This window comes from Caproicibacter fermentans (assembly GCF_009746625.1).
GTDB classification, from domain to species: domain Bacteria; phylum Bacillota; class Clostridia; order Oscillospirales; family Acutalibacteraceae; genus Caproicibacter; species Caproicibacter fermentans.
The window spans coordinates 1-51,741 of record NZ_VWXL01000103.1 but is presented as its reverse complement, the minus strand read 5'-3'; the positions used below and the strand labels follow the sequence as shown (position 1 = coordinate 51,741).

The window sequence follows — 51,741 nt, the reverse complement described above, 5'->3', positions numbered from 1 at the left end:
CAGCGTTCGTCCTGAGCCAGGATCAAACTCTCTAAAATATGGTATATAATCACCCGAAGGCGTTTATATCTATCTTAGAGTCGTTTCGGCTCTTCAGTCGATACACTAACGTATCTTTTGGTTTTTTGGAAAGAGTTTCCGTCTCTTTTCGTCCGAAAGTACTTTTACTCTCGAAATCTTTACGGGTTCCTTCTTTATCGTCTCGTTGTTTAATTTTCAAGGTCCCATGCCCGCTTTGTGTGTCATTCGGCGAGCAACTTTATTAGTATAGCACGCTGATCTCCGTTTGTCAACACCCGACCACAATTTTTAAAGTTTTAATATTTATCAACTGCGCGGGTTTTTAATAATACCACAACATGTTCGCTTTGTCAACAGACTTTTACAGATTGCGGCCCGCTTCAAGAGCGGAATTTGATGATACCACAATTTTTTTAATTTGTCCAGGGTTTCATACAAAGAAATTTCTGGAAATTCTCTTTTCTTTCACTTCCAGCTCATTCTGCTCAAATAAAATAATTCAAGCGGAGAAAGCCAAATATCAGAAATATGTCGCCGATCGCAGCGAAGGTCCGGCCCGGGTTCATCCCCTCCTGTCATGATAAAAGCTCTTTGCCGAATCCGGTCGGCAAAGAGCTTTTTTACGCAATGTTCAGTCCGTTTTCAGCCAGGACAGCTTCCCGCCGCGCATTGCATCCTGAAAATCGGGCAGAAAAGGCTGTTCCCCGCCGAACCTTTTATACCAGCAGTCGGGATACAGTACGTCGGGATTCTTTACCGCTTCCGATACCTTCACGCTTTCTTTTTCCGAGTCCCGGACGCGCCGTGCAAACACCACTGTTCGGAAACCCTCAAATTCATAGGAACAGGTGGAGAGCGTTATAATTTCATCAGACGGCTTAATGTCAACCGGAAATTCGAACATTGAACGGATTCGAACCTGATAAAGGTATTCCAAAAAATCTTCTTCACAGGAAAACGAGGTTTTCTGATAGTCAAAGGGCTTTCCCTGAGCCGGATCCGTATTCACTTTCATGACGGCAAAAATTTTCCAGCAGGCCTTTTCGCCGCCCTTCCGATACAGAACAACGGGATGGGCACGGTAAAAAGCAAGGCTTTCGTAATTCAGCAAGGGGGCGAACATGCTTCCGTCCTTCATACTGTGCCCGTATAAAATCGTATTTTTCACCTGTTTGCCCGCCGAATCGGAGCTCAGCATAAAAATACTTCCGTATTTGGTTTCGTTTTTTTCCCAGTCATGGGTCAGGTAAAAATCAGGTGAACCCGCCGGCGCCAGAAGGACCGGGTAATCAATCGCTGTTTCCGGCAAGGTAATCCATCCCGTCACGTCTCGGTTGACGGCTTGCAGCTGATCAAAGGGATCAGGCACGGCCTTCGTTTCCGCTGCCGGCGGAACATTTTGACTGCCGGTCCGCGTGACGGCACTGCTTGCAGCGGCTCGATAGTAGGAACGGGCTTCGGTCAGATCGGATTCGGAACGAAGAAACGGAAAAATCAGGCGTGTAATCAGAATTTGAGTACAGACTACGAAAGAAAGAACGCAGCCAAGCAAAACATAATAATAAGGAGACAGGCTGGACAGCCGTTTGGGGACAGGCTTCATTCTCTGATCCGCAATTCGTTTCAACCGCAAAAACCAGTCGGAAAGACACATTAACATCAGCCCTTACAACGGATTTAATTCTGCTGTTCCGAAATGATCCTATCATGCGCAGATCAGAAGATCAACGTAACCGCTTTTAAATTCTTGTTAAATCGAAAGGTTATCAAGAATTTAACAGAAATTAACAGGACTGTAACCGGCTTCCCATTTGCAGAGACTACAATAACGCTGTTAATTCAGCCATTTGAAAGAGGAGGTTCAATCAATGTTGATTCGTCAAAAAGCGGTCAAAACCATCGCGGCGGCGTTTTGTGCCCTGACAGTCATGGGCGCTGCGCTCGGGATCCCGGCACAGGCGGCATCAGCCTCGGCTCCCTACAACATTACGATCGGAATCGGAAGTACGGAAACGGAAGTACGGTTTTGCTGGCAAAGCGGCAATTCCGCCGCCGGACAGCTTCAGATTGCGAAAACAAGCGACATGAAGAACAACAGTTTCCCTGCGGACTCGACAAAGCAGGCGGCCGTCGCAAAGATGACGGCGACGGAAGGTGTTCTTAACAATCCCAAAAACACCGATCAGTCCATCGGCTCTTTTCAGGATGAAAGCGGGGCGGCCCTTTCGGATGAATACTCCGACAAAGTCACGGTCGGCGGGCTTGTTCCGAATACCTCCTATACCTATCGCGTAGGAGACGGGACAACCTGGAGCAAAACATATACGTTCCAGACAAAATCCGCCAAGGACGGATTCAGCTTTGCGGCTTTCGGCGATCCCCAGATGGGCGCGAGCGGAAATCTGGCCAATGATCAGGCCGGCTGGGCAAACACGCTCAAAAAAGTATATTCGAAGTATCCTTCCCTGAACTTCCTGTTTTCCATGGGCGACCAGGTAAACAATTACGACCATCTGTATACGCAGCAAAAGGAATACAACGCATTTTTCAACCCCGATTCCTCGGCTGATTATCTGCAAACCCATATTCTGGCTGCCTATTCCGGCAATCACGACTTCCAGATGGGCAAGTATTACAGCTTCCATTACAATCAGCCCAATCTTTCCACCCTTGGGCAGACCAAAACAAACAATGTGGACGACAACAACGGAGATTACTGGTTCCGTTACGGCAACACGCTGTTTCTGGTGCTGGAAGGCAACAACTTCTATGACGTTTCCGCGCACGACGCCTTTCTGAAACAGGCAATCGACGCGAACAAAGACGCAAAATGGAAGGTGGTTTCTTTCCATCAGGCGCCTTACAGCGAAGCCAACCACGACGGTGCGACTTCAGCGGATGACGACACGATGTTCATGCGCAAAAACTGGACGAAGCTGATGGACAAATACCAGATCGATATTGTGCTGAACGGTCACGACCATTACTACACCCGCACTTATCAAATGTATGGCGGGTCCGCCGTCAGCACGGTTAAAAAAGGCCAGGTGACCAATCCGAAAGGGACCGTGTACCTTACGCTTGATTCCGGCAGCGGCAGCAAATACTATAAATACAACGCCACGGCGGATCACTCCTTCAGCGCGGTCGGCTGGCAAAATAACGAACCGACCTACACTTACGCAAAAGTCACCGGCGATACCTTTACTCTGACAACCTATAAGACCAGCTCCGACACGCCGATCGACACCTATACCATCACCAAGACCTCCGCGTCCCCGACGGCCGCAGTTTCAACAACAGCCCCCGCTTCCGCGGCCTCCAATCCCAAAACGGGCGACAGGGAAGGCGGCACATACCTGTATGCCGCGCTTGCGGCTCTTGCGCTGATCGTAGCCGCCGGATGCATCGCAGCCCTTCGAAAAAAACCGACTGCCCGCAGCTAATCCGCTTCCTGTATCAAAACAACCCCGTTGCACTGATTGTGAAACGGGGTTGTTATCATAAATTGAAAGAAAAGGCGGGGAATGCGCCGTGCCGCGTGTTGAGATCAAAGAGAAATGGAAACTGGCCCTTTTGCTGCTGATTCTGGCCGTCTATACCGTATTCGCCTATTCCGTCAGCCGTCACCAGGCTTATTACAACCCCTACAGCCTGTCGGGAAACGACCAGATTTCCTTTGAACAGGCAAGCGTAATTTCCGTCGATTCTGAAAGCACAAAAAAAGACGAAATCCATCCGGAGCTGCTGGTCGGCTCGCAGAACGTCACGGTAAAAATCCTGACGGGTAATTTTCAAGGCAGAAGCTACCACATCGTCAATAATCTGAATTACGATACCAATTACAAGTTGAATGCCGGGCAGACCATCATTGTTTCCGTGAGCGCAACGGGTGACGGCGGAACCGTCAACATCAACCCCAACTCCCCGCACCGAACCCCCTACCTTTACGCAATGGCGGTTCTTTTCGTCCTGCTGCTCTGCTTCGTCGGCGGGAAACGCGGCTTTCAGTCGGTCGTGGCCATCGGATTTACGATGACAAGCGTCATTTTTATTTTTGTGCCCCTGCTGTACCACGGTCTTTCCCCAGCAGCCGCCGTCCTGATTTTCTCCGCCGCTACTTCCTGCGTAACTCTTCCGTTGGTGGGGGGGATCGAACGAAAAACATTGATTGCAATTCTGGGTACCATCGGCGGAGTCGCCGTTTCAGCGGGGATTGCCCAGATTTTCAGCTGCCTGACTCAAACCTCCGGCTACACGTTTTCCGACACAGACTCCCTGCTGGCGATTTCTTCCCACAGCGGACTGAAGGTAGGCAGCCTGTTTTTTGCGGCCGTTCTGATTTCATCACTCGGGGCGGTCATGGATGTTGCCATCTCTGTGGCCTCTTCAATAAATGAAATCTATCGCAGCAATCCGGAAACCGATGCCCCGACTTTATTTGCTTCCGGCATGAATGTCGGCCGCGATATGATGGGCACTATGGCAAACACACTGATTCTGGCGTTCACCGGTTCTTCCCTTGTGATGATGATTCAGATTTATACCTACAACATGCCGTATCAGCAGGTAATGAACTCCAACCATATCGCGGCGGAAATCATTCAGGCGCTCGCAGGAAGCTCCGCCGTCGTCCTTACCGTGCCGCTGGTCTCTCTTCTTTCCGCGAAACTGATGCCGCTGCTTGAAAAACCGAAAAGCGCGTAACAAAGCGCCGTGGGGAAAGCCTTTCACACCTGACGGCTTAAAGGGTATTTTTTGTATTTTTAGTTCGCTCTCGTCCTACTTTTCTACATAATCGTAATTTTTTCGATACAATTTATTTGGCCGTAAAAAGGTCAAATCTGTATCGGAGGTATAAGGAAATGGACGAAGATCTAAAAAAGCAGCTGGAGTGGTTAAACCAGAATCTGACTGCCGTCGTAAAAAACCAGGCGATCATCTACTCCGAGTTGAAAACAATTGAAAACCGGATACCCGATCCGGACAAAAGCCGGGAACTGGAATAGTAAGCCATTCGGGATGAGGTGCGGTACCCCGCATGTGTGTGAGGAAGCAGAACGAACATAAAAATAAATCCGGCACTACATAAAAGGGCGCAGTTATAAAAAGATACTATCCCGAATAGAAAAATCGGGGTTTCCGCTTTGCAGTATCAGCCTGCGATGGTAACGGAATAAGGGCAAGGTAAGCTGTATGCTCCCCTTGCCCTTATTCTGTGACTCTTCCGGCAGCGGGAAAAGCCCGATCGCGGCCGCGCAAAATACCTTTTCCACGGCAATGAACGGCTTTTCCTTGACTTCGAATCCGAACGCGGTATAATTTACCTGTAAAGCACAAAAACTGCAATGCAGAAGCAGGTGCGGGAACACCTGCTTCCTGCATACGGAGCACAACCTTCATACGCAACCGAATATCGGCACATTGCAGTTCTTATCATACCACCCGTCTCGTTTTTTGTACAGGGGTCGAGGCTGATAAGAGTTTTCGCACTGTGCGTTCGAGCGTTGTATATGGATGAAAATCCGTGTACGGCGTTTTTTTCTGCCTTGCGGCAACAGCGCGGGACCCGGCGGAGAAACGAAGCCGCCGCCCCCTTCTGCCCCGGCTGTTCCGTTTATTTTTCTCACATTTTTAGTGAAATCTATCTTTTTCTTCGATTTAGCGAAAAAATCTATTCTATTTTGTATGTAATAAATAAAAATATCTTCTTTTGATCTATTATTTATGAAAAAGTATCTTAAATCCATATTATGATATAGAATCCGCATCTTAAAAAGCCCTCCCGTATCCTTTCCTCGCAAAGAATCTGAAAGGACTCGATAATATGAAACGGAAAACGAAATGGAAACAAACTTTGTTCACAGGTCTTTGCATTACAGTGGTCTCTGAAATTTATTGGAACCTGTTTTATGACGGTCTGCGGATCTCGCTGTCCGTCGTCCTGTTCCCGGTTCTGATAATGACGATGGATCTGGAGACGAATACGCTCTGGACCGGAATCACCTCCGGGGGAATGATTTTCGTTTTTCGCAGCGCGGCGGCATACGTTTCGGGTGCCGGCGTTATCCCCGCCATTCAGTCCGCCCTACCGGGCGGTCTGTACTACCTGTTTTACAGCCTCCTGTTCTTTTTTTTGGTCCAAAACAAATATATGGCGCGCTTCCCCCGTCTGATTATTTCCGTTTTATGCTGCGACTTTATTTCCAACATGTTTGAAAATTTTTTAAGGAACGGTTTTCCGATTCAAAAACGACGTGTGTTTGAGCTTCTTTCGGTCGCGGTCGTGCGGACCATTTTGGTAGGTTTTATTCTTTTGCTGATTGAGCGCTATCGCTTCCTTCTGACAAAAAAGGAACACGAGCAGCGGTACCAACGGCTGTTTCTAATGACCGCGGGGCTAAAAAATGAAATTTATTTCATGAAAAAGAACACGGAAGAAATTGAAGAGATCATGAGCAACTCCTACCGCCTTTACGAAGCGCTGTCCAATCAGCAGGTAAAGCTGCAAACCAAGGAGTGGGCGCTGATGATCGCGCGGGACGTCCATGAAATCAAGAAAGATTACATTTGCATCATCAGAGGCCTGGAGCAGGAGGTCAGAAACCAGTACCCGGAAAAAGAGATGTGGTTCAGCGATATTTTGACGATTCTCAGAGACGCGACTTATCGGATGATCGAGTCCAAGCATCTCAACATCAGTCTGAATTTTCAGTATCAGCATGATTTCCTAACGCAGGCGCATTACTCCGTCATGCTGCTGCTGAAAAATCTGGTGAACAATTCCGTTGAGGCGATTGCGCTGAGCGAGGAAAAAAATCACAGGAAACATCGGGTCGATATTACCGAGCAGCTGGCGGGGCAAACCTATCAGATCTCCGTTTCCGACGACGGGCCGGGGATTTCTGAAAAGAACATCCCCAAAATTTTTCAGCACGGCTTTTCCACAAAATTCGATTTGGAAAACGGGAATATGTTTCGGGGGGTCGGACTTTCCGGGGTTCGAAGCACGGTAGAGGAGCAGTTCCACGGCACGATCCGTGTGGAATCCCAGCCGAACGTAAAAACGGAATTTCACATGGAAATACCGGCCTCCGCTCTGGAGAGGGGACTGAGATGAGAATCTACATTGTCGAAGACGATCAGCCCGTGATCGACACGCTGGAGGATCTGGTCGAGCAGCAGAATCTGGGGATCATCTGCGGAAGCTCCGACGGCGGCCCTCCCGACGAGCAGGCCATTCTGTCGTCCCGGCCGGACATCGTCCTAGTCGATTTTTTGATGCCGAAGAAAGACGGAATTCAGGTGATCAAAAGCCTTAGGGACCTCTCCTGCCGCGCAAAATACATCATGATTTCTCAGATTTCCGATAAAAAATTAATTGAAAAAGCCTATCATTCGGGAGTGGACTTTTTCATCAGCAAGCCGATCAATTCCATCGAAGTGAAATCGGTCATACAGACGGTCTCCGTTCAGCTTCAAAACGAGCGTACCCTCGACAGTATCCGGAACCTGTTTCATTTTGAGGAAAACCCTTCCCCTCCCGCCGCAGTGAAACCGGAGCCCTATTTTAACCGAGCGAAGCTCACAATGAACCAGCTCGGCATGTCAGGCGAAAAGGGCTGCATCGACATTCTAAAGATTTGCCAGTACTTACACGAGAATAAAATTTCGATTTACCAGGTGAACATCGGCCGTCTGTGCGGCCAGCTGTCCACGGTTCCCCAAAGCATGGAGCAAAGGATCCGGCGTGCGATTGCGAAGGGAATGAGGAATCTGGCGCAGCTGGGAATAGAAGATTTCATGAACGAAGCCTTCGCGCAGTACTCGGGAAGCCTGTTCCCGTTTGAAGAAGTCAAAGCGGAAATGGATTATATCCGCGGAAAGCGTCCCCGGGGCGGAAAAATCAGCGTGAAAAATTTTATCGACGGGCTGCTGATTGTATCCGAACAGTAAAGCCGGAGCCGTGCCCGGCGAAAATCGTTTTCGCCGGTTTTTGTTTATCAGTTGAATTTAAAACGTCCCAAAAGAGTCTTGAGCGACTGGGCCTGACCGCTCAGCTCTTCGCTGGAAGCGGCGGTTTCTTCCGAGGTCGCGGAGTTTGTCTGAACCACCGCGGAGATCTGGCTCAGGCTTTGCGTGACCCTCTCCACGGAAGCAGCCTGCTCACTGCTGCTCTTTGAAATCTCCTTCACGGAGCGCGCCGTCTTTTCCACGGAATCTACGATCGTTTGAAAGGACCGGGAGGTTTTTTCCGAAATTCCGGTACCGTGCTCGACCGACTGGATGGCGTTGCGGACCAGATGGGTCGTGCTTTTCGCCGCCTCCGCGCTCTTTGCCGCCAGATTTCTAACTTCTTCCGCCACAACGGCAAATCCCTTTCCAGCGTCCCCCGCGCGTGCCGCCTCCACCGCGGCGTTCAGGGCAAGAATGTTGGTTTGAAACGCAATGTCCTCGATTGCCCTGATGATTTTGGAAATTTGGTCGGACGACGTCCCGATTTCGTTCATCGCGGCCGTCAACTGAGACATCAGCTCATTTTCATTCCTGATTTCCGTCATGACTGCTTCGGAAAGCTTTTCGGCATTGGCGGCATTCGCCGCGTTGTTCCTGATCTTCCCGGAAATCTCCCCGACGGAATCGGACAGCAGTTCGACGGAGCCCGCCTGTTCGGTCGCCCCCTGCGCCAGCGCCTGCGCCGCGTTTGCCACTTCTCCGGAGCCGCTTGCGATCTGGTCCGCGGACCTGTCGATCTCTGAGAAGGCGCCTGCGAACGTGATCTTGATGTTTTCGAGAGAAGTCTTGATTTTTGCGAATTCCCCCGCGTAATCGCACTGCAGTTCGAAAGTAAAGTCGCCCTTTGCGATGCGGTCGATCACATTTGATATTTCGTCGATATAATCGATGTACTGGCGCAGCCGGCACACGGTCCCGGACATCGCCTGCGCGACCCGGCCGACCTCGTCGGTTCCGCCCGCGTCGATCCTAGTATCCAGATTTCCGTCCGCAATCTCCTGCGCCGTGTTTTTCAGTTTGATCAAAGGATTTACAATGCTTTTCGACGTCAGCAGTATCAGCCCCAGAATGATGAGCAGGGAAACGATAAACATCGCCAGAAGCGAGCGTAGGATGGCATGATAGGAACGATAGAACTCGTTTTCCGGCAGGCCGGTCGTGACCGTCCAGCCGGTGTCCCCCACCGGCGACACATAACCGAAATTCAGGCTGCCGAGCGCACGGTAAGAGAGAAAGCCCGTCTTCCCGGCGGAGATCTTGCCGATTGCATTTTCAGACATCCCGGAGCTTTTGATGCTCTTGTTTTTAAGGGACTCGTCGGGATAATAGATCAGCCGGCCCCCGGCGCTGGTCAGGATATAGAATCCGGAGTCGCCGAGCCGGTACCCCTTCAAGATCTGATAAAGCCGGTCCAGCGTGATATCGACGCCCGCGAAGCCGACCAGATTCTCCGTTCCGGTCCGGTAAATCGGGGCAACCAGGCTCATTACCATCTTCCCGGTCACGGAATCCTGGTACGGCTCAATGTAGACTACGCTTTTTTTCTCCACGGCCGGCTTATACCACGGTCGTTCGGACAGCTTCTTGCTGTACGGCTTATCCTTGTTTTTGGAGATCATCATATTGGACTTGCAGTCGCCGAACCATACGGAGGAAAAATCGTCGGGATCCGTCCGGTAGATGTTCTGAATCGTATTCTTGATCCGCCCATACCCGCCTGCGGCGCCGTACTTCTCTTCGTCCGATTCCGAGAAAAACTGCTGCAAAAGGTCGCTTGTCGTCATCTGCTCCACAACCGTCCTGTATTTGGAGAAATAATTGTCTACCTCATAGGATGCCGAGATTGATTTTGAAGTCAATTCGTCGGTTGTCAGTTCTGAAACGGATTGTCTAACCGCATGAGTCATAAAAAAAGCGGTCATTACAAAAATCACCGCGACCGGCACGCCGATGAAAAGCAGGATTTTAAGCATCAGCCCTTTTTTCATCACGAATCTTTTTTTCATTTTGCACCTCCGTCGAAACTTCAAAACCCAAACCGGACTCTGCGTATCCGGCTTGGGTTTTGGGGAGAAGTTGACCTATCTATGTCAAAAAGTTGTAATCAGGATACCATTTTGGGATGATTGGCGGGAAACGAGATTTTCTGCCCTGTCAGGACTTCCACGATCCCCTGCGCCGCCATACTGCAGCACTTTTTGACGGATTGCTCCGTGGTGGCCGCCGTATGGGGCGTCGCGATCACCTGCGGCATTTTTAACAGCGCGTGGTCCGGGCCGATCGGTTCATGGGCGTAGACGTCCACGCCGGCGCCGAGGATCCGTCCTGACTGAAGCGCCAGGATCAAATCCTTTTCCACCACGACATCGCCGCGGGCCGCGTTGATGAACGAAGCGGTCGGTTTCATCAGGGCAAAATCCGCGGCCCCGACCGTCCCCCGCGTCTGAGGTGTGGAGGGCATGTGAAGACTGATAAAATCAGATTCCCGCAGCACCTCTTCCTTCCTCTTTTTCAACGTGATCGCCGCATCCAGGGCGTCCTGTTTTAGGTAGGGATCGTAGCCGATCACGTTCATACCGAAGCCGCGGGCCGCCTTTTGGGCCACCAGCTGCCCGATTCGCCCGCACCCCAGCAGACCCAGCGTCATGCCCTTCAATTCAAAAGTGTCGTGAAGCGTGTAGCGCACCTCAGCGTTGCCGGCGCGGAAAATCCCGTCCACATAATTGAATCTGCGCGCGCAGGCCAGCATCAGAAAGATGGTGTGCTCCGCGACCGAATTGGCATTGCCGCCGGGGGCGTAAACCACCTGAATGCCGTTGTTTGTAGCATACGGAACGTCGATGTTATCCAGGCCCACGCCCTGCTTTGCAATCACCTTCAGCCGGGCCGAAGCACCCATCATGGCGGGCGTCACCTCCTCCGTCCGGCAAAAGATTCCGTCCACCTGGTCCCTTTGGATCTCGCGGACGTAATCCGCCTCGCTCCGGCTGTGACTTACAATCACCTGAATTCCGTTCTTTACCAGTATGTCCTTTGCCGAGCGGTCCATTTCTTTTAAAAACAATACCTTCATGTCCGGGGGACTCCTTTCTCTCTTTTACGGGGGATCAGGACGTAATTCCCTGAGCGAGCATCGCGTCGGCTACTTTTTTAAACCCAGCAATGTTCGCGCCCGCGACCAGATTGTAGCCAAGCCCGTATTCCGCCGCCGCCTTTTCGGACGATTCGTAGATGTTTTTCATGATCTCTTTCAGCTTGCAGTCCACCTCGTCGGCCGACCAGGAAATTCGTTCGCTGTCCTGGCACATTTCAAGGCCGGAGACCGCAACGCCGCCGGCGTTTACCGCTTTCGACGGAGCCACGATGATATTTTTCTGTTTCATCAAATAGAACAGCGCTTCGTTGGTTGTGGGCATGTTTGCAACTTCTATGTAATACCTGACGCCGTTTGCCACGATTTTCCTGGCTTCTTCCAGGCCGACGTCGTTCTGGGTCGCGCAGGGCATGACGACATCCGCCTTTACTCCCCACGGCTTTTGGCCCGCGAAGAATTCGCAGCCGAACCGATCCGCGTAGTCCTTGACTTTGTCGTGACCGCTGCTCCTCATTTTCAGCATAAAGTCAAACTTTTCCTGCGTGCAGACTCCGTCCGGATCGTAAACATAGCCGTCCGGACCGGAAAGCGTTACGACCTTCCCTCCCAGTTGGCTGACCTTTTGAACAACGCCCCATGCGACGTTTCCAAATCCGGAGATGGCAAAGGTCTTTCCGTGAAACGTCTCCTTTTCATGCTCAAATATGCTCGCGACATAATAGACGGCACCGAACCCGGTCGCTTCCGGACGAATCAGGCTTCCGCCGAAGGAACGGTCCTTTCCGGTCAGCGCACCGCTTTCAAAAGCGCCGCGGATTCTGCGGTACTGCCCGTACAGATAGCCTATTTCCCGGCCGCCGACGCCGAGGTCTCCGGCGGGAACATCCACGTCGGGGCCGATGTGGCGGTACAACTCCGTCATAAACGCCTGGCAGAAACGCATGATTTCCGCGTTGCTTCTTCCGCGGGGATCAAAATCGGAGCCGCCCTTTGCGCCACCCATCGGCAGAGTGGTCAGGCTGTTTTTAAACGTCTGTTCAAATCCGAGGAACTTCATGATCGAAAGATTGACGGACGGATGAAACCGCAGCCCGCCCTTATAGGGGCCGATGGCGCCGTTGAACTGAACCCTGTATCCACGGTTGACCCGGACTTTTCCCGCATCATCGACCCAAGTGACGCGGAATTCGATGGTGCGCTCCGGCTCCGTGATCCGTTCGAGAAGCGCGGCCTTTTGGTACTCCGGATGCGCGTCGATAAAGGGTGCGATGGAAGTCAGCACTTCCTCGACCGTCTGAACAAATTCCGGCTCGTCCGCACTTTTCTTTTTCACATCCGCCAAAACCTGATTGACATAATCACTTTTGCTCATAATTCAAAAGCCTCCATTTATTTGGGATTAATCCCGAAATTCAAACACGCATTAGGGAAAGAGATTGATAAATATCGTCAGAATACCGCTGTTGAACATATCGATAAATAAGCTGCCGACCAGGGGAACGATGAAATACGCGCGGGGGCACGGGCCGTACCGGTCCGCAAGAACCCCCATATTCGCCATCGCGTTCGGCGTGGCACCCATGCCAAAGCCGCAGAACGCAGTCGTCATCGCGGCAGCCTCATAATCCCTGCCCATGAGATTGAACACCGCGAAGTAGGCGTAAGACGCCATCAGAATTGTCTGAACAAGAAGGATCACGATCATCGGCACCGCCAGAGAGGCCAACTGCCACAGCTTCAGGCCCATCAATGCCATCGCGAGGAAAAGCTGAAGGGATAGGTTGCCCAGGGAATCGATTTCGGGCATCGGCACCTCTTTCTTACCTGCATCCCAGACATTCCGTATGACGACCGCCACCAGCATCGCGCCAATGTATCCGGGTACTGTTATTCCCCAGCTTTTGAACAGCGCCACGACCAGCGTGCCTGCCCCGATCGCCACCGCAATAAACAAAGACGCATTGACAAACCGCTGCGGATGAATCGTCGTCTTTTCCTCCGCTTCCGCATCCGTGATGTTTTCTTCCAGAGCGGTGGAATGCAGCCCGTGTTTCTGAATCCTGCGGCGGGCGAGCGGCCCGCCCATCACTCCGCCGGCCACCAGGCCGAACGTTGCCGCGGCAATCGCCACGGTGGTTGCCCCAACCACTCCGAAGTTCTTTTCCAGCATGGGCCCGAACGCCGCGGAGGTTCCGTGCCCTCCTACCAGGGGAATCGAACCCATGCACAGGCCCAGTTTGGGGTCGATTCCAAACACACCCGCCAGTCCGCCGCCGATAAGATCCTGAAGGATCACCATCCCGAGCGCCAGTCCCAAATACATCAGCACCTGGATTCCGCCCTTTTTCAGCAGACTGAAGCACGCCGTAAAGCCGACCGTACAGAAAAAGATCGTCATAAACACGGTCTGCAGCGTCGAATCAAAGCCGATCTCCGCAATTCCGGACAAATGCAGGCACAAATTCAGGATGGAAAAGATCAGCCCGCCCACAACGGGAGCGGGAATACAGTACTTGTTCAAAACAGGTACCTTTTCGATCAGGAAACGGCCCAGACAATAAACCAGAGCGGCCACCGCACCGGCCTGGAACATGTCCAGATTGATTTCTGTCATTAATACTCCTCCTTGCAACAATTTTTAATCCTCGCAAAGAGTACAGCCGGGCCTTCAAATACTTACAAAAAAATACACAAAAAATTAAGCTCCCAATTCGGCTTTTAGGCCGAATTGGGAGCTTGCCGTCGTTTTTGGAAAACTATCGCAGAAAAAAGAGGGCGCCCTCCGGGTAACCGGAAAACAGCCCTATCGGCTCCCTGGAACAAACCGGAAATTTGTCAGCATATTTCGCCGGAAAGGGTCCGGGAAACCGTTTGGGCGATTTCAGCCAGTCTGGGTGCCGCGTACTCAAAAAAGCGGCGGAAAGCCGGGCAATAATAGTTTTCCACCCGCCCGTTCATTGACTGCCAATCGCGCTTGCATCCGCCCTGACAGATAAAATACCATTTGCAGCCGTCGCAGGCATCCGGCTTTTTCTGTCCGTCGCTTTGAAATTTACACCAAAGCGCGCCATCGGCGGCGTCGGCCAAGGACGTATTCTGCAGCGTCCCCAGACGCCATTCGTCCAGAACGTAAAAATCGCACGGGTAAAGGCTGCCGTCGGCTTCCACCACAATATAGCTGCCGCAGCTGCCCGAAGTCGCGCAGGAGCCGGACGGCATCCCCATCAGCAGATGAACGTAATCGTCGAAAAGGCGGACGCTGACGTATTCCCCTTTTTGCCAATCCAGATACCAGGCGTCAAAAAGCCCGCAGAGAAATTTTCCATAAGCCTCCGGCAAGAGCGAATACGGCTCATTTCCACGTTCTTTTTCCAAAGGGTCGAGGCACGGAATGAACTGCAGGTAGCGCACCCCGAGCCTTTTCAGCGTATTGTAAACCTTTTGCGGGCTGCGTGCGCACTGACCCGTCACAACACAAAGCAGGTTGACTTCCACCTTGTTCTTCTTCAAAAGCTTCCATGCGCCTATGACGCGGTTCCATGTTCCTTTCCCATTATGATCCATTCGATAAAGGTCATTGAGATCCTTTGTTCCATCCACGGAAAGCCCCACCAAAAATCCGTGTTTCCTGAGAAAGTCCACCCAATCGTCGTCCAGAGCCATTCCATTGGTCTGTATTGTGTGACTCACCCTGACCCCGGGCCTTTTATGCCGGTCCTCCAGCGCAACAAATTTCTGAAAGAAATCCAAACCGGCCAGAGTAGGTTCCCCTCCCTGAAAGGCAAAGGAAATTTCTCCGCCCGGATCCACGGTCTCAAAAGCCGAGCGGATCAAAAGCTCCGCCGTCTCCTCGGACATACATCCCAAGCTCTTTACGGAGCGCTTTCCGGAAACATCATCGTAAAAGCAATAGCGGCAGCAAAGATTACATAAGCTGGAGGCAGGCTTTATCAGAAAGCTAATATTTTTCAAACAGGTTCCCCTTTCCTGCCAATTTAAGCGTCGGCTGCATTTCAGGAGACATCCAAACGGAAAGAGGAAGATCAGATTCCGTGTGAATCTTCAACCTTTCCGTAACAGAGAAAGTAAACGACAGCCCGGCGTTCCGCCCCGAACCATCCCGACCGAATTATATTATAACGCGTCAATATTGGCGCCGAACACAGAACAGCAGATAGAATCGTTGGATGAGATGCCCGGAATAGGCCTGTAAAGTGCCCAAATTCATTGTGCTCTCAGGCAGGCTGCCTGTCAGGGGTTTTCCGGACAATCCCTTATTTTTCATTTACGGATTTTTCTCCGCGATGTCTCTCGCCACAACCACTCCTGTCACGGAGGACTGCATCAGCCCGCGCGTAATGCCCGCGCCGTCGCCGATGGCATACAGATTTTCCACCCCGGTCTCGAAATTGGGCCCCACCGAAACCTTGGAGGAATAGAATTTGACCTCCACGCCGTAAAGCAGCGTATTCTTGGAATAAAGCCCCGGCGCCAGCTTGTCGAACGCGCGCAGCGACTCCACAATGCTGGTCAGGTGACGGTGCGGCAGAACGAACGACAGGTCGCCCGGAACCGCGCTTTTCAGCGTCGGGATCGTCGTCGACTTGGAAAGGCGCGTCGCGTCCGTCCTGCGGCCCATCAGCAGATCGCCGAGCCGCTGCACCATGATTCCGCCGCCGGTCAGCATATTGCCAAGCTGCGCGATGTAGCGCCCGTACTCAATCGGCTGATGAAACGGCTCCGTGAATTTTGTGGAAACCAGCAACGCAAAATTCGTGTTGTCCGTGTGCCGTTCCTCCTCCGCGTAGGAGTGGCCGTTCACAACCGCGATACCGGAACCGACGTCGTAGTGCTCCTCGCTGACAATGCCGCCCGGGTTCATGCAGAAGGTACGCACGCGGTTTTCAAACGTATCCGAATAATAGACCAGCTTGGCCTCATAAAGATGTTTGGTCAACGGGTCCATCACCGCGTTCGGCACCTCGACCCGCACGCCGATGTCCACCTCGTTATTGGTAATGTCCAGCCCGGTCTCCTGTGCGACACGGGAAAGCCAGTCGGCTCCGCCGCGCCCGGGGGCGACCACAACATGCCTTCCCCTGACCGCCTGACCGCCGTCCGGTCCCGACAGGCGCACGCCCGCCGCTTTTCCGTTTTCGACCAGAACGGATTCGGCGGTCGTTCTCTCCCGGAACTCGAAATTCGGACGCGAATTCAGGTAGCGGTACATTTCAAGCAGCACTTTAAACGAATATTCGGTTCCCATGTGCCGCACCGGGCATGGAATCAGGCGGATGTTTTCCTTTCGCGCCTCATAAGCGATTTTATCCGCGAACTTGTCGCTTTTGCCGTAAACCTGATCCGGCGCGCCGTAGTGCAGGTAGATCCCGTCCACATAATTGATCAGCTCCCTGGCCTTGTCGACCGTCATATAGTCGGTGATATTGCCGCCGACCTCTTCCGAAAGGGACAGCTTTCCGTCGGAGAACGCCCCCGCGCCCGCCCAGCCGTTCATGATGCTGCAGGTCGCGCAGTGGGCGCACTGCCCGAGGGTCCGCGCGGGGCAGGAGCGGCGTTCCAGCGCACTGCCGGAATCCACAACCAGTATTTTTTTGTCCGGTGCCAGCCTGTCAAGCTCCAGAGCGGTGAAAATGCCAGCCGGACCCGCTCCTACTACGATTACGTCATAAATCTGATCCATGATTGAACTGTTCCTCCGATTTTCCCGTTCTGCGAATCATGTTTTCCAACTGCCGCGCAAATGATTCGTCGTCTTCTTTCGTTCTTTTTCTGTTTTTTCCCGCTTTGCCGCCCGCGCGCCGTATCTTCTGTCCGAGGGCGCGCTCAAACAGCAGGCGGTCCATGTTGTCCTCCCCGTAAACCATCCCGTTCTGATTCAAAGCGACCGCCCCGCGGCTCAGGGACATGGCGGCTACGCCGAAATCCTGCGTTACGACCAGATCGCCCGGTTCTATCAGGTTGACCAGCCGGATATCCGCGCTGTCCCTTCCCTTGTCGACGGTAATTACCGTACTGTAGCCGTCGTCAAGGACGTGGCTCGTGTCAATCAGCATCGTGACCGGAATTCCGAGGCTTTTCGCCTGACGGACGATGATTTCCTTCACCGGGCAGGCGTCCGCATCCACCAGTATTTTCAAACCGCGCCCTCCTCCGATCTTGTTTCCCCAACTAATTTTATCACATCGGTCAACGACGGCTCACAGGACCAGCACAGTTTCCTCAGCGCCGCGTCCGGCTCGATCAGGTCGGGGATCATCACGGCTTTCATTCCCGCCGCGCAAGCCGCCTGAATTCCGCACGGCGAATCCTCCAGTGCAATGCAGTCCTCCGCCGCGGCGCCGAGCGCCTCCGCTGCCTTCAAATATATTTCCGGAGAGGGTTTGCACTGCTCCACCATATCGCCGAAAATCATGCGGTCAAAGTAACCGGCGGCTCCGGTCTGTTCCAGATAACCGGAAGCGCGGCGGCGAGAGGTCGCGGTCGCGACCGCCAGGCGAAACCCGCCCTGCTTTAAATACCGAAGAAGTTCAAACAGCCCCGGCTTGACCGGCACGCCGTTTTTTCGGATGAATTCGTCGATGATCTCCTGCCTGCGCGCCGCAAAAAGCGGATAAGAAAACCCGCTGCCGAAACGCTTTTGATACAGAGGGACACAGTCGGTCTCTCTAACCCCGATCATATCACGCGACAGATCCGCGATGCCGGAGTAACCCAACTCATTGCCGGCCTGTTCAATCGCCTGATCATAAAGGCGTTCCGTGTCGAACATCAGGCCGTCCATATCGAAAATCACCGCGCGCACCATACCTTGCCGTCCTTTCCCATCCGGAATCAATCCGGATTTATGCCAGAAGATTCCTTGATCTCCATTTTCCCCTTCTCCAGCGAATCAGAAGAACCGCGCCGCGGATGCATTCATCCGCGGCCATCGCGGCCCACATTCCGCTAAGGCCCCAGCCTCCCCAAACGCCGAGCAGATACCCCGCGCCGACCGCCACAAACCAGACGCCGATCACCGATACATAAATCGGAAACCGGATGTCTCCAGCGGCCTGCAGCGCTCCCACCAGAACAATATTTATCGCGCGGCCGATTTCCAGAATCATTTCAACCGCGAGAATCCGCCGGCCCAGCCGAATGACGTCGGCGTCGTCGGTAAAGAGCCCGAACAGCCGGTCGCTGCCGAAATAAAGCAGGACGGAAATCAGGAAAGAAACCGCCACGGCAAGCTTCAGCGTCGCCATTACTCTGCGGTTTGCATCCTCTGCGCGGCACGCGCCCATCAGATAGCCGACCATTATCTGCGTCGCCTGTGAGATTGCCGACGCAAAAATATAGGTAATCATGGCAAAAGTCCCGGCATAGGCCTTTGTGTTGATGACAAACACCGGGAACAGGTTGCACATCGCCTGAATCGCGAGCTGTGAAAGGTTATAGGAGATGGATTCGCCCCCCGAGGGAAGGCCGATGCGCAGCAGGCGGTTCAGCTGCCCAAGCGGAAACGGGCGCAGCGCCCGCATTGAAATACGGGCCCCCACCAGCCTGCGAAACAAAAGCACAATCACAAAAAGCCCGATCAAACGGCTTATGTCGCTGGAAATTGCCGCGCCCGCCACACCCAGGGCCGGAATTCCCCAAAAGCCGTTGATCAGGATAAAATTTCCCCCGATATTTGCCAGATTCAAGACAGCCGAAACGAACATGGTTACTTTCATCATGGCGTTGCTGCGGAAAAAAGCGATGAAAGTAACGTAAAGCGACTGAAACACCATTCCGCCGCCCACGATGGACGAATATAAACAGGTCTGGTCCATCAGCTCGCCGGGCACTTTCATCAGGGTATAGATCGGCCTGCTGCAAAACATCAGCAGACCGCTGACCCCAAGACCGGCCAGCAAGTTGACAAACAGCGACAAGGAATAAATTTCTTCCGCGCGCTCCGGTTTCCCGGCGCCGATATACTGGGTAATTAAAATTGTGGACGCCATACTGACAACGTTGAAAAACAGAATCAAAAGCCCAATCATCTGATTCGCGTTGCTGACAGCGCCCACAGCGCTTTGGGAGTAACGACTGACCATCATCTGATCCGCGTTGCCGACCAGCATCTGAAGCACAAGCTCCACAAAAATCGGCCATGTGATTGAGAAGACAAATCCGCGTCTCCCGGTAAATTCAAGCTCCTGCATCGGGCCCTCCGTGTTCGGCATCCAACAAACAAAACGATTGTTATTATAGCATTTTAAGCCGCAATGTCAACACGATGAGGCCCAACTTCGATTAAAAAATTGAGTGTGAAAGGATCAGGCCCGCAAACACAATGGAGACCATGGAGGTCAGTTTGATCAAAATGTTCAGAGATGGACCGGACGTATCCTTGAACGGATCGCCGACCGTGTCGCCGACCACCGCCGCTTTATGCGCGCTGCTGCCCTTGCCGCCGAGCTTTCCGCTTTCTATGTATTTCTTCGCGTTGTCCCAGGCGCCGCCAGCGTTCGCCATCATGACCGCCATAACAAACCCCGTCACCGTGGCGCCCGCCAGCATTCCGACCACACCGTTTACACCCAGAATCAGGCCGACAATGATCGGCGTCGCGATTCCAACAAGAGCGGGAGCCACCATCTCTTTCTGGGCGGAACGGGTGCAGATATCGACGCACGTTTCATAATCCGGTTCCGCCTTTCCTTCCATCAGGCCCGTGATTTCATGGAACTGCCGCCGAACCTCGTTCACAATGCTCTGCGCGGCGCGTCCGACCGCGTTCATGGTAAACGCGGAGAACAAAAACGGAAGGACCCCGCCGATAAACAGCCCCACCAGAACGATCGGATTCGTAATGCCCAGGTCAAACTGAAAGGAGGGATCGCGAACCTTGACCGAATCCATATAGGAGGCAATCAGAGCAAGCGCCGTCAGCGCGGCGGAACCGATCGCAAATCCCTTGCCGGTCGCGGCCGTCGTATTTCCCAGGGAATCGAGCGCGTCGGTGCGTTCGCGCACCTCTTCGCCAAGTTCCGACATTTCGGCAATGCCGCCCGCGTTGTCCGCCACAGGGCCGTAAGCGTCCGTCGCAAGCGTGATTCCAAGCGTGGAAAGCATGCCGACGGCCGACAGGCCGATGCCGTACAATCCGTGGTTAAAGTCCGCCGCTCCGCCGGAAACGAAATAGCTCGCCAGTACGGAAACGCCGACGATCACGACCGGAAAAACAGTGGATTTCATTCCGAGCGCAAGCCCGCCGATTATCACGGTGGCCGGCCCGCCGGAAGAATCCGCGGCAAGGTCCCTCGTGGGCCGATAGGTATCGGAAGTAAAATATTCGGTGGAAATGCCGATCAGGATGCCTGCGAGCAGGCCGGAAAGAATGGCAAAGTAGAGTCCGGTCTTATCGGCGCCCAGACCGAAACGGATCAGCGGATAGGATACAATCGCGATCAGCAGCGCGCTGATCCAGGTGCCGCGCCGCAGCGCGGTCAGAAGATTCTTTTGAGTCGCGCCCTCTTTGGTTCTGACAAAGAAGGTGCCGACAATGGAAGCGATGATCCCGACCGCGGCCATGACCATCGGAATGCTTACTCCGCTGAAACCGAGCCCCGCCGCGGAAGCGAGGGCCGCCGTTGAAATGATGGAACCGACATAGGATTCGTACAGGTCCGCGCCCATGCCAGCGACGTCACCGACGTTGTCGCCCACGTTGTCGGCGATGACGGCGGGATTTCTCGGATCGTCTTCCGGGATGCCGGCTTCGACCTTGCCGACCAGGTCCGCCCCGACGTCGGCGGCCTTTGTAAAGATACCGCCGCCCACACGCGCGAACAGCGCCATGGAGGAAGCGCCCATGCCGAACGTCAGCATCGCCGTGGTAATGGCCTGAACCTGCGCGTCCTCAAGCGCCTGCCCCGCAGCCGCCGCGAGATGCGCAGGGTCCGAATACCAGAATTTCAGGAAGTAATACCAGAAGGAGATGTCGACAAGCCCCAATCCTACCACAACAAACCCCATGACCGCGCCCGCCGAAAAGGCGACGTGCAGGCCGGAGTTTAAACTGTGCTGCGCGGCGTTCGCCGTGCGGTCGTTCGCATTCGTCGCAATTTTCATCCCGATAAATCCCGACAGGCCTGAGAAAAAGCCGCCGGTCAGGAAGGCGAACGGAACGAATATTGTCAGGAATCCCGTGAACGCCATGATCAGCAGAACGATGAACATAACCCCGAAAAAAATCGCGACGCCGGTGTACTGACGCTTCAAATATGCGTTCGCGCCCCTGCGCACCGCAAGGGAAATCTTTTTCATCTTGTCGCTGCCTTCATCCGCTTTCAGCACTTTGGCCGCGAGGTACCACGCAAACAATAGCGCAACGACAGCTCCGATTGGTGCGAAAATAGTTGCTTCCATAAAACTCCTCCTTAATTTCATTACAGAATTCCAATAATTTCATTATAAACCCGAATTAGTTAAATTTCAATCAATCTTTTTCGGAATTGGAATTATCATAAATGAAATTTTACGGCAGAATTTTTGTGAAATAAGGCAAAAAACATCCTGTGCAGCGCCCGGCATTCTTTCAGCAGCTCCGGCCCGGCCGCCCGGTGAATCGCGCCGTCGACCCCGCCGCCGCCCAGCAGCGAACAGTTCGCCGCGTTTACGACCGCATCTGCTTTCTGCATGGTTATATCGCCCAATATAATTTGAAGGATGGATTTACTCCCTTTTCATTATTATGGCAAAATGCAAAAAGACCCGCAAGGGCCGGACAGCGGCTCTTCGGATCTTTTTATTATCATGATCAAACCAAAAAAGGGGAGAGCAGTAACTTAATCCAGCATTGAAAGAATATCCTGCTTGCTGCGCACCCCGACCGAAGTCTGGGCCGGCCTGCCGTCTTTGAAAACAATCAGAGTAGGGATGCTCATGATATTATATTTCGCCGCAATATCCGGCTGTTCGTCAACATTGACCTTCCCCACCATATATCTTCCGTCGGATTCGTTGCCGATTTCATCCACAATCGGAGAAACCATGCGGCAGGGGCCGCACCAAGACGCCCAAAAATCCACGAGAACCGGTTTATCGGCCTTTAAAACTTCAGATTCAAAATTATCCTGCGTTACCGTTACAACTGCCATATTGTTGTCTTCCTTTCCGTTTTCTTTTTATGATTTTATTATAACCACACATACAAGGTTTGTATGTGATAAAATCACACAAATGTAAAATCTTTTTATTTTTTTACGAATCCTTCTTGACATCGGTACGCTGTTTCGTTATAGTGTTCCTATATAGTAACACTAACAGGAGTGGCGTAATGGATTCCGTTTTACTGCTGACCCATTTCGGGCTGACACAACAGGAAGCAAAACTCTATTGGGCGTTGTTTTCGCAGGGGGACCTGACCGGTTACGAGGCGGCGAAGGTGACGGGGATTTCCCGCTCCAACGCCTATTCGGCGCTTTCCGGCCTTGTGGAAAAGGGCGCGGCGCGGCTGATGGAAGGCGCCGCGGCGCGGTATACGCCGGTTCCCGTTGCGGAATTCTGCGGCAACTGTATTTACAGCCTGCAGAAAGACGCAAAAGAATTGAGCCTACTGCAGCCGAAGCGCCGTACCGACTCCGAGGGGTACATTACCATCGCGGGGAAAAAGCATATCCTTCTGAAAATGAGAAATCTTCTGCGCGGGGCCGAGGAGCGGGTCTACGCTTCGATGTCGGCGGAGCTGATCGTACGAATTCTGCCGGAGCTGCGCGGGATGACGGAGCGCGGGCTGAAAGTTGTCGTTATCACCGACCACCCGCTTGACCTGCCCGGCGCGACCGTTTACTGCACGGAAAAAAAGCAAAAACAGATCCGGCTGATCGCCGATTCCTCCAGCGTTTTGACCGGTGATCTGGACGACGGGGAAAACTCAACCTGTCTGTATTCCAAAAAAGACAATCTGGTCAGCCTGTTCAAAGAAGACCTGAAAAATGAAATCCGGCTGATCGAACTGACAAAGGAAAGGGAGCAAGCATGACAAAGACACCTTTTGTATCACTGGAAAAGCTGAAAGAAATCGAAGGCAGAATTCCGACTCCATTCTACCTCTATGATGAAAAAGGCATTCGGGAAAACGTTCGAAAAATCAAAAAGGCTTTCTCCTGGAATCCCGGCTACCGGGAATATTTCGCGGTGAAGGCAACCCCGAACCCGACCCTTCTGCAAATTCTCAAAGAGGAAGGCTGCGGCGCGGACTGCTCTTCCCTGACGGAGCTGATGCTGTCCGACGCGGTCGGGCTCAGGGACGGGGAAATCATGTTTTCCTCGAACGACACGCCGGACGAGGATTTTCTGCTGGCCGCAAAGCTGGGCGCGACCATCAATCTGGACGATTTTACGCATATCGAGATTCTGGACCGGCTCGCGGGCATTCCGGAAACCATCAGCTGCCGCTACAATCCGGGCGGAGTTTTTAAAGCTAGCAACGCCATTATGGACAACCCCGGAGAATCCAAATACGGTTTCACGCGGACTCAGATGACGGAAGGCTTTCAAAAGCTCCAAAAACTGGGCGCGAAGAATTTCGGGATTCACTCGTTTCTTGCCAGCAACACAACCGGAAACGAATATTATCCCGCTCTGGCAGGGGTTTTGTTCCAGCTGGCGGTTGATCTGCACCGCGAAACCGGCGCGCATATTTCCTTTATCAATCTGTCCGGCGGGGTCGGCGTTGCCTATCGTCCGGGTCAAACCCCGCCCGACATTCTGAAAATCGGCCGCGAAGTCAAAAAGGTCTACGACGAAATTCTCGTCCCGGCTGGGATGGGGGACGTGGCGCTCTACACGGAAATGGGCCGCTTCCTGCTTGGGCCTTACGGGATTCTGGTTGCGAAGGCCATTCGGGAAAAGCACATTTATAAGGAATATATCGGTCTGGACGCCTGCGCCGCCAACCTGATGCGTCCCGCAATGTACGGAGCTTATCACCACATCACCGTCATGGGCAAGGAAAACGCGCCCTGCGACCACAAGTACGACGTAACCGGCGGTTTATGCGAAAACAACGACAAATTCGCCATTGACCGGATGCTGCCGAAAATCGACATGGGCGACCTTCTCGTGCTTCACGACGCGGGGGCGCACGGGCACTCCATGGGCTACAACTACAACGGAAAGCTGCGCAGCGCGGAGGTTCTTCTCCACGAGGACGGCTCCTTCGATCTGATCCGCCGCGCCGAGACCCCCGCGGACTATTTCGCAACGCTCGATTTTCCGGGACTTCCGAAAAACCCGTAAACAACGGGGGTACCCAAACGCCCCGCCGTGGCTTCTGCCGCGGCGGGGCGTCTGTTTAATAAAGAGACTGAATGGATTGAAGCAGCAGGAACAAAACGTGGTTTACGGGAGTCGGAACTTTCAGTTCCTTTCCCAGCTCCACAACCGTCCCGGCAAAATAATCGACTTCCGTCTGTCGTTTCGCCTCGACGTCCTGCAGCATGGAGGTTTTTCCTTCCGGCGAAAAATTCCCCATCATTGCTTCGAATTCTCTGGCGTCCGCTTCGCTCAGATCAATTCCGGAAGCCTTGGCAAGCGCGACCACTTCCATCATCGCCTCGTGAAACAGCCGCAGCGTGGAAGGAACAGACGCGATCTTTCCATACGGAGATCGGGTAATGGCAGAAACCTGATTGACTCCGACGTTCATCATCCATTTTTTCCAGACAGCGCGGATCATGTCCGGGCAAACTTCGGTTTTAATGCCCGCGCCGTTCAGATAATCCCTTACAAGGGCGACCTCGGGGGACAAAACCGCATTGTCATCTTCCCCAAACTGAATGACTCCGTCCTTGGTGTTCACGACGCCGCTTTCCGTCCTTACCGCGTCGATATAGATGGAGAGCCCGTTCAGAACCTCGTTTTCCGGATACGCGCGCTTCAGGCGTGTCTTCGCCGTCACGCCGTTCAGAAGCGGGAGCAGCACCGTGCCGGGGCCGACAAATCCGCGGATATCCTCGATTGCCTGGTCGAGCTGATAATTTTTAACGCAGACAAGGATCAGATCCGCCGCAAATTCCGCTCCGGGTTCCGCGACGGACGGGAAAAAGGGCTGCCCGTTAACTTTCATGCCGTTTTTCTTCAGCCGCCGGGCGCGCGCGCCGCCTGCAATTACGGCGAAGTCGTCCCCGTATGCCTGATGAAGCAATTTTCCATAGACAGACCCGATAGCCCCCAGGCCGATCATTGCGGCTTTCTTGATTTCCATTTGAATTCCTCCGTATGTATGCCGGGGAGAACCGTACGCGCGGTTTCTCTCCCGCATGTCGTTTCTGCCTCTTCTTCCCGTATTGCGGGCGAAAATGATTTCTCCCATTATACCCTGTTTCCCGGAACGATGCAAGCCGGGGCTGCCAAGGCTGCAAAAAGCGGCCGGCCCCTTTCGGACCGACCGCCCGGTTTGCAGCCGTCACCAGCTCTGTTCGACCCCGTGGATCAAGTCCACCAGCATGCGGTTATACGGCGCGTCGAGGCCGTATTCCGCCGCAAGTCCCGCAACCACGCCGTTGATCTTGTCGATTTCCGTCCGGCGTTGGTGCTGCCGGTCCTGATACATGCTTGCATACCCGTCGGCGTCTGCCAGAATGATCTTTTTTACGTTTTCCAGCGCCTCTTTCCGGTCAAAATAGGTCCCGTCCGCTTCCGCCACCAGAACACACTCGTAAACAATGCGCGTGCAGATTTTCCAAAGCGCCGGATTGCCGGCCACCTCCCCGATTTTGCACTGCATCAGAGCGGAAAGCGCATTGACGCCGCAGTTGACGAACAGCTTGCTCCAGAGAATTTTCTGGATGTTTTCCATCACGTTGACCTCAAGTCCGCAGGCCCTCAGTGCCTGCGCGGCTTTTTCCACCGCCCTGCCGCCTTCCTCGCCCGGCTTTTCCGGCCCGATATTGGTTGGGCCGCAGCCGGAATGGAAAATTTTCGCCGGGCCGACCGTCACACTGTTGTGACTGCTCGTGCCGACCACAATGCGTTCGCGCGGAACAAAGGCGGCGATGTCCTGGTTGTTCCCGGCACCGTTCTGCAGCGTCATCACAATGGTATCCGGGCCGATCAGCCCCCTGTTTTCCTGCATGGCATCCTTCGTGTGAATGCTTTTGACAAAGACGATTACCAGCTCCTGCACACCGATGCCGCTGCCGCTCGGCACCGCCTTTACCCTGACGTTCGTCTCACCGTCGTCCTTTTCGACCTTCGTCAGTCCGTTTTGATTGATCGCGTCCACCTGCGGGCGGTAGCTGTCGAGCAGGGTGACCTCGTGCCGCGACGCCAGATAGACGCCGTATAAGCTGCCCATGGCTCCCGCCCCTATGATTGCAACCTTCATGATTGATTCTCCCATTTGATCAGTATTTTATTTTTACTTTACTCCCGGTAGATATTATTGTAAAATGACAAATAATGATAGGGGTCATGAAAATATTTCATGAGAAACGGGATGAATTTGATCATGGATATCAACAAATACGCCATCTTTATGCTGGCCGCCGAAACAGGGGGAATCACCCGCGCCGCCAGAGAGTTAAACTATACTCAGACGGCTGCCAGTCATATGCTTGCCTCGCTGGAAGCGGAGCTGGGGGCTCAGCTTCTGGAGCGGAGCCCCCGGGGGGTAACCCTGACGCCGATGGGCGGAGAAGTTCTGCCGTTTGCGCGTCAGATTGTGGAAGCCGACAGAGAAATCCGGCGGCTCACCCCCCCGGACAGCCGTCAAAAAGGCTTGATCCGGATCGGCGCCATTACAAGCGTCGCGGTGCGCTGGCTTCCGGAGGTTCTGGTCTCATTCCGTAAAAAATACCCCGATGTCGAGATCCAGCTGAACGACGCGATGAATTACGAAGCGATTCAGGACTGGTTCGAACGCGGCCTGATCGACTGCGCATTCACCGCGGATTCGGCGATAAAAGGGATCCGGGCCAAACGGCTGTGCTGCGACCCTCTTCTTGTCATTCTGCCGAAAAGCCATCCTCTGTGCCGGTACGACAGAATCCCGCCCGCCCTGCTTGCGGGAGAAACCTTTATCATTCCGAGCGAAGGAACCCACCATACGGTCGGGATGATTCTGCGGCAGGCCAAGGGTCATGCTCTGGATCCCGGCAAACTGAGCGATCAGGCGGCGATTGCCATGGTGCGAAAGGGCTGCGGCGTCAGCATCCTGCCGCAGCTTGTGCTGAACTGCTATTCGTGCGAAGGAATTGAACGGCGAGGTCTCGACCCGGAACGCTCCCGGACGATCTGTCTGGCAACGCCCGAAAAAAAGCCGCTGTCCCCGATTTTGACGGATCTGATCCGCAGCGTTCAGTCCTGCGCCGGCAGCCTGAGCAGCCAACTCCCTGAAACCCGGACTACAGAAGCTGCTTCCTGTCGTTGAAAAAGCCCCGGTAGCAAAGGTAACAGGCCAGAAAAGAAGAGACCGCGGTTGTTGAGAGAAGCATAAAGGTCACCATAATCTGGTAACGCACCGCCTGAACGGGGGACGTGCCCGCCAGAATCAGCCCCGTCATCATTCCGGGAAGCGAAACGATTCCCAACGTTTTGGCGGAATCTATGGTCGGGACCATCCCCGTCCGGATAGAGTCACGGATGATTTCAATGGAGGAGGGCAGAATATCCGCGCCGAGGGAAAGCTTGGTTTCAATTTCATCCCTCCGGCTTTGAAAATCCGCCGTGATCTGCCGGTAGCAAAGGCCCAGCGCGACCATGGCGTTGCTGATGATCATTCCCCCGACGGGAATGATCTGATTGGGCACATAGCGGATCGCGCCCGAAGCAACCAGAACCGCCAGAGTGGCCCCCGTCCCCGCCCCGATGGAGACAAACGAAATCAAAAGGCCGTTCCGGATTCCTTTTCCCCGCTTCGCGGCGTTATGGGAAGCGTTGAACGTCATCAAAAGCACAAACAGCGTAGTGAACAGAGGATTTTCGAGCCCGAAGATATACTGAAGGACATATCCGACGGCAATCAGCTGAACGACCGCCCGCAGGACGCTGACGAGAATTTCTTTCTCCAGCTTCAGCTTTTGAAAATAGGAAAAAAGCAGCGAGACGAATACAAGCAGCGATGCGATCATCAGGGAGGAAAAACTGATATTGGCTTCGTTCATTTCAGCGCCTCCATCGATTTGATTTCGCCGTTTTCAATCGCAAGCAGCCTTCCGGCATATTTTCTGCTCTGTTCCGGATTGTGGGTAATCCACAGCACCGTGACGCCGTCCTGATTCAGCGTCCGGATCACACGCTCGACGATCAGCGTATTCTCAGGATCCAGCGCCGAAGTCGCCTCATCCAGCAGAAGCACCTCCGGCTGAAACAACAGGGAGCGGATCAGCGCGATCCTCTGTTTTTCCCCACCGGACAAGTTCACGATTTCATGTTTTAAATAATCCGGGTCCATTTGAAAGAGCGAAAACAGTTTATTCACCCGGCCCCCGTCCATCTTCCGGTTTCGAATCCGATAGGGATAGCTCAGGTTGTCCTCCACCGTCCTGCCGAAGAGGACCGGCGTCTGAAAGCAGTAACCGATCTTTTTTCTCAGCTCCGCCGGGTCCAGCTTCATCACATCGGCCCCGTTGATCAGGATGCTGCCTTCCGTCGGGCTGATCAGGTGGCAGCACAATTTTAGAAACGTGCTTTTTCCGCTTCCCGACGGCCCGACAACCGAAATATAATCGCCCGGGAATATTTCAAGCGAAAGGTCTTTCAGAATTGCTTTTTCACCGCTGCGGTAAAACACCTTATGAAAGGCAATTTGAGGCGTCATTAATTTTCCATTTCCTTTTCTGTTCATATTCCTTAAGAAAAACGGTCTATTTCATTTTATCCATTTTTTCCATTTTCGTAAAGACCGAACGCCGGATCTTAAAAAACTGACGCCGAAGAAGCCGGACGTCAGTTTCCCTTTATTTTGAAGAATAGTTCTGCCTTTCCGCCGCCAACGCCGCCGCCTTCGTTTCGTGTATCGTTCCGCGGGGATGCTCCGGCGGCGCGTAGATCGCATACAGCTTCAGCGGGCACCCACCCGTATTGATGACGTCGTGCCACATTCCGGCAGGTACCATAATCGCGTCGCCGCCGCAGACTCTTCTGACATAATTCAGCTGATTTTTTTCCTTCCCCATTTTGACAATTCCCCGGCCGCACTCGATTCGTATAAACTGATCGACATCGGGATGAATTTCAAGTCCGATATCATCCCCGGCACAGATGCACATCAGCGTTACCTGCAGGTTTTCGCCTGTCCACAACGCGGTACGGTAATTTCTGTTACAAAGAGTCGCCTTCTCAATATTAACGACAAAAGGTTCCGGCCCGTAATCCTTCAGGCAGCTCTGCTGTCCGGCCAACCCGAGCGAATTGCCGTACGATCCTCTCATCCAATCCATCTTGCGCCCTCCTTTCTCAGTGATACCAATATAATATTCTTTCAACCCGAAAAAGTGCGGATTCGGAAACATGAATCCGGGTCCCTCATCCAAGCGCAAAGCGCCCGCATGCCTGAAAGATCCTCAGACACACGGGCGTCTTTGCGCTTTAATTTCCGGGTCTGCCGCCACCGCGCAGCAGGACTGCTCCGCAAAAGACTTCTCTCCGCCGGAGATTCTCCTGCGGCCTTTACAAAACTCCCCCCGCCGCGACGGAAACGGCCAGTGTGAGAACAAGAGCGCCGTTCATCAGAACAAAGTTTTGAACCGACAGCACAAAGGTCTCTTTCTTGCTCTGCTTTTCCCGAAAAGCCCTGATTCGTTTTCGCACAAGCACAAAAGTGCCGAACACAAGGATGCAAACCGGCGGAACGACTCCGGTTGCCAACAGAACCGCCAGCGCCAGATAGCCCGAGTAGTACAGGGCCCCAAAAACCTTCAGCGCGTTGTTTTTGCCAAGATAAGTCGGGAGCGTGTATCTTCCGTTTTCAGCGTCCTCCCGCATATCGCAGATATTATTTGCAAGCATGATATTCGCGATTCCGACGGCGGCGGGCAGCGACACCAGAACAACATAAAAGGCCTCCGGAAGATTGACCGCTATGCGGAACACGCCGCCCTGAAAGGCCAAACGAAGCAGGCCCAGGTGATATGTCTGGATATAAAACGCGAGAAACGGGATGAGAACCCCCATAAACGCGCCGGAAAAAAACTCGCCGAAAGGCGTGCGGGAGATGGGAACGGGACCGAACGAATACAGCACGCCGACCGCAAAGGAAACCGCCCCCAAGGCCAGCACCACAAAGTCGGTGTTCAGAAACAGCAGCAGGCCGAAGGCCGCGGCCACGAGCAGCAAAGCGAAAATCACCGCGAGAGCCGCCGCTTTCCCAAAGCCGTATTTTTCAGCCGCGGGATGCGTCTCTCCACGCTTTTTGCAGGCCCTTTTTTCATCCATATAGTTATTGATCGCCGTAGTCGCCATGTCAATGCAGAGAAGAGAAACCAGCATCAGAACAAAATTTTTCAGATGAAAAGTCCGAAACCGGTGAAGGGCATAAACGGTTCCAAGCAAAAAAGGGATCACGCTTGCGGCCTTTGTCCGTATTTCCACGAATTCCATGAAGCCCCTGACCGACATTCCGAAAACTCTCCTTCATCGCCTTCTGCAAACGCCGCTCCCACCGTTTTAAAAGATGAGGGCAAGCTTGGCATACGCTTTATTTTCCGATCTCATAGGTAATGGTAACCGACGCGTTCACGTCGATCTGCCCCGCCGCCGCCTGTGTGGACGATTCCGCCGCGTCCGCCGTCAGTTTCATCGACGAGTTGTAAACGTCAGGCGAAGCGGACCCTTCTTTGTTCTCATTGATCGCTTTGATGCCTTTGACGCCGACTCCGTTTTTCGCAGCAATTTTATCGGCCAAAGCTCTGCATCTGCTTGTCGCTTCCGTCAGCGCGGTACTGTAAGCGTCGTCGTATTTGCTGTAACTGTACCGAACAGAATCAATCTTGTTGACCCCCGCCGCAGTCGACCCGTCGAGCACCGTCCCGACTTTGTCAATGGAAACTCCGCTTACTGCGATGTCGGTTCTGCACTCGTAACCGACCAGCTCTTCTTTTCCATCCGTATAACTGTACCGCGGTGTCAGCGAATAGCCGTTGGTTTGAATGTTCTTTTCGTCGATTCCTGTCTTTTTGATTGCCAGCACCACTTGATTAATGTCCGTGCTGTTTTGCGTAAGACAGTCCTCGGCTTCTTTCGCGTCCGTGACCACTCCGAAGCTGATTTCCGCCAAATCCGGAACCACCCGGTCTTTTTGCGTATAGGAGACTGTAATGGTATCGCCGCCGGACTGATTCTGCGCCGCTCCGTTCGTCCGGCCACTGTCCGACAGCCGGAAAAATGCGCTGAAAGCGATTCCCACGATTGCGACCACCCCGATCAGCGCCGCCGCAACCGCGATGATAAACTTTTTCAGCTCGGCCGGCCCCTGCTTTTTCTCCTCTTCCATTGACGTTCCCCCCGTTTCGGTATATTTTTCCTGATTCCGTTTTATCATACCGCTTTCTTTTTACGGACGCAAGGGGCAGGGCAGGATGACAAAATCGTTTTTTCATCCTATAATAAAAATTCAGGACAATAATAAAGATAGGAAACGGGGATCTGAATGAACGAAAAAGAAATCGCGGAAATCCGCCGCCGCTTTCGTCCGGACAAAAGCAATATTACCCGGATTCGCGGCTGCTATGTCAATGATCAGAGAGAAATTGTTTCAGAGTTCAGCCAGCCGCTCGGCCTGATGCCTCAGGAGGAGTCCGAAGAGCTTCTGGCGATTTTGAAAAAAACGCTGTCCGGCACGGTCGGAAAAAATTTAATTGATATTGAGTTTGCGACACGGCAGGTTCTGGAGGGCGAGGAGCACAAGCTGCTCATGGCGCTCAGAGAATCCGCGCTGAAGGATGACGCCGCCGTGCGCGAATTCTACGGCCGTATTATCGAAACCCTTGGAATGGAAGGAAATTATCTGATTCTTCTGGCGTCGGATCAGTACGACATTCCTTTCTATGCGAAGGACGGAGAAGCACAGGAGAACTCTTCGGAGGTCTATTCCTATTTTCTGTGCAGCATCTGTCCGGTAAAGCCGCGAAAACCCGCGCTCGGGTATTATGTCTCCGAAAACACCTTCCGCAATATTACGGCGGACTGGGTTGTTTCTCCCCCGGAGCTGGGCTTCCTGTTCCCGGCTTTCGATGACCGCAGCGCCAACATCTACAGCGCCCTCTATTATTCCCGTAATATTGAGGAAAACCACGCGGAGTTCGTTGATACCGTGTTTAAAAGCGAAATCCCGATGCCGGCCGCCGTCCAGAAAGAAACCTTTCAGTCGATCCTGGGCGAGGCCGTCGCGGAAGAATGCAGTCTGGAAGTCGTTCAGGCGGTTCACGAGCAATTATCCGAAATGATCGAGGAGCACAAGGCAAGCAAAGAGAAAGAACCGCTGGTCGTTTCAAAGGGCACGGTAAAAGGAGTCCTTGCTTCCTGCGGACTTTCCGAGACCTGCGTAACCGCGTTTGAAGAAAAATACGACGAAGAGTTTGGCTCCGATACTCAGGTCAGTCCGCGGAATCTGATCGACATGAAGCAGCTGGAGGTCCGCACCCCCGACGTGACGATCCGCGTAAACCCGGAGCGCGGCGACCTGGTGGAAACCCGGGTCATCGACGGCGCCAAATATATTTTAATCCGCGCGGAGGAAGGAGTCGAGGTAAACGGCGTGGCCGTACATATTTCGTGAAGAATCCGCGCATGAGAAAACAGGTCCGACGGCGTGATGAAATTTGAGGCGGAATGCTGTATTCGCAGCATTCCGCCTCATTTTTTACCGTTTTTCAGGGATTCAGAGAAATTTTGTCCCTGATGACTTTAATTGTTTGAAGAATCTTTCAGCTTGATGGCGGCCAGTGTGTTTTTCAGCTCCTGTGCCTGTCCGCTCAGCTCTTCGCTGGTCGCTGCGCTTTCCTCACTGGAAGCGGAATTCGTTTGAACAACCGCGGAAATCTGATCAATGCCCAACATGATCTGGTGAATGGAGGCTGCTTGTTCGTTGGATTCCGATGAAATATGATTCACCAGCTCGCCGACCTTTTCAACCAGCTCCGTAATAAGGCCAAACGATTTTGCGGTTTTATCCGCTATTTCTTTTCCCTTGCCGACACTTGTCAAAGAGGCCGCAATCAAATTTGAAGTGTTTTTCGCGGCGTCGGCGCTTTTGCTTGCCAGGTTGCGGACTTCTTCCGCTACAACCGCAAAGCCCTTCCCCGCAGAGCCCGCGCGCGCCGCTTCCACGGCTGCGTTCAGCGCGAGGATATTGGTTTGAAACGCGATGTCTTCAATCGCCTTAATAATCTGCTGTATCTGGCTGGAAGATTCGTCGATTTCACTCATTGCGTCAACCATATGCTGCATCTGCTGATTGCCCTGTTCAATTTCGGCGGATGCTTTCATTGAAAACTCATTTGCCGTCGCGGCGTTGTCGGCGTTGTGATTCACTTTTGTATTCACCTCAGTAATAGAAGCCGACAGCTGTTCAATGGAGCTCGCCTGCTCAGTCGCGCCCTGTGCCAAAGACTGCGCGGCATCGGATATCTGGCTTGCCCCGTTAGCCACCTGTTCGGAAGACAGCCTGATTTTGCCGAAAATGATATTCTGGTTTGAAACAATGTTTTGCAGGGAATTTTTGATTTGTATGAAATCCCCTTGATACTCCCGGACGGCGGTTACGGTGCAGTCCCCTCGCTCCAGGTGATTTAATACCTGCGAAATTTCTTCAATATAATCGTTTAACGTCTGAACCGTGCTCCTAAACGAGGTCGACAACACACCGATTTCGTTCTGCGCGTCAACCTGCGGAACCTCGGAGTGCAAATCACCGTCCGCAAGCTGTTCGACTCTGTGCGCCAGACTGATGATCGGCGTGACAAGCGGGTTTGCGATTCTCAGCGCCATAAAGATCGACAAGAGAATAAAGAGGATCATCAAAATCAATGTAATGAAAATGGAAATATAAAAGTTCTGCAGCATTTCAGAGGTCTTTGCCACAACGCCGATCGACCATCCGTCCGTATCCGGAATCGGCTGATAGCTAAGCGTTAAGTCATTGCCTTCTAATTGAAAGGACTGCGTCCCGGATTTGCCCTGTATCATATTCCGGACTGCGGAGGCGGCGCTGGAATAGGCGCCGTCTTTCTTTGCCATATCAATATAATTTGTAAATTTCGTCACTACCGACTGGTCTTTGTGTGCAATCACTTTTCCGTCTTTGTCAACCATAAAGCCATAACCGGTTTGACCAATCGAAACATCGCTGATCATTTTGCTGAAGATATCGCTCAATAGCATTCCGTAAACAACGCCGTTATATTGTCCGTTGTCGGCCTTTGTCGCGATAATCAATTCTGTTTTTTTAGTTACCGACCCGACAAGAGTAGAGGAAAAATATGTATTGCCCGCCATCGCCTGCTGGAAATATTCGCGCTGGGCAACATGGGCACCATTTGATGTGTTTCCCGCGGCGTCTGTCACTACAATCGAATCGAATCCATATTTTTTAGCCAAAGCGTTCCTTTGATTTTCTCGTTCCTGATCCGTCTTGCTCATATCCGTAATGATAGGGTCCGCTGCGATCGACTCAATTTCCGCTTTATAAGTCGAGATTGCGTTTTGAACCGAGTGGTTATATGCAGTCGCACTTTCGCTGATTCTTTTTTGCATGTTGTCCGTAGCAGTTTGGTAAAGAATGATTGAATTTACTACGCCGCAAAGAATACTAATCAGCGCTGCAAAACCAATCAGTTGAATCAGAAGAGTTCTTTTAATTGATTTTTTGGTGGATCCTGGTTTGTGTGATAATTTTAGCAATTTTTATCCCTCGATTTTTTCATTTATATAATATGTATCGGTCACAAAATCCTGTATATTAGATAATTAACATAAATTTAAAAAAATTTGAAATTTTCATGGGAGCGGTATACCCGCTTTCGCACCGGCAGCGCTGCCTTTTTCTTACAGGCCCGCGGGCGGTTCTTAAAAGCCGGATCCGCCGAAACCCATGAAAAAGCGCCGCCCGGAAGCAAGCTCTCCGAGCGGCAAAAATCGAAAACAATTCAAAACTTCCGTATGTTTTTTGTCCAGAACCCGCCGATGAAATTTTTCGGTTCATAAGAGATCACAAAGGCGTTGGGAGCAATTTCATTCAAATATTTCATCAGCTTTTTTTCATTGCTCCGTTTGGCCAAAACACGCAGAACCAGCCGTAGGCCGTCTTTCCCCTCCCCGTTCCACGAGGTCACGCCGTATCCTTTTTCCCGTAAAAGACGCGGCAGATCCTGTTCCACGGAATCGACGATAATTTGAAATTCCACATACCCCAGCGCAAGGTATTGCTCAATGAGGCTGCCAATATAAACGCCCGCGCCGTAACCGATACAGTAAGCGATTATGTTAACCGGCTTGTCGAGATTTTTCAACACGATCGTAAGCCCAAACAGATAGACCCCCACTTCAAAAACCGAAATCACGGAAGCGAAAAGACGCTGCCCTTTAATCACAAGAATGGTACGCAGGGTATTGATGGAAACATAGACAATGTTGATGCCGATTATTAATAGGATCAGTGTGATAATAATTACCTCCTTGAAATCCATCGTTAACTGGAGCCTCTGTTACAGGAACCTGTTTGTTTTCAAGATATTATTTCCATCTTGATTATATCAATTAATATCCCTTTATTTTTCTATGCTACAAATATTCCGTAACGATGCGCGGGGCTAAGACAAAATCAAAAAGGCGGCACCTCCCGGTTTTGCCGGTTGGTACCGTCTTCTTCTGATACATGCAGTGGCTTCCGATGCCTATTTTCCATAGTCCGGGCTGGAGAGGCTGTCCTGAAACAGCTCAATATATTTGTCGGGTCTCCAGTCGGTCCCGTTTACAGCAGGATTCTGTTTAAATAAAAATCTGGTCGCCAGGGAAAGATCGATGGTAGCCGTAAACATTTCCGATTCATCGGCGCATTCATCCGCAAATTTACGGCCGGCATAATAATAGGTCTCCCATGTCTTTCTGCTTGGGCCCATAATGGAGCTGCCGCCCCAGAAGTAATTATCCACATCCAGTCCTCCAAGGTTTGCGGAAGCGATATAGATTCCCTCCCGGATGACGGCGGCTTCCAGAGTTGACGTGCCCAGGCACCTGCCGTGGCACTTGGCAAGCGCGGTCGAGTTAATGTACAGTCTGCATCCCTTTGAGGCATAATAACGCATCAATTCCGGGAAACAGTATGAATCGTAACAAATCGCGCATCCGACCGGGCCCCAGGGAGTCTCCAGGATAAACGGTTTATCTCCCCGCGTCGCCCAGTTCGGCTCCGGGGGAGGCAGGTGCATTTTGTGATAGGCTCCGGTGAGACCTTCCGGTGAAAAAGCCGCGAGCGCGTTATAAATCACGTCGGAATTCCGCTCGTCTCTGGCAGGCATTCCCATGACCACATAGATACCAAGGTCCTTCGCAAGTTTCTCTATTTCCATCGTTGACGGCCCGGGAATGGTTTCCGCCAGCCGATACTGCATTTTTTCTTTCAGCGGCTTGTCGGGTTCATCGTCATACCCGGTCAAGGCCATTTCCGGAAAAACAACAAAATCGCTTCCCTTTTTGGCGGCACATTCCATGTATCCCTTGATTCTGTTTAAGTTAACCTCTTTTTGGCCCCATGCCGCGTTAAAGGTGACAACCGACACGGTGCAGATGTCTTTGTACATTTGACATTCCCCCTAATTCAGATTCTTAAAACCGACGAAAAAGAGGGCTTCCCTGTGAAAAGGAAGCCCTCTTTGACTCTACGGTATATAATATAGTATATTATACCACTCTCATGACAGAAATTCAAGGTTTTCCTTCGCTTGAGTCAGCGTTACGGTCCGGTCCCGTCCGCGAATCTTCCTTATGAACATGGCGGGATGGCCGGACAAAGAATTCATTTTTAACATTATTTTAATCTGAATGTTCATAATATAATTCTAAACTTCAACCCGGAGGGCGGATTGCGCAAGTCCATCTCTTTCCCCAGGGATCACGCGACGGCTTCGATGAGCGTCGCGGCCCGGCCTGATACACGGGGGACCGGGTGTTTCATTTAGGCGGAAGCGCGGGTTATGAAAAAACATGATAAGGCAGGTGGAATATGAAACGTCTCGCCTCGGCAAGGCACAACGCACAGGGCTTGATTCAAAAGTATTTAAAGACGGAGCAGCTTTTATTTGCCGCCTTTGGTATTCTTGCGGTCGCTTTTATCCTATGGGCTTCGGAGCTTTTGGAAAACGGGCTCAGTCCATTCGACAGCCTGATCTACCGCAACTTGAGGACGCTTATTTCGCCGGACCTGACCGTCTGGATCAAGCTTCTTTCGGATTCAGGGGCTTCGTATACTCTGGTATCGATTCTGGCGGTATTCTGGGCCGTTTCCTTTCAAAGGAAACGCGTTCTGTATTACACAAAAATCATGACCGTGAACCTTTTTGTTTCTGCCGGGATGAATCTTTTATTCAAAACATTTTTTCATCGTACAAGGCCGGATATTTTAGTGCTGGTCCACGCCGGCGGATACAGCTTTCCGAGCGGGCACTCCATGATCGGCGCGGCTTTTTACGGTTATCTGATCTATCTGTGCGTCATCTTCCTGAAAAAGCCGTGGAAGCAGCTTTTTTCGGCGCTTTTCATGATTCTGATCCTTTTCATCGGTCTGAGCCGGATTTACCTCGGCGTTCATTATGCCAGCGACGTTGTCGGCGGATTCCTCGCGGGATTCGCGTGGCTTGCGGTTTTACTCTTGTTTATTAACAAAAAAGGAGCTTTTACCAGAGAGAATCCGAAATAGGACGCGGGCTGCACAGGATATTTCCTTTTTTTATTCCATCAAAAATCAGATCACATGATATTCCTTCAACAGCTTTTCGATATCGGTACCGCCGACTTTTTTCAAAATTGCTTTCAGCGCCAGTTTTTCAATGAGCCCCTGGTCCATATCCGTGATTTTTTTGCCGTCGCGTAATTGGACGGTTGCGCTGAGCAAATCGCGGAGATCATAGGCGCTGCCCCAAACCTCCGGCACGCCGCGGTCGATCCTCAGCAAAGAGTAGACCGCTTCCATCCCGGTACGGATTGAATATTCCGTCGTAAAGATGGTGTCCCGCGCCGTTTCGGCAAACTGCCCCAGAAACGCGAAGTTCACGGCGCCCTGCGGTACGACGGCGGGGCGGTCGCCTGCGCTGCGGGGCATAAAAAAGGCGGTGATATAGGGCATCATGCAGGGCACGGTGTTGGCGCTGTTTTCTGCCAAATGATCGATCCCGCTTACCGGCACGCCCATATGGTACAGCCATTCCATACAGATTTCTTTGCCCGTACACGCACGCATTGTTTTTTTCACATAATTGCCCGGCTTGTCGGTGAACAGCCCGTAAATCCAGCCCACCAGCTGGTTTTCCGGCTGATCCCGGAACTGCGGCTGACGGTTAAAGGTCCAGCTGAGCAGCCAGTTGGAGTCTTTGGCGGTAACAATGCCCCCGGTAACCACCCTGCCGCTGAAAGGGTCCCGTTTGCAGATTTTCCGGATATAAGGCGGAATACGGTCATCCAGCGTCGTCACGGTGGCGGACATCCAGTTGCTCTGCTCCGGGTTGCAGCAGAATTTGTCCGGATGGCCAAAGGCCGGGTCCTGCGCGGCGATCTTCCGCCACAAGTCCCATCCGCCGCCTTTTTTAATCTCCGCATGAAACGGCGCGGGGTGATTCTGGTCCCCAAGGGAAGAATTTTCGACACAGCCGCCGTTGGTGAGAAAGACCAGATCGTTTTCGGTCAGATCGATGTGTTCCTCTTTTCCGTCCCGTTCGACGAGAATGTGTTTCGCGATTTTTCTATCTTTCCGAATGTCAAATTCCACGTTTACAACCTTGGTAAGATAGTGAAACTGAACGTGGTATGATTTCAGATATTCGATCATCGGGAGGATCATGGACTCATACTGATTGTACTTTGTGAAACGGAGCGCCCTGAAATCCGGCAGGCCGCCGACGTGATGAATAAACCGTTTGAGATACAGCTTCATTTCCAGCGCGCTGTGCCAGTTCTCAAAAGCAAACATCGTGCGCCAGTACATCCAGAAATTCGAATTCAGAACTTCTTCATCGAAGACTTCATCGATTCGTTTCTCATACAAATCTTCCTCCGGTGTAAAGAAAAGCTTCATGATCTCCAGGGCGCCTTTGTCGGAAAGCGCGAATTTGCCATCGGTTCCGGCATCTTCTCCCTGATTCACCGTGGCGCGCATCAGCGAGTAATTGGGGTCGTGCTTATTAAGCCAATAGTATTCGTCAAGAACGCTGACGCCCTTTGTTTCGATCGACGGAATCGACCGAAACAGGTCCCACATGCACTCGAAGTGGTTATCCATTTCACGGCCACCGCGCATCACATACCCGAGGTTGTCATAATGGTATCCGTCGCAGGCCCCGCCGGGAATCGGGTCTTTTTCAAGAATATGCACTTTTTCCCCGTCCATTTGGCCGTCGCGGACAAGGAAACATGCCGCCGCAATGGCGCCCAGCCCGGAACCGACAAGGTAAGCGGATTTGCTGTCGACTCCTTCCGGCTTTTCAGGGCGCGCGAATGCTTCATAGTTACCGCTGGAATAATACATCCTTAAACCTCCGATTGAATTAACAAAGATTGTGTGTCCTTATTTTATCCTGATTTGCGAATATATTTCGAGAATCGAGGCAGCGGCATGATCAATAATTTCCCTTTTTGATTTAAATGTTACGAAACTACAATTCGCTGAATAAACTGCTTTGCCGCGGCAACGTCCTCTTCATCAGGATGGCCCTTTGCGATACCGCCTACCATCTTAATCGGCCCATACGTGTCATAGCCTTTGCAGGCAAAGGAACCAACTAAGGATGCCCCCGCATTTTTCAGCAGTTCAATGAGCGCGGAGTTATATTTAGCCTTTCCCATCCCGCTTGTAGAAAACACAAACACCGCTTTCCCTTGCAGACTGAACCGCGCCGCCGCTTTCAGCATTTTGTCGTAAGGTCTGCCGTATGCAATTCCCGCTCCGAAACCTATGATTTCGTATTCTTCCGTACGGACCGTCGGGACCTTGTCAATCGTACAGATTTTGGCGTTTGCCTGCTCTGCCATCGCGCGCGCAATTTTTTCCGTATTTCCATGGTGGTAAGAATCATAGAGTATCAGGCATTTTTTCATAGATATCCCTCCCGGACCTCTCAATTTCAAAGGCTTTTATGCAAAACGGTCTCTTCCGTTTGTAGAGAAGGGCCGTTGTAACAAAAGCCTTTCCTGATAGATTATGCTTTCCTACGGCGATTATATCATCAAAGGGTTCATTTTGCCAGATTTTATGCTGTCGTTTGGGTACCAGTCTGCCGGCGTCGGGTGGACGGGCCGTTCAAAACGTGCGGAACCCCCAGTTTATATAATATGCAAATCAGGCGAAAAGCGTGACGGCGGCCATCGAGCACGACATGTCTTTTTCTTGGCATTGTGGTATAATATAGCAATAGACAAGTTTTATGGATGCCGGGAAGCAGGGTGTAAAGATGGATTTTAAAAAAAATCCGGAGGACGGGACAAACGGTCGGAACGAATGTGAGGCTATTGAAATCATCGATTATGACGCTCAGAACTACCGGGCGTATCATCTGAAAACGGCGGACCCGAATGATCTTGCCGGGCTCTCGGTCATTCCGGAGGGCGGCGTGCGATGGATCAATGTGGACGCGCAGTGCGAAGACGGTTTATTGCGGGCTCTCGGGGACGCGTTTCAAATCCATCCGCTGATTATTGAGAATATCCGAAACAGGAATCAGCGTCCGAAAATTGAAGAATATAAAGACTTTCTTTATATCGTGGCGAAGATGATCTACTATGCGGGCGATTCTTTGGTTTCGGAGCATATGAATTTTATTCTGGGCTACCGTTATGTCATCACGTTAGGCGAAACAAAGGGGGATGTATTCGGCCGGATCCGCTCCTTTCTTGAGAATGAGAGCGCACATGTGCGGACCTGCGGACCTGATTATCTGATGTATTTACTGCTGGACGCGATTGTGGACGGTTATTTCGATGTTCTTGAAACTCTGAGCGATCAAATCGACGAATTGGAAGAACGAATCATGGAGAGCAATTCACAGGAACATCTGCTGCAAATACGCGAATTTAAAAAAACGCTTCTGAAGCTCAACAGGAACATCTGGCCCCTGCGGGACGTCGCTTCCCTGATGGGAAAAGAATCGACCGAGCTGGTTCGCGCGACAACGGAGCCGTATCTCCGCGATGTTTACAATCATATCGTTCAGGCGATTGATACAACGGAAACGTGCCGGGAACTGCTTTCCGGCTTGACCGACCTGCACTTATCCAATACCAGCAACCGCCTGAACGAGATTATGAAGGTTCTGACCATCATTTCAACCATTTTCATTCCTCTTTCTTTTCTCGCCGGAGTTTACGGAATGAATTTCAAATACATGCCGGAGCTGGGGCTTCGATGGGGGTACGGGGCGGTCTGGGCGCTCATGCTTGCGGTCGCGGGTGCGATGGTCTGCTATTTTAAAAAGAAAAAATGGTTTTAGGCCTGCCGGTCTGCAAACGGTTTTTCTTATCTCAGGAATGGCGAAAGAATTTTCATCATATCATGGACAGGGAATGTCCGCCGCGGTGCGGAAAACAGGCGTCACGCGGCACGGCAAAAAGCGAAAGGATGAATCTATGAAACGCAAGGGTCTCGTCATCGCGACGGTTGGTTTTGTTCTTTTTATTTTTCACAATTCCATGTTTCCCGCGTCCCAGTCGGGCGAACAAAGCCGCTTTGTTACAGATCTCGCCAACAATGCTCTCTCCAAAATGAGAATACCGGCGGCAGTTTCAGAACATATGATTCGTAAAACCGCCCACTTTGCGGAATATTTCGTTTCCGGGACGCTGATGACGGCAACGCTCCGCGCCTATCGTTCCGCAAAACGGGAACTGCTTTTTGCGGATCTGTTTTTTCTTTTGCTGGTTCCGGTCTGCGATGAATTCATTCAGAGGTTTGTTCCGGGCAGGGGCAGCAGCGTTTCAGACGTTTTGCTGGATTTCTGCGGAGGGGTGACCGGTATGCTGATTCTCCTGTTTGCCCGGAGACAAGCCAAAAGCTGAAAAAAGACTCGGCACGGTTCGCTGGAATGGTTGATTTAATGGACTTACTAAAAAATTCACAAATTTTTTTAAAAATTTTTATTGATTTTCCATACAAAACATTTATAATGAAAGATAAAAGGACAAGTTCCGCTGAAACAGGGAACTCTAACTCCGGGCGATGCAATCTGTTTGCGGAACCCGGAATCGTGGAGTCAATTCAAAAAGTAAATTGAAGACGGGTGAAAAATATGAATGAAGAATTTATCACATTTACGATCGGAAAACAGAAAACAATCGCGCTCATCGCCCACGACGGAAAAAAGAAGGAATTAATCGACTGGTGTGCGGAAAACCAGGAAATTCTCAGAAACCATTTCCTGTGCGGAACGGGAACGACGGCCAGGCTTGTCGCGGAAAGAACCGGTCTTCCGGTCAAAGGGTACAACAGCGGACCTCTGGGGGGCGACCAGCAGATCGGTGCCAAAATAGTGGAGGGCAGCATTGATTTTGTAATATTTTTTTCCGATCCGCTTGAAGCGCAGCCGCATGATCCGGATGTGAAAGCTTTGCTCAGGATTGCGCAGGTTTATGACATCCCGATTGCAAACAATAAAGCGACCGCCGATTTTATGATCCATTCCACGCTGATGAATCAGGAATATGATCACAAAGTCATTAATTTTAAGCAAAATGTTATCGATCGGGTCAACGTGAAATTCAATGAAAAGAGAGAAAGCGCGGTGAATAATGATTACTGTAAAGGTATTGATTGACAGTGTTGAAAAGGTGAAAAAATTCTCCTCGATTATCTCCAAAGAAAATGTGGAGTGCGAACTGATCGAAGGGGTTCATATTATTGATGCAAAGTCTATTATGGGGATTTTCAGCATCGATTTAAAGAAACCGGTTCAACTGAATATACATTCCGACGACAGAGAAATATTGAATCGGCTTAAGGATTTTATCGTCCGGGAATCCTGAGCGTAAAATCAACAGGCGCCATGCGGAATTTCACCGCATGGCCTTTTTTTGCCGGAGTTTGCCCTATAAAGCATGGATTATTCTTTATTTTTTAATTAGATTCCGAATAGAATGGCGGAAACAGGTATAGAATTAATAGTGATATTTAAATTAGAAGGAGGGGGTTCTATGCCGCGAGGGCGCAGAATCGGAACGCAGTCGATTGAAGAGCAAATTACAAAACTTGACAGCGAAGTGGAACGCTATAAACAGAAAATATCCCTTGCCCGGGAAAAGCGAAAGACCCTTTTATCAAAGAAGGAAAAAGAGGAAATGTCCGAATTGTATCAGGCGATTAAAACCAGCGGCAAAACAGCGGGTGATTTTTTAAACACCCTGAACGACCGGACCAAATAGCGGCTGAAAGAAATCTTTCCGGCGAGTGCTTTTTTTGCTTGACATGTAAAAAGGCGGAAGGTAAAATAAAGCATATGGAATCAAAAAAATCAATAAAATGTAAGGGCGCATTGAAGGTGATTTATTTCAATGCGCCCTTTTCTTTTTATTGCAAAACCGTACTGGCAAAGAAAATCCGGCTTGCCGCTCGCCGAAAACAGCGGCGCCGCAAAGGGAAGTCTCCGGGTAAGGAGATTCCGGAAAAGCGGTTTACGGGGGTGAAAATGGGCAATTATGTGATTACGATTGCGCGGGGATACGGCAGCGGAGGAAAACAGATTGGGATTCAGCTTGCGAAGGAGCTGGGAATCTGGCTGATTGACAAAGAGCTTTTGCAAATGGCTTCCGTCCAGAGCGGAATCAACGAGGAACTGTTTCATCTGGCGGACGAAAAGCTCAGGATGAACATCTTCCGGCTGCTGCAGGCAAGGCAGCACATCGGCAACGTCCTTTCGCCGGAACACAGGCTGTTTGTTTCAGACGTAAACCTTTTCAACTATCAGGCCAAAATTTTGCGGAGGCTTGCGGAGTCGGAGTCGTTTGTTGTCATCGGGCGCGCGGCGGACGACATTCTGAAAGATTACCCAAACGTATTAAGCGTCGGGATCCGCGCGCCGTTTGAAGACTGTGTCGGCTCGATTGAAAACCGCGCGCATCTGGACCGCAGGGCTGCGGAAAAGGATGTGAAAACCACCGACCGCTACCGCGCGGAGTACTATAAGTTCTATACCGGAAAGGACTGGAACGACCCGGTTAATTACGACCTTTGTCTGAACAGCTCCAGGATTGGAAGGGACAAATGCGCCGCGGTGATAAGAAGCTGTCTTCTGGAAAAACTCGGCGTCGGCAAATAACAAACATAGAATCCGGCCGGAGCCGCTCCTTTTTACGGGGGGCGGCTCTTTGCGTTAAACAAAGCACCAGCCTGCCGGCGTTGCTGCGCGTTGAAAAGAGTACGCGGTTGGAATATAATGAATGAAAACGGACCGAGCCCTTTGGAAAGGATATGAAGGAATGGAATGGACGATAAAACGGTTTGAAGAATTGACGCTGCAGGAGCTTTACGATATCCTTCGCCTTCGCTGCGAGGTGTTTGTGGTGGAGCAGAGCTGCCCTTATCCGGATGTGGACGGGAGGGACAGCCAATCGTTTCAGCTGTTCGGGTGTGACGCGCAGGGAAAAATCTGTGCCTGCCTGCGGATTCTTGACCGCGGGCAGACTTTTCCGGAACACTCGATCGGCCGGGTGTTGGTCCGCAGGGACTGCCGGGGCTCCGGACTGGCCCGCGAGATGCTGAATCGCGCCGTTCGTTTTGTAAAGGAAACCGGAGGGGGAAATATCCGAATTGAAGCGCAGGCGCACCTGCGGGAATTTTACCGTCAGGCCGGTTTCACGCCCTGTTCGCCGGTCTATCTGGAAGATGGAATCGAACATATTGAAATGTTGTATCAGAATGAAAATTAGTTGATTTTGTCAACTAAAAATGATATAATGCAATGTGGAAAGGAGATAAACATGAAAGATCAAAAGAACGCCGTTTCAAAGATCAGAAGCTTCAACCGTTTTTATACCCAGCTAACGGGTTTGCTCAGCCGGAGTATCCTGAACAGCAGTTTTTCCCTGACGGAAGCAAGAGTACTGCTTGAAATCAGCCGGATGGACCGCTGCACCGCGAACGAGCTGGGGGCCCGGCTGTCCGTTGACCGCAGCTATATGAGCAGGATCCTGAAACGCTTTGAGCGGGACGGGCTGATCGTCCGCGAAAAGTCGGAGCGGGACAACCGGATTCATTATATCAGCCTGACGGAACAGGGAAACAAGGCGATGCGGGAGCTGAACCGTGCGTCCGACAGCCGAATTTCTGAAATGATCCGAAATCTGAATTTAGAAGAGCTTCAGGCAGTTCTGGATTCGATGTCCGTGATCCGAAAAGAGTTTTCCGAAACGGTTTGTCCGGCGGAAATCCGTAGATTCCGCGACAGCGATCTTGATTACGTTCTCTCCCGCCACAAAAGCCTTTATGTGGAGGAATATGGACTGTCCTCCCTGTTTGCCGGGTATGTCGAGCAGATAATCCCCGGCTTTTTTCTGCACTGTGACCGGCAGCGTGAAAGCATGTGGATTGCGGAGATAGGCGGCAGGCCGGTCGGCAGTATCGCAATCGCGGACGCCGGGAAGGATACGGCGCAGTTGCGTTTCTTTCTTCTGGAACCCTTCGCGAGAGGAATGGGCCTTGGAGGGAAGCTGATCGACGGAGCGCTTGAATTCTGCCGCAAGACCGGTTACCGGCACGTATATTTGGAAACGATCAGTGATCTGAAAACCGCGGGGGGGATTTATCAAAGCCGCGGTTTTATTTCGACTGCGACTCGTGAAAACCCGGAATGGGGAAATGACGTCGTTGAGGAACGCTGGGACCTCGATCTTTCATAATTCATATCGAATCGGGAACGACGTCTCGATGTGAGGCGCAGTTACGGGGGGAATCGTATGGGATGTGTCGGCAACGCAATTTGGTTTTTGCTGGGCGGGTGTGTGATGGGGCTTAGCTGGCTCGCGGTCGGTATTTTATGGTGCGTCACGGTCGTCGGCGTTCCGGTAGGCGTTCAATGCTTCAAATTCGCGGAGCTGGCGTTTTTTCCGTTTGGAAAAGAAATCCGGTACGGCGGCGGAGCGGGTTCCCTGCTTTTGAATCTCCTTTGGCTGGTTTTCGGCGGTTTTGCGCTTGCGGTGGAAGCGGCCGCCGTCGGCGCGCTGTTCTGTATGATGGTTGTTGGAATTCCGTTTGGAATGCAGTGCTTTAAAATTGCAAAACTTGCCCTGATGCCGTTTGGTTCGGCCGTTAATTGAAAACTTGCACAAAAGCATTTGTAAAAATGCATGTATGTTGCTCTTTCGCGCTTGACTGGGGCAAAAAAATGATTTATTCTAGTAGAACAGTTCTTTAGCCGCCCATCCGCCTGCCCGGGCGGTTTGTGCGCCGCGATAAGGTATTTTAAAAAGAGGTACTGAAAATGAACGAATCCGTCTATATCACAGGACATAAAAATCCCGATACGGACTCCATCTGCTCCTCCATTGGCTATGCCGAGCTGAAAAAGAGGCTGGGAGTTCAGGCGGTTCCGGTTCGCATCGGCAAAATTAACAAAGAAACGGCATTTGTGCTGGAACGCTTCGGAGTCAAGGAACCGGAATATCTGAAGACCGTGAAAACACAGGTGTCCGATCTGGATCTGGATGTGATTCCACCCGTTTCGGAGGATATTTCAATCAAAACGGCCTGGAACATCATGCAGAAAAACAACCGGCAGGTTCTTCCCGTGACCGACGATGCGGGAAAGCTGCTTGGAATTATCTCGCTTTCCGACATTACCAACAGCTACATGGCTTCGCAGGGGAATAACGTACTTTCCAAAAGCCACACGCCGCTTCGCAACGTGACGGAAACCCTGAACGCCCGTCTGGTCTGCGGGAACATTGACGATGTGTTCCGTTCCGCGGGCAAGGTGGTCATCGCAACCATGGCGCCCGACAGTCTGGAGCCTTTTGTCGAGAAAAACGACATCGTGCTGGTCGGCAACCGCAAGGACAGTCAGATGAAGGTGCTGAAGGCGGGCGTCAGCTGCCTGATCGCGACCTGCGGCGGGCACGTCGATAAAGATGTGCTGGAACTTGCGGAGCAGAAGGGCTGTATTGTGATGGAAACAAACCACGATACGTTTACCGCCGCACGGCTGATCAACCAGAGCATCCCCGTGGGATACGTGATGACGAAAAATAATCTGATCTGCTTTAACGTTCATGATTTTATTGATTATATCCGGGACAAAATGCTCCAGACCCGCTTCCGCAGCTATCCTATCGTCGACGACGACGGGACCGTAAAGGGATTTGTGTACCGTTACCATCTGATCTCGCCGAGAAAGAAAAAAGTGATCCTGCTGGATCACAACGAAATGTCTCAGACGGTCGACGGGATTGACCAGGCTGAAATCTTGGAAATCATCGACCATCACAGAATCGGAGATATCCAGACCGGTTCGCCGGTTTATTTCAGAAATGACACGGTGGGCAGTACGGCGACGCTGATTGCCAACATGTATGTGGAAAACGGAATCCGTCCGACAAAAGAAATTGCCGGAATCCTCTGTGCCGCAATTCTTTCGGATACACTGAACCTGAAATCTCCGACGACGACCTACCTTGACCGCGAGACGGTGTCGCAGTTGGCCGAGATTGCGGGTGTGGACCCCAACCGGTTTGCGGCCGAGATGTTTCAGGCCGGTTCCTCGCTTGCGGATATGAACCCGGATCAGATCCTTTATAACGATTTTAAAGATTATAATCTGAGCCGGTATAAAATCGGCATCGGGCAGATCAACGCCGGCGATCCCCAAAATGTGAAGGACCTGAAAGGCAGCCTTTTGGAACATATGAAAAAGGTGCAGCAGGAAAAGGGCTACAGCCTTTTGCTTTTGATGATGACCGACATCGTCAAGGAAAGTTCCCACCTGCTGTATTTCGGCAGGGAAGAAGACCTGATCCGCGACGCCTTTGGCGCGGAACCAAGGGACAACGAGGTCTATCTGGAAGGTGTGGTTTCCCGCAAAAAGCAGGTAGTTCCGCTTTTGACAAACGCCATTCAAAATACCCCAAGATAATTGGAATCATAAACACTCGCGTGCCATGGGTAAATCAATTTGTCGGTGCGCTTGTTTATTTTTAATAAATCATAAGCAAGAAGCGACTTCTCAATCTGTGCAGAATTTAAAGCAACATCCATTCCGGGCTTTCATTGTGGGGAGTTTGGTAATCTGACGGAAAAGAAAATTGAAGCGGCTGTCCGGAATTTCGATCAAACCGAATCGGTGCGTTTGGCCGGCCTTTTGCCGGAGCGCTCGAAAACCCGCCGTTCGTTCTTAGGCATTTCAAGAATTGAGAACCGGAGATGCAAACGTCTTTCCTCGATCATTAGACTTTGCACTGCACGTGGATTTTCTTCTTGCCATAATTCCCCTTGCTTTGCATGTTTTAGTTTTTTCAGCCGGCTGAAACAGTAAATTTTAAGAAAAAGTCTTGACATTCCGTATGTGAGATGGTATTATATTTAAGCACTCTAAATGAGGCCCTACAGTAAGGCTTAGTGAGGATGCACAAATAAATATCGCGGAGTGGAGCAGTCCGGTAGCTCGTTGGGCTCATAACCCAAAGGTCGTAGGTTCAAATCCTGCCTCCGCAACCAAACAAAACTCAGTGGCCATGCGGCTGCTGGGTTTTTTCGTGTTTTCAGTAATATACCCAAAAGGCTGTTTGACGGTAAATTTGACGGTCAAAAAAGTGCTTGTAAAATCAGATAAATAAATTTCTGACAGTAAAGACGAGAAATATTGAAACATGAATAGCATAAATTTATTGGTACAACCCCTCCATCAATGCCATTGCCTTGCGCTTTTGTTCATCCAGTGAATGAGCGTACCGGTTTAGCGTTGTGCTTACGTCTGCGTGTCCCAACAACTCACTCAGGGTCTTTATGTCAACGCCGCTTTCAACGGCTCTGGTGGCAAAAGTGTGGCGCATCGCGTGAAAATTGGCATTGGCCACCCCTGCAGAGATTAAAAGCCGTTTAAAGACATCTTCCATGGTGCGTGGCTCAATTGGCCGACCAATTTCATTGCAAATGATAAAGCCCCGTTCGTCATAAATATCCCCAGCAGCTACTTTTTCTTTATCACGCTGAGCTTTGTATGCCTTTAAATCGTCAATTAAAAATGAGGGCAAAGGAATATCACGAATAGATTTGTCGCTTTTGGGGATTCCGATAACCAGCTCGGTTTTCCTCTTGCTTTGATCCATGGCTGGTAGGCGGTTGAGAGTTCGCCGAATGGAAAGAACGTGAGTCACCTCGTCAATATCCCGCCACTGAAGTCCACATAGTTCGCCCACACGGATTCCTGTGCATAGGCAAATCAGAATACCGATTTTATACCGTTCATCGCTTGCCTTAATTGTGGTCAAAAGTTTCTGTTCTTCTGAAAGGGACAGGATCCGCATTTCCTTTTTTGTTACCTTTGGCAACTTTACAAACTCGACAAAATTTCTATTAATTAAGCTGTTTTCATAGGCCTGCTTTAGCGCGGTGGAAAACATGGTATACATATTTCGCAAAGTTTTTTCGGAAAGGCCGCCTTTGCCATCCAGCCTGCCATGTTCGGCTTTTTCATTGAAAAATTGTTAAAGCAAATCAACACGAAGATCAGCCAGCTTTAATTTGCCGATATTGGGAGAGATATGTTTGGTTATGTATAAACGATAATTAATATAAGACGATTGCTTTACTTTGGGACGTGCATATACTTCCAGCCATTGATTGAGCCTACCCTCTAGAGTTAATTTGCTCTTTTCTACATAAGTGCCCGATTTAATCTCATTGATTGCACTGAGCAGTTTTTCTTTGGCTTCTTTTCCTGTTTGTCCATATCGTGATATTTTTCGACGCCGACCGGTTTTAGGATTGATATCATAGTAATATTGTCCTTCCCAGCGGCCGTCTTTCCGATGGTAAATATTGATTCCTTTTTTGGGCATAAGTGCTCTCCTCTCTTGTTGTAATATGTAATATAGTGAAAATAAGTTGGTACATTTGGGACAATCATTCTTCTAAGCTTTTCAGCCTAGAAATGTTTGTCCCGATTTTTATTTTTCAATATGGGATTGTCCCGCTAAAAGCTGAGACATAATTTCATCCGCCTTTGTTCTCTGAGCAAGCATCCAGCTGTTAAAACTTGAGACGGAAAGGCTGCCGTCTTTGACGGCTCTTTTTTTAACCCTTGCGTCCATACAAAAAGATTGAAATGCTTTTTCGAATGGCTCATAATTAACAACCTTAGCCTTTTTAAGTTTTTCCAGTTTGTTGTACCAGTACATATAGCTATTTTTATAATCTTTCTCATACGAAATATTTTTCTTAGCTTTGTCATACTTTCTTTTATTTAATCGGCTTTGAGTGCGTCTGCATTTATCGCTGCATAAAGTTGGTATGTTGGCAGTATGAGCCAAAAACAGTTTGTTACAAACTTTGCAGCGCTGAAAATACTGATGAGTGCTGTATATATGCTTGAGTGAATATATCACAACCGGCATTAAATCAGTATCTGCAACAATATATTCTTGAACACCGTTTTCATTGTTATAGAAAAGCTTTGCACTTCCATTCAGAAGCGTATTATCAAAATAGTCTAATGGGGAATCGCTTAAACCACTTTGTCCTTTTTGAATGATACTTTCCAACGATAAACGGACAGGAAGAGTTAAATCCTCTATAAAATTTATAAAAAAGGACATATCATCTGTATTACGCCTTGAATTTTTCGTTCTGATTTTGTATTCCTGCCAGACTCTAAGCGCGAAAAATTTGAAGCTTTCATTATTGGAATTGTAAAGCTGATTCAATGCATTTATGGAATTATTCCAGAATTCTAAATTCTGAGAGGATTCCTCAGTACTTAGTGCAACCCGAATATCACTCATTACTCCGGGAATCGAGTGACAGCAGTCAGCGATAAGTGATCCAATAGGTCTTTTTGTTTCCGACAAAATCCGAGCGGTATTGGAGCCATTCAATGCGGCTCGGATTTCTTGCAATTCTCCGATAAGAATATGTTCTGTTTGCTTTTTGTCGTTGGTGCTGAATGCCAATACACACTCTTTTAATTCCGGTACAATTGGATAAATTCGATCCATTCAAATGCCCCCTTAATGTTATGGGAATCACTATTTTTTAGCTAAACTATAATTAAGACTTTCTAAAATAATAACATTAAATGCTGTACAAATCTGACCTGCCCCCAAAAGCCGTCCAGATAGAAAGTTAGTAATCACCTGAGATTTTCATGGCGTATTCTGCCGGCGTCAAATTATCCAGAGAACTGTGTGGGCGAAGGTGGTTATATTCATTTCGCCAG

General features: G+C 51.1%; 47 protein-coding genes, 1 tRNA gene and 2 pseudogenes. 21 read left to right on the top strand and 29 right to left on the bottom strand.

Features of this window, described 5'->3' with window-relative positions:
- Positions 1 to 652 precede the first annotated feature (652 nt).
- A complete protein-coding gene (srtB, locus tag CAFE_RS17830) occupies positions 653 to 1,648 on the bottom strand; it encodes a class B sortase (RefSeq protein WP_166525181.1) in 996 nt (331 codons plus the stop codon).
- Positions 1,649 to 1,889: 241 nt separating this feature from the next.
- Between srtB and CAFE_RS17825 the strand changes: the two genes are divergently transcribed.
- From CAFE_RS17825 to CAFE_RS17805, 5 genes are all read left to right on the top strand, one after another.
- On the top strand, positions 1,890 to 3,467 hold the full coding sequence (locus tag CAFE_RS17825; RefSeq protein ID WP_066645942.1) for a purple acid phosphatase family protein: 1,578 nt from the start codon (positions 1,890 to 1,892) through the stop codon (positions 3,465 to 3,467).
- Between the two features lie 88 nt (positions 3,468 to 3,555).
- A complete protein-coding gene (locus CAFE_RS20535; RefSeq protein WP_066645940.1) occupies positions 3,556 to 4,728 on the top strand; it encodes a YibE/F family protein in 1,173 nt (390 codons plus the stop codon).
- A gap of 158 nt (positions 4,729 to 4,886) precedes the next feature.
- Positions 4,887 to 5,030: a hypothetical protein gene (locus tag CAFE_RS17815; RefSeq protein ID WP_156991369.1), complete on the top strand. Its 144-nt coding sequence runs from the start codon at positions 4,887 to 4,889 to the stop codon at positions 5,028 to 5,030.
- Positions 5,031 to 5,848: 818 nt separating this feature from the next.
- Positions 5,849 to 7,141 (top strand): ATP-binding protein, encoded by a 1,293-nt coding sequence (locus tag CAFE_RS17810; RefSeq protein ID WP_066645936.1) that lies wholly within the window; start codon positions 5,849 to 5,851, stop codon positions 7,139 to 7,141.
- Positions 7,138 to 7,977 (top strand): DNA-binding domain-containing protein, encoded by an 840-nt coding sequence (locus CAFE_RS17805; protein WP_066645935.1) that lies wholly within the window; start codon positions 7,138 to 7,140, stop codon positions 7,975 to 7,977. The genes CAFE_RS17810 and CAFE_RS17805 overlap by 4 nt, the downstream gene beginning before the upstream one ends.
- 47 nt (positions 7,978 to 8,024) lie before the next feature.
- Here the strand turns inward: CAFE_RS17805 and CAFE_RS17800 are convergent, their stop codons facing one another.
- The 12 genes and pseudogenes from CAFE_RS17800 to trxA all read right to left on the bottom strand — a co-directional run bounded on the left by CAFE_RS17800 (position 8,025) and on the right by trxA (position 22,281).
- Positions 8,025 to 10,043 carry a methyl-accepting chemotaxis protein gene (locus CAFE_RS17800; protein WP_066645934.1) on the bottom strand — a complete coding sequence of 673 codons (2,019 nt, stop codon included), beginning with the start codon at positions 10,041 to 10,043 and terminating at the stop codon, positions 8,025 to 8,027.
- Between the two features lie 98 nt (positions 10,044 to 10,141).
- Positions 10,142 to 11,110, bottom strand: a complete 969-nt coding sequence (locus CAFE_RS17795) for a hydroxyacid dehydrogenase (RefSeq protein ID WP_066645931.1) — start codon at positions 11,108 to 11,110, stop codon at positions 10,142 to 10,144.
- Between the two features lie 34 nt (positions 11,111 to 11,144).
- Positions 11,145 to 12,503: an NADP-specific glutamate dehydrogenase gene (gene gdhA, locus CAFE_RS17790; RefSeq protein WP_066645929.1), complete on the bottom strand. Its 1,359-nt coding sequence runs from the start codon at positions 12,501 to 12,503 to the stop codon at positions 11,145 to 11,147.
- Between the two features lie 51 nt (positions 12,504 to 12,554).
- Positions 12,555 to 13,745, bottom strand: a complete 1,191-nt coding sequence (gene gltS, locus CAFE_RS17785) for a sodium/glutamate symporter (RefSeq protein ID WP_066645927.1) — start codon at positions 13,743 to 13,745, stop codon at positions 12,555 to 12,557.
- Positions 13,746 to 13,966: 221 nt separating this feature from the next.
- The gene (locus CAFE_RS17780; RefSeq protein ID WP_066645925.1) at positions 13,967 to 15,103 is read right to left on the bottom strand and encodes an anaerobic sulfatase maturase; all 1,137 of its coding nucleotides are present in this window, start codon (positions 15,101 to 15,103) and stop codon (positions 13,967 to 13,969) included.
- 313 nt (positions 15,104 to 15,416) lie between these two features.
- The gene (locus CAFE_RS17775; protein WP_066645924.1) at positions 15,417 to 16,832 is read right to left on the bottom strand and encodes an NAD(P)/FAD-dependent oxidoreductase; all 1,416 of its coding nucleotides are present in this window, start codon (positions 16,830 to 16,832) and stop codon (positions 15,417 to 15,419) included.
- Entirely contained in the window at positions 16,816 to 17,289 is a 474-nt protein-coding gene (locus tag CAFE_RS17770) for a YaiI/YqxD family protein (protein WP_156991368.1), read from the bottom strand. Before CAFE_RS17770 ends, CAFE_RS17775 begins: the two co-directional genes overlap by 17 nt.
- Positions 17,286 to 17,957 carry an HAD family hydrolase gene (locus tag CAFE_RS17765; RefSeq protein ID WP_066645918.1) on the bottom strand — a complete coding sequence of 224 codons (672 nt, stop codon included), beginning with the start codon at positions 17,955 to 17,957 and terminating at the stop codon, positions 17,286 to 17,288. The genes CAFE_RS17770 and CAFE_RS17765 overlap by 4 nt, the downstream gene beginning before the upstream one ends.
- 37 nt (positions 17,958 to 17,994) lie before the next feature.
- Positions 17,995 to 19,341 carry an MATE family efflux transporter gene (locus CAFE_RS17760; RefSeq protein WP_156991367.1) on the bottom strand — a complete coding sequence of 449 codons (1,347 nt, stop codon included), beginning with the start codon at positions 19,339 to 19,341 and terminating at the stop codon, positions 17,995 to 17,997.
- Positions 19,342 to 19,432: 91 nt separating this feature from the next.
- A complete protein-coding gene (locus tag CAFE_RS17755) occupies positions 19,433 to 21,550 on the bottom strand; it encodes a sodium-translocating pyrophosphatase (RefSeq protein ID WP_066645916.1) in 2,118 nt (705 codons plus the stop codon).
- A gap of 149 nt (positions 21,551 to 21,699) precedes the next feature.
- Positions 21,700 to 21,822 (bottom strand): annotated as a pseudogene (locus tag CAFE_RS17750) (macro domain-containing protein); the annotation flags it as partial.
- A gap of 147 nt (positions 21,823 to 21,969) precedes the next feature.
- On the bottom strand, positions 21,970 to 22,281 hold the full coding sequence (gene trxA / locus CAFE_RS17745; RefSeq protein WP_066645914.1) for a thioredoxin: 312 nt from the start codon (positions 22,279 to 22,281) through the stop codon (positions 21,970 to 21,972).
- Positions 22,282 to 22,460: 179 nt separating this feature from the next.
- Here trxA and CAFE_RS17740 point away from each other — a divergent pair, with 179 nt between their 5' ends.
- Both CAFE_RS17740 and CAFE_RS17735 read left to right on the top strand, forming a co-directional pair.
- A complete protein-coding gene (locus tag CAFE_RS17740; RefSeq protein ID WP_156991366.1) occupies positions 22,461 to 23,165 on the top strand; it encodes a TrmB family transcriptional regulator in 705 nt (234 codons plus the stop codon).
- Positions 23,162 to 24,424, top strand: a complete 1,263-nt coding sequence (locus tag CAFE_RS17735; protein WP_156991365.1) for a diaminopimelate decarboxylase — start codon at positions 23,162 to 23,164, stop codon at positions 24,422 to 24,424. The genes CAFE_RS17740 and CAFE_RS17735 overlap by 4 nt, the downstream gene beginning before the upstream one ends.
- A gap of 55 nt (positions 24,425 to 24,479) precedes the next feature.
- Here CAFE_RS17735 and CAFE_RS17730 read toward each other — a convergent pair whose 3' ends face one another.
- Positions 24,480 to 25,391 carry a ketopantoate reductase family protein gene (locus CAFE_RS17730; protein ID WP_166525180.1) on the bottom strand — a complete coding sequence of 304 codons (912 nt, stop codon included), beginning with the start codon at positions 25,389 to 25,391 and terminating at the stop codon, positions 24,480 to 24,482.
- A gap of 201 nt (positions 25,392 to 25,592) precedes the next feature.
- Entirely contained in the window at positions 25,593 to 26,513 is a 921-nt protein-coding gene (locus tag CAFE_RS17725) for a ketopantoate reductase family protein (protein ID WP_066645905.1), read from the bottom strand.
- Positions 26,514 to 26,636: 123 nt separating this feature from the next.
- Here CAFE_RS17725 and CAFE_RS17720 point away from each other — a divergent pair, with 123 nt between their 5' ends.
- Entirely contained in the window at positions 26,637 to 27,557 is a 921-nt protein-coding gene (locus CAFE_RS17720) for a LysR family transcriptional regulator (RefSeq protein WP_166525179.1), read from the top strand.
- Here CAFE_RS17720 and CAFE_RS17715 read toward each other — a convergent pair.
- The 5 genes and pseudogenes from CAFE_RS17715 to CAFE_RS17695 form a co-directional block, all read right to left on the bottom strand.
- Positions 27,532 to 28,290 (bottom strand): ABC transporter permease, encoded by a 759-nt coding sequence (locus tag CAFE_RS17715; protein ID WP_156991364.1) that lies wholly within the window; start codon positions 28,288 to 28,290, stop codon positions 27,532 to 27,534. The genes CAFE_RS17720 and CAFE_RS17715 overlap by 26 nt on opposite strands.
- Positions 28,287 to 28,946: an ABC transporter ATP-binding protein gene (locus tag CAFE_RS17710; protein ID WP_066645900.1), complete on the bottom strand. Its 660-nt coding sequence runs from the start codon at positions 28,944 to 28,946 to the stop codon at positions 28,287 to 28,289. The genes CAFE_RS17715 and CAFE_RS17710 overlap by 4 nt, the downstream gene beginning before the upstream one ends.
- A gap of 139 nt (positions 28,947 to 29,085) precedes the next feature.
- Positions 29,086 to 29,508 (bottom strand): annotated as a pseudogene (locus CAFE_RS17705) (cupin domain-containing protein); the annotation flags it as partial.
- A gap of 289 nt (positions 29,509 to 29,797) precedes the next feature.
- A complete protein-coding gene (locus CAFE_RS17700; RefSeq protein ID WP_156991363.1) occupies positions 29,798 to 30,745 on the bottom strand; it encodes a 1,4-dihydroxy-2-naphthoate polyprenyltransferase in 948 nt (315 codons plus the stop codon).
- A 79-nt stretch (positions 30,746 to 30,824) separates the two neighbouring features.
- A complete protein-coding gene (locus CAFE_RS17695) occupies positions 30,825 to 31,619 on the bottom strand; it encodes an SIMPL domain-containing protein (RefSeq protein WP_166525178.1) in 795 nt (264 codons plus the stop codon).
- 156 nt (positions 31,620 to 31,775) lie between these two features.
- On the opposite strand from CAFE_RS17695, the gene CAFE_RS17690 reads away from it, so the two are divergent.
- Positions 31,776 to 32,903 carry a DUF4317 domain-containing protein gene (locus CAFE_RS17690; RefSeq protein WP_156991361.1) on the top strand — a complete coding sequence of 376 codons (1,128 nt, stop codon included), beginning with the start codon at positions 31,776 to 31,778 and terminating at the stop codon, positions 32,901 to 32,903.
- Positions 32,904 to 33,031: 128 nt separating this feature from the next.
- Here the strand turns inward: CAFE_RS17690 and CAFE_RS17685 are convergent, their stop codons facing one another.
- The 3 genes from CAFE_RS17685 to CAFE_RS17675 all read right to left on the bottom strand — a co-directional run bounded on the left by CAFE_RS17685 (position 33,032) and on the right by CAFE_RS17675 (position 36,924).
- Positions 33,032 to 34,879, bottom strand: coding sequence for a methyl-accepting chemotaxis protein (locus CAFE_RS17685; RefSeq protein WP_156991360.1), 1,848 nt, complete (start codon positions 34,877 to 34,879; stop codon positions 33,032 to 33,034).
- A gap of 392 nt (positions 34,880 to 35,271) precedes the next feature.
- Complete coding sequence (locus CAFE_RS17680; RefSeq protein WP_066645891.1) at positions 35,272 to 35,811, bottom strand: DUF2179 domain-containing protein; 540 nt, start codon at positions 35,809 to 35,811, stop codon at positions 35,272 to 35,274.
- Between the two features lie 207 nt (positions 35,812 to 36,018).
- Positions 36,019 to 36,924: a carbon-nitrogen hydrolase family protein gene (locus tag CAFE_RS17675; RefSeq protein WP_156991359.1), complete on the bottom strand. Its 906-nt coding sequence runs from the start codon at positions 36,922 to 36,924 to the stop codon at positions 36,019 to 36,021.
- A 422-nt stretch (positions 36,925 to 37,346) separates the two neighbouring features.
- Here CAFE_RS17675 and CAFE_RS17670 point away from each other — a divergent pair, with 422 nt between their 5' ends.
- Positions 37,347 to 38,039 carry a phosphatase PAP2 family protein gene (locus CAFE_RS17670; RefSeq protein WP_066646077.1) on the top strand — a complete coding sequence of 231 codons (693 nt, stop codon included), beginning with the start codon at positions 37,347 to 37,349 and terminating at the stop codon, positions 38,037 to 38,039.
- Between the two features lie 45 nt (positions 38,040 to 38,084).
- Here the strand turns inward: CAFE_RS17670 and CAFE_RS17665 are convergent, their stop codons facing one another.
- Positions 38,085 to 39,860, bottom strand: a complete 1,776-nt coding sequence (locus tag CAFE_RS17665; protein ID WP_156991358.1) for an oleate hydratase — start codon at positions 39,858 to 39,860, stop codon at positions 38,085 to 38,087.
- 119 nt (positions 39,861 to 39,979) lie between these two features.
- Complete coding sequence (locus tag CAFE_RS17660) at positions 39,980 to 40,429, bottom strand: flavodoxin family protein (RefSeq protein ID WP_156991357.1); 450 nt, start codon at positions 40,427 to 40,429, stop codon at positions 39,980 to 39,982.
- A 353-nt stretch (positions 40,430 to 40,782) separates the two neighbouring features.
- On the opposite strand from CAFE_RS17660, the gene corA reads away from it, so the two are divergent.
- The 11 genes from corA to CAFE_RS17605 all read left to right on the top strand — a co-directional run bounded on the left by corA (position 40,783) and on the right by CAFE_RS17605 (position 49,022).
- A complete protein-coding gene (gene corA, locus CAFE_RS17655) occupies positions 40,783 to 41,817 on the top strand; it encodes a magnesium/cobalt transporter CorA (RefSeq protein ID WP_066646081.1) in 1,035 nt (344 codons plus the stop codon).
- Positions 41,818 to 41,953: 136 nt separating this feature from the next.
- Entirely contained in the window at positions 41,954 to 42,382 is a 429-nt protein-coding gene (locus CAFE_RS17650) for a VanZ family protein (protein ID WP_166525177.1), read from the top strand.
- Between the two features lie 230 nt (positions 42,383 to 42,612).
- Positions 42,613 to 43,137: a methylglyoxal synthase gene (locus tag CAFE_RS17645; RefSeq protein ID WP_228725002.1), complete on the top strand. Its 525-nt coding sequence runs from the start codon at positions 42,613 to 42,615 to the stop codon at positions 43,135 to 43,137.
- Positions 43,112 to 43,345, top strand: a complete 234-nt coding sequence (locus tag CAFE_RS17640; protein WP_066646083.1) for a PTS sugar transporter — start codon at positions 43,112 to 43,114, stop codon at positions 43,343 to 43,345. The genes CAFE_RS17645 and CAFE_RS17640 overlap by 26 nt, the downstream gene beginning before the upstream one ends.
- A gap of 168 nt (positions 43,346 to 43,513) precedes the next feature.
- Positions 43,514 to 43,741, top strand: a complete 228-nt coding sequence (locus tag CAFE_RS17635; RefSeq protein ID WP_066646085.1) for a hypothetical protein — start codon at positions 43,514 to 43,516, stop codon at positions 43,739 to 43,741.
- 116 nt (positions 43,742 to 43,857) lie between these two features.
- On the top strand, positions 43,858 to 44,634 hold the full coding sequence (locus CAFE_RS17630; protein ID WP_321173065.1) for a cytidylate kinase-like family protein: 777 nt from the start codon (positions 43,858 to 43,860) through the stop codon (positions 44,632 to 44,634).
- A 121-nt stretch (positions 44,635 to 44,755) separates the two neighbouring features.
- Positions 44,756 to 45,244, top strand: a complete 489-nt coding sequence (locus tag CAFE_RS17625) for a GNAT family N-acetyltransferase (protein WP_233452864.1) — start codon at positions 44,756 to 44,758, stop codon at positions 45,242 to 45,244.
- Between the two features lie 51 nt (positions 45,245 to 45,295).
- Positions 45,296 to 46,213 (top strand): bifunctional helix-turn-helix transcriptional regulator/GNAT family N-acetyltransferase, encoded by a 918-nt coding sequence (locus CAFE_RS17620; RefSeq protein ID WP_156991355.1) that lies wholly within the window; start codon positions 45,296 to 45,298, stop codon positions 46,211 to 46,213.
- Positions 46,214 to 46,270: 57 nt separating this feature from the next.
- Positions 46,271 to 46,630, top strand: a complete 360-nt coding sequence (locus tag CAFE_RS17615; protein WP_156991354.1) for a YccF domain-containing protein — start codon at positions 46,271 to 46,273, stop codon at positions 46,628 to 46,630.
- A 164-nt stretch (positions 46,631 to 46,794) separates the two neighbouring features.
- Positions 46,795 to 48,441: a putative manganese-dependent inorganic diphosphatase gene (locus CAFE_RS17610; protein WP_066646087.1), complete on the top strand. Its 1,647-nt coding sequence runs from the start codon at positions 46,795 to 46,797 to the stop codon at positions 48,439 to 48,441.
- Positions 48,442 to 48,945: 504 nt separating this feature from the next.
- Positions 48,946 to 49,022 (top strand) — tRNA-Met (locus CAFE_RS17605).
- A gap of 167 nt (positions 49,023 to 49,189) precedes the next feature.
- Here CAFE_RS17605 and CAFE_RS17600 read toward each other — a convergent pair.
- The 4 genes from CAFE_RS17600 to CAFE_RS20745 all read right to left on the bottom strand — a co-directional run.
- A complete protein-coding gene (locus CAFE_RS17600) occupies positions 49,190 to 49,927 on the bottom strand; it encodes a tyrosine-type recombinase/integrase (protein ID WP_166525176.1) in 738 nt (245 codons plus the stop codon).
- An 84-nt stretch (positions 49,928 to 50,011) separates the two neighbouring features.
- A complete protein-coding gene (locus tag CAFE_RS17595) occupies positions 50,012 to 50,365 on the bottom strand; it encodes a tyrosine-type recombinase/integrase (protein ID WP_156991352.1) in 354 nt (117 codons plus the stop codon).
- A 108-nt stretch (positions 50,366 to 50,473) separates the two neighbouring features.
- Entirely contained in the window at positions 50,474 to 51,520 is a 1,047-nt protein-coding gene (locus tag CAFE_RS17590) for a hypothetical protein (protein ID WP_156991351.1), read from the bottom strand.
- Between the two features lie 127 nt (positions 51,521 to 51,647).
- The coding region (locus CAFE_RS20745) for an integrase core domain-containing protein (protein WP_139104008.1) at positions 51,648 to 51,741 on the bottom strand (94 nt) is incomplete at its 5' end.

What these genes read in the sequence shown, in the direction of transcription:
- CAFE_RS17825 (WP_066645942.1), top strand. Translation starts at nt 1,890, where the DNA reads ATGTTGATTCGTCAAAAAGCGGTCAAAACCATCGCGGCGGCGTTTTGT.
- CAFE_RS17815 (WP_156991369.1), top strand. Translation starts at nt 4,887, where the DNA reads ATGGACGAAGATCTAAAAAAGCAGCTGGAGTGGTTAAACCAGAATCTG.
- CAFE_RS17810 (WP_066645936.1), top strand. Translation starts at nt 5,849, where the DNA reads ATGAAACGGAAAACGAAATGGAAACAAACTTTGTTCACAGGTCTTTGC.
- CAFE_RS17805 (WP_066645935.1), top strand. Translation starts at nt 7,138, where the DNA reads ATGAGAATCTACATTGTCGAAGACGATCAGCCCGTGATCGACACGCTG.
- CAFE_RS17800 (WP_066645934.1), bottom strand. Translation starts at nt 10,043, where the DNA reads ATGAAAAAAAGATTCGTGATGAAAAAAGGGCTGATGCTTAAAATCCTG.
- CAFE_RS17795 (WP_066645931.1), bottom strand. Translation starts at nt 11,110, where the DNA reads ATGAAGGTATTGTTTTTAAAAGAAATGGACCGCTCGGCAAAGGACATA.
- gdhA (WP_066645929.1), bottom strand. Translation starts at nt 12,503, where the DNA reads ATGAGCAAAAGTGATTATGTCAATCAGGTTTTGGCGGATGTGAAAAAG.
- gltS (WP_066645927.1), bottom strand. Translation starts at nt 13,745, where the DNA reads ATGACAGAAATCAATCTGGACATGTTCCAGGCCGGTGCGGTGGCCGCT.
- CAFE_RS17775 (WP_066645924.1), bottom strand. Translation starts at nt 16,832, where the DNA reads ATGGATCAGATTTATGACGTAATCGTAGTAGGAGCGGGTCCGGCTGGC.
- CAFE_RS17765 (WP_066645918.1), bottom strand. Translation starts at nt 17,957, where the DNA reads ATGGTGCGCGCGGTGATTTTCGATATGGACGGCCTGATGTTCGACACG.
- CAFE_RS17760 (WP_156991367.1), bottom strand. Translation starts at nt 19,341, where the DNA reads ATGCAGGAGCTTGAATTTACCGGGAGACGCGGATTTGTCTTCTCAATC.
- CAFE_RS17755 (WP_066645916.1), bottom strand. Translation starts at nt 21,550, where the DNA reads ATGGAAGCAACTATTTTCGCACCAATCGGAGCTGTCGTTGCGCTATTG.
- trxA (WP_066645914.1), bottom strand. Translation starts at nt 22,281, where the DNA reads ATGGCAGTTGTAACGGTAACGCAGGATAATTTTGAATCTGAAGTTTTA.
- CAFE_RS17740 (WP_156991366.1), top strand. Translation starts at nt 22,461, where the DNA reads ATGGATTCCGTTTTACTGCTGACCCATTTCGGGCTGACACAACAGGAA.
- CAFE_RS17735 (WP_156991365.1), top strand. Translation starts at nt 23,162, where the DNA reads ATGACAAAGACACCTTTTGTATCACTGGAAAAGCTGAAAGAAATCGAA.
- CAFE_RS17730 (WP_166525180.1), bottom strand. Translation starts at nt 25,391, where the DNA reads ATGGAAATCAAGAAAGCCGCAATGATCGGCCTGGGGGCTATCGGGTCT.
- CAFE_RS17725 (WP_066645905.1), bottom strand. Translation starts at nt 26,513, where the DNA reads ATGAAGGTTGCAATCATAGGGGCGGGAGCCATGGGCAGCTTATACGGC.
- CAFE_RS17720 (WP_166525179.1), top strand. Translation starts at nt 26,637, where the DNA reads ATGGATATCAACAAATACGCCATCTTTATGCTGGCCGCCGAAACAGGG.
- CAFE_RS17715 (WP_156991364.1), bottom strand. Translation starts at nt 28,290, where the DNA reads ATGAACGAAGCCAATATCAGTTTTTCCTCCCTGATGATCGCATCGCTG.
- CAFE_RS17710 (WP_066645900.1), bottom strand. Translation starts at nt 28,946, where the DNA reads ATGACGCCTCAAATTGCCTTTCATAAGGTGTTTTACCGCAGCGGTGAA.
- CAFE_RS17700 (WP_156991363.1), bottom strand. Translation starts at nt 30,745, where the DNA reads ATGTCGGTCAGGGGCTTCATGGAATTCGTGGAAATACGGACAAAGGCC.
- CAFE_RS17695 (WP_166525178.1), bottom strand. Translation starts at nt 31,619, where the DNA reads ATGGAAGAGGAGAAAAAGCAGGGGCCGGCCGAGCTGAAAAAGTTTATC.
- CAFE_RS17690 (WP_156991361.1), top strand. Translation starts at nt 31,776, where the DNA reads ATGAACGAAAAAGAAATCGCGGAAATCCGCCGCCGCTTTCGTCCGGAC.
- CAFE_RS17685 (WP_156991360.1), bottom strand. Translation starts at nt 34,879, where the DNA reads ATGCAAAAAAGAATCAGCGAAAGTGCGACTGCATATAACCACTCGGTT.
- CAFE_RS17680 (WP_066645891.1), bottom strand. Translation starts at nt 35,811, where the DNA reads ATGGATTTCAAGGAGGTAATTATTATCACACTGATCCTATTAATAATC.
- CAFE_RS17675 (WP_156991359.1), bottom strand. Translation starts at nt 36,924, where the DNA reads ATGTACAAAGACATCTGCACCGTGTCGGTTGTCACCTTTAACGCGGCA.
- CAFE_RS17670 (WP_066646077.1), top strand. Translation starts at nt 37,347, where the DNA reads ATGAAACGTCTCGCCTCGGCAAGGCACAACGCACAGGGCTTGATTCAA.
- CAFE_RS17665 (WP_156991358.1), bottom strand. Translation starts at nt 39,860, where the DNA reads ATGTATTATTCCAGCGGTAACTATGAAGCATTCGCGCGCCCTGAAAAG.
- CAFE_RS17660 (WP_156991357.1), bottom strand. Translation starts at nt 40,429, where the DNA reads ATGAAAAAATGCCTGATACTCTATGATTCTTACCACCATGGAAATACG.
- corA (WP_066646081.1), top strand. Translation starts at nt 40,783, where the DNA reads ATGGATTTTAAAAAAAATCCGGAGGACGGGACAAACGGTCGGAACGAA.
- CAFE_RS17650 (WP_166525177.1), top strand. Translation starts at nt 41,954, where the DNA reads ATGAAACGCAAGGGTCTCGTCATCGCGACGGTTGGTTTTGTTCTTTTT.
- CAFE_RS17645 (WP_228725002.1), top strand. Translation starts at nt 42,613, where the DNA reads ATGAATGAAGAATTTATCACATTTACGATCGGAAAACAGAAAACAATC.
- CAFE_RS17640 (WP_066646083.1), top strand. Translation starts at nt 43,112, where the DNA reads ATGATTACTGTAAAGGTATTGATTGACAGTGTTGAAAAGGTGAAAAAA.
- CAFE_RS17635 (WP_066646085.1), top strand. Translation starts at nt 43,514, where the DNA reads ATGCCGCGAGGGCGCAGAATCGGAACGCAGTCGATTGAAGAGCAAATT.
- CAFE_RS17625 (WP_233452864.1), top strand. Translation starts at nt 44,756, where the DNA reads ATGAAAACGGACCGAGCCCTTTGGAAAGGATATGAAGGAATGGAATGG.
- CAFE_RS17620 (WP_156991355.1), top strand. Translation starts at nt 45,296, where the DNA reads ATGAAAGATCAAAAGAACGCCGTTTCAAAGATCAGAAGCTTCAACCGT.
- CAFE_RS17615 (WP_156991354.1), top strand. Translation starts at nt 46,271, where the DNA reads ATGGGATGTGTCGGCAACGCAATTTGGTTTTTGCTGGGCGGGTGTGTG.
- CAFE_RS17610 (WP_066646087.1), top strand. Translation starts at nt 46,795, where the DNA reads ATGAACGAATCCGTCTATATCACAGGACATAAAAATCCCGATACGGAC.
- CAFE_RS17600 (WP_166525176.1), bottom strand. Translation starts at nt 49,927, where the DNA reads ATGTTTTCCACCGCGCTAAAGCAGGCCTATGAAAACAGCTTAATTAAT.
- CAFE_RS17595 (WP_156991352.1), bottom strand. Translation starts at nt 50,365, where the DNA reads ATGCCCAAAAAAGGAATCAATATTTACCATCGGAAAGACGGCCGCTGG.
- CAFE_RS17590 (WP_156991351.1), bottom strand. Translation starts at nt 51,520, where the DNA reads ATGGATCGAATTTATCCAATTGTACCGGAATTAAAAGAGTGTGTATTG.